The organism is Bacillus cereus group sp. RP37 (assembly GCF_040459695.1).
Lineage (GTDB): Bacteria > Bacillota > Bacilli > Bacillales > Bacillaceae_G > Bacillus_A.
Genome location: NZ_JARVHP010000001.1, coordinates 2,928,717 through 2,986,387, shown reverse-complemented (window position 1 = coordinate 2,986,387; position 57,671 = coordinate 2,928,717). Strand labels below are relative to the sequence as shown.

The following is a 57,671-nucleotide window of genomic DNA, read 5'->3' as shown; positions in this document are numbered from 1 at the left end:
AATAAATCCTGCAAATCGTAATAAGCGAAAAAATGATGCAATGAGCCAATGGATATTATAATCATCTGGAGTTTGAAAAAATCCAATTAAATTCATTGGAACAATCATTGCACCAGGGGATCTATCCATTAACACTGCTACTTTCCCATCAAGAATATGATTTGAAATTGCATCTGGGCGTTCGCTTAAATAAGCTTGTGGAAAAGGAGTCCAATTTTGATCTTTTGTATAATTAGATAGTTCTCCAATGCTCAATACCGCATCCGTATTAATTCTACAGATTCTAGTTTCTATTTCTTGGACTACATCTGCGTTTGCTACATCACCTAAGTAAATTAAATAGACTACTGAAGTTGCTCGTTCGCCAATTGTCAGCTTTTTGATCTTTAACTCTGTTGAAGGAAGATATCGACGAATTAAGCCTATATTTTTTGTGGCATTCTCAATAAATCCATCATGTGAGCCTTTAATAGTAACTTCTGAGATGGGTTCTTGAATTGCTCTTTCTGCCCAGCCTTTTGTATTTATTAGAAGTGAGCGCTTTTCTCCTTCCATAAATAGAACACATTGACCCTCAAGTAATCCTTCTTTAATGTCATTCCATGTATATACTATTTTGGTATGAGTAGCAATAATATTAGAATTAAATATTTGGCTGTCCTCATTTACTTTTTGTAATAATGGTGTAACAACATTGCCTTTTAAAGCGACACCATCTGTAAGGCCTTCAAAATAATATAGTAAAATATTCGTGTTTGTTTTTAATTGCAAAGGATGTTCGATTAAATCTGCACTAATATCAAAGATATTATCTAATGTATTTTTAAGCTCTTCTAAGTTACTTGTTTGGATCTTTTCAATGTTTTTATCTGATTTAATTTCTAAGGTCTCTTCATTTAAGGACAAAATTGACACCTCTTTAATATATAACGATTAGTTGTATTTATTATTTTTATATGATGGAATTTTATTCACAAATTTAAACAAATTGGGAATGGAAGTTAATAATTAAGAGCAAAAAAGTAGAGGTAATTTGTGTGAAAATATAAGTATCAAGATAGAATTTGAATGATTATACAAAAAAGAGCCCTGGATAGGCTCTTTTTCATAGTTGGTAAATATGTAGTCAACAATAGAGGGAAATTAAGGTAGTAATTTAGATGTCTTTAAGTTAATCAGCTGAATTTTGTAGGAAGAATTCTTTTTTATACTTTAATGCTCGATTAAAAAGGACATTACATTTATTTGGGTGTTCTAGTGTATTTGAACTTTGCATGCTAACAATTTTTGTTTAGGGACAAAATGTTTTTTCTGAATTGACAGAAATATTAAAGCGCAAAATTCCTATTGATTATTTTGGTAGGTATCAAATATTTCTTTGGCCTTATTTTCTTGATGTTACCGTACGTTTATATGTTTCTATGGGAAAGAAATATTTTCATTTTTATAACCCTCTATTGTTTGATTAAGATAGTAACATGAAAATGAAACGTTTACAACCAGAAAATAAAGAAAAAATATTAAAATGCGACTTTTTTCGACAACTTTTTTGTGTTTATATAATATTTTTATAGGAAAAGGTGGAGGGAAACGTACCTTTTCCTATAAATTTTTTGTAGGAATTAGAAATAACTAAAGTAGCAATAATAGCCTAAAATTAAAATGAAATTCAATGAATTTGAACCTAAAGTCATGAAAACTATTGATAACGTTACCATTGAATTTTTGAACTGTAAGAGTTTTAAAAGTATAGTCAAACTTTAGTCCATTTTGCGTTTCTTCCTTTTGAAACTAGCTTAATATGCCCAAATAATTGCAATGAATTTAAAGCCTTACTGATGGTACTCTCTGCAATGTCTGGATAAGTGTTACGAATACTTTCCTTAGTAAAGGGTTGTTTTTGTTTAAGTATAAAATCCTGGATTCTCTCAACTTTAGTATGTTTACATATAGAATCTAGAACTGTGTTATGAAGATCTTTGTAAGCCTCTAATATAATTGTTAAAAACGTTTTTAACCAAAAGCTATTATTATGTTCCTCGCAGTACCAATTCACCGAAGATTTATAAATCGAATTGTAATAATCAGATTCATGTTTCTTAATATATTTATCCAAACATACATATTTTACAAATGTATGTCCACTCTTAATTAACAGCAATTGCATTAACATAAATGCCAGCCTGTTATTACCTTGATTGAAAGGGACTATGCAATAAAAATTTAATATAAAACGAGCTATTAATAAAAGTGAATGTAGCCCCTTACTAGTATTTAATGAGTTGTATTGATCACATAATTGCTCCATAAACTGTGGAATAAGTTCATGCGGAAGAATGCGGTAACTATTCAAGTGCATTCCATGTTCTGGAATTCCTGGAATAATAAAAGGTTTTTCACGCCATTTGGCACTGTCCGAGGTAATGTAATGTATTAGTTGAAAATGCAATTCCTGTATAGTTGCTGGATTAATTAATAAAGTACAGGAGTTTTTATGTACAAAAGAAAGTGTTTGATAATAACAAAAAATAGCATCTTCTGAAATATTTTGAGGTACTATATCATCTAAAATAAGCTCTTTTAATCTTTTATTAGGAACTTTTACATCTTCATAAATAGTTGTGAAATTTTTTATGTAATGTAGTGGTATAGTTTTTTCTAAATTATTAAATATGTCAGGGTTTTGTTCCTGATAAGCAGCTAATTTTCCTTTGAACTCGCTAATGTCACTTATTAAATTTATTAACCTCCTTTTTAATTCAATATTTTTATACTTATCATCAAAAAAGTCTCTCATTTTTGTTCCCCCTGTAACCCCTTAACACGTTGTTGCATGTATCTTTCCATTCTAAAGGTATTCCACGACATCATTGTAAAATAACGACATTTTTGTTCTGATTTTGATCGTGTTTCAGAATCTATATTTTTATTTGGTATTTAAAATATAGAAATTATAAAGAAGAATCGTTAGGATTCAATTTTAATAGGCATAATCCTAACATCAAATGTACAAATGTACAATAAAAAAATAAAAAATATAAAACTATCGACTCTTTTGAAAGATAATAAATTAATTGTAGGTATAAATGTGTTTTAGTTTAAGAGTAAATATTGAAGTGGTAATAAAATTTTCATAGTTGAAAAAATAGATAAGTAATTAATTTGTGACAGTTATGTGCCTAATCAATTCATTTGCAATGATGAGAATTCCACAATTAAATCCTAACGAGCCTAAATTTCTATATTTAGCCTAAAGATTAGGGGGCTATATTGATGAAATGTATCATTAAATATAGAAATATGTAACGTTTAACACTTGTGTTGTAAAATATATTGACATAAGTTAATTTAAATACTAGGTACAGGAGCAGTTAATAACAATTCAGTAAAGTACCCTTTAAACGTTTCACCCTAAAAACGTTTATATTTATAATAATTGCAAGCACACTGAAGTTTTTTTGTTTTTTCCTGTACCTTATTAGGTAAAAATAATATAATAAATTGATAAAACGTTATGGAATAAATAATAAATTAGGTTTTCATTTCCTTTCTTTTACATTATCAATCTCTAGATGATTTGTTTAAAATAAGGATTTACAGGGTAGAAGATGACTATTCACCAGTACTATAAAGTTAAGTTGGATATCTTATGGTATCTTATAGGAAGAAATATAAGATTAAAAGGATTTGTGTACATTCACCATGTGAATATAAGTAAATTATTTATTGTGCTTTTTAAGGTTTAGAAAATATGTGTGAATTTAGCTTTGGAAATGACTTATTTGCAAGTTATATAATAGAAATGTGAAGTCTGGAAGAAACTGATATTATCAGTTCCTTCCAGACTTTTTTACTTTAAAAGTGTATTTTTTCTAAATAAGGTATAATTCCTTAAATTAATATTTGAATTTTTTGTGAAATTAAGTGAGGTTTTCATTCCTCTATTAATACATAATGTTACAAAATAGAGTTATTGTATTTATTTTATTTTTATATGAGATTAAAAATAATAATAAATGTAACAATGTATGAGTGATATTAGTATATTTACTAGTAATTTGTTCGTTTATCTTTATATTGCTATTATATTAGCGATAACAATAATATATTGGGGGGGACAAGAATGAATTTGAAATTTACATCTAAATTTGAAAGATTAAGAAAAAGTAAAAAAGGAATTGGTGCTTGTGTTTTAGCTACAGGGATGACGGCTATTACAATGATTCCTCAAAGTGCGTATGCACATGGATTTGTTGAAAAACCAAGCAGTCGTGCTGCTTTATGTAGTCAGAATTATGGAGCATTGAATTTGAATTGTGGAAATATAATGTACGAGCCTCAAAGCCTAGAAGCACCTAAAGGATTCCCAGATGGTGGACCGATTGATGGGAAAATCGCTTCGGCAGGAGGACTATTTGGAGGAATTCTTGACCAACAAACATCAAATCGCTGGTTTAAAAATACGATTATGGGTGGAGCAAATACATTTACATGGAAATATACAGCTGCACATTCTACAAGTAAATGGCATTATTACATTACAAAAAAGGGGTGGGATCCTAATAAGCCATTAACACGTGCTGACTTAGAACCAATTGGAACTGTGAAACATGACGGTTCGGCCGCATCAAATAATTTAACACATACAATTAATGTACCAACTAATCGCAATGGTTATCATGTTATTTTAGCTGTATGGGATGTAGCAGATACGTCAAATGCGTTTTATAATGTAATTGATGTAAATCTAGTAAATAATGAAACTCCCGATACAGTAGCTCCAAGTCAACCAACTGGATTAAATGCGTCTAAAGTTGTTGCCAATAGTGTTACACTAACATGGAAGGCCTCTACGGATAATATAGGTGTAAAAGAGTATCAAGTGTTACGCAATGGAGAATTAATTGATACGGTACCAGGTACAACATTTATTGATAAAAAGCTAAAAGCAAATACGGAATATACCTATACAATAAAGGCATTAGACTCTGCTGGAAACATATCAAAAGAAAGTGAAAAACTAAAAGTTAAGACAACAAATGAAACTCCAGATACAGAAGCTCCGACTCAACCGAAAGGATTACATAGTATGAGTAAAACAGCGACAACTGTTGATTTGATGTGGAGTCCGTCTGAAGATAATGTAGGTGTAGACCATTATATTGTATATAGAGAAAGCGCTGGAGTTATGAGTAAAATTGGGACAACGGCTAATACATCCTTTATGGATAAAGAATTGAAGGCTAATACATCGTATAAATATGTAGTAACGGCGGTTGATTTAGCTGGAAATGAATCTAGTAGAAGTGATGTTTTGAGTGTAACAACAAAGGCAGAGGATTCCACATATGAAAAATGGGATGCGAGAAAAGCATATACTAAAGGTGATAGAGTAGTACATGAGGGAAAAGTGTATGAAGCAGTTCAAGATTATCAAGGCAATGGTGACACAAATTGGATTTTTGCTCTATCGCTTTGGAAGGCAGTTTTGAATAAATGATAATCAGGAAAATGTAGTTAACATTTTGGGGTTTTTCTTTGAAAATAAAGGGTGTTCGAAAAATAAATTCTCTAATGGTTTAAATGATGTACTAATACATTTAATCCCCATCTAATGTTTACAAAATGAAATTAATAAAAAATCCCAATGGTATTCCATTGGGATTTTTTATTTTCTAATTTGTAATAGCGTATATTTTCACAGTGAATTTGTTAGTGGCACCAATGGGACTTGCGATATAATATTTAGTATTTGTGTAAGCTTCAGTCCTAGATCCATGTGAAATATTTTTCCAACGAATAGAATCGATACCTAGGGAAACATCAATCATTACATTGAAAGAGATAGTAGAAGGATGATCTTTTTCTGAAGGTTCAATAACCCATTTTAATTCTTTGGTACCTACAGGTAAACTATCAATTTTAAAGTTTTGACTGGATCGATTTTTTTGTCCGGATAAAGGGCTAGATTCGGATGGAATTTGCGAAATTAATATCTCTTTTTCATTTGAATGTACACCATTTAATTTAATGATACTATCAATTAAACCTGGTCCAGGAAAATCAGCTGCGATAATACCAGAATGTTTAATTCCACCTTGTTGTAAGAGTTCGGTCCCAAGTGTATTCATCCCACCATAATATACTTGCCCATTTCTATCGCGGGGAAAATCACCCCACGCATTAGTGGAATTCGTTTGAATTAACTTAGGGTTACTATCAGTATTTCTATTCTCTTTTCCGCTAGCAACAAACCAAGGATATACATTATTTAAAAATGCGGCTGCACCACCCGTACCACTAAAATGGTTAAGATATATTTTTCCATTATTAAAGTTAGTATTTGCACTTTGTAGATGAATTTTTATCGCATTCCATTTTTCATATATTTCGTTTGGTCCGCTTCCAATTTCAAATTTATCTTGTATATTCAAACTATCGTAATCAATACCGTACAATTGAGAGGATGTAAAGTTTTGTAAGACTACAATTTTACCTCGGATATCTCCTAAAGTAGGGTTGTTTTTGTCTATAGTTGGTACGGAATTAGGATCCCAAAAATATGAAGCATTAACGTTTTTATATTTTAAAAATATCTCCTCAAATGATGGAGATCCACTTTCAGGTGTAGTTTCTTCTTTTAAGCGCATTAAAATTGTTTCTGTCGGATAATCTTTTAAAAATTGAATTGCGTCTTTTAATACATCTTCAAACACTGCTTTTTGATTTACAATGCCATGGTACATTGCAAAAGAATCCTTTACACGTTTAACGCGCATATCTACATATCGAATTCCAGAATTTAATTGTTGGGGTAGACTCATAGTTTGATTTCTTGTCAAATTTTCATCAAGAAAACTTGCTCCATGTAAAGCCATTGTACCATGAGTTCCTGGAATAGATATTTCACTTAATTTTGTTGAATCAGCTACTTCTGACATCCATGATGGATTCTGATATCCTATATTGGGTTCATAAGAATAACCTGGATGACTATCAGCTAAAATAGTAGATGGTGCACTTAAAATTGCTAGTGTAAAATAAGTGAGGATACTAATTTTAAAGAAATTTTTCATTTTTATTTTGTTCATTATATCTCTCCTGACTTTTAAACAATAGCTATAATAAGATGGTTTTTTACTATATTTATTGTTTTTTATTCCTAATGTAATGAATTTTTGTAATTAAAAAGAGGTAGTGAGCTAACTTAAGATATTATTAGTTTATTGTAATAATTTATATCTAATAGCCAAACGGATTTTTAAAAAATTGAAGCATAGATAGGTAAAAATAAGCTTTTTGCTGTATTGTATACAAACAAAACAGAAGCCTTAAAAAGACTTCTATTTTGTGACATATTATGAATGATAAGGTGGTTAACAAATTAAGATAATGTGAGTGAGCGGTAAAAATCTATTTATAGCTGTTTCAGGAATTTCTTATAACAAGGCTATTTAGGAAAAGTGGTCCCTACAATGCTAATAAAAATTAAAACATTTTACTCATTAAAACTTAGACTAACTACAGTTGCGATAGATTGGGCTGCATGTTCCCAGCTTCCATCTATAACTTTACCAATCTGCTGACCAAGTGTATTTAAATCATTTGGATTAACTGGAATTCCATTATACGCAGCAAGAATTGATAAAAGTGGAGCAGCAAATGGTGTCCAACCACCTCTATCAATATTAAATACAGGCTTATCTACTACTTTTCCATCTTGCACAGTAAACTCATAATAAAATTGATCATCTGGACGGAAACTTAAATGATGAGAAATTTGTCCCTTAACATATTTTTTTCCTCCACCTAGATTTACTACTTCTATTTCTTTTACGTTAAATTCATGCTCAAATACTTTTATTTTTTTGATTTCTGGACCATTTAAGGCAGCATTAACAGCTGTTTCTAAATTATTTTGTGCTAATGGTTGAATACCCATTTGAGCCTCTTTTTGTTGGATAGGAGCCTCTTTTTCTGCAGCAAACACTGATGTAGTTGGTAGTGCACCTGTAGCTAATGTAGCTGCAAGTGCTGTTGTCATCATGATTTTTCTTTTCATCTTCATAGTTTTTCTTCCTCTCTTAAAGTTTTGATATATAATCTTTTAAAAACTGACATTGCGCAATATTTTATTTCATAATGCACGCAAAAAACTAGTTTAAGAATTATGTGAAATTATGTCAGGAAATTAAAATTAATTATATATTCATTCACAATGATATCTATCTACACTTATTTTTTCAATTTTCCAACTAATAACATAATAATGACTTTTCATAAGGTAATTTAGTGTTTCAATTCTCTCTATGTACGTTTTAAACAAATTAAAATCATAGTGGTAATAATATATTTGTAAGCAAATATATTATATACTTCGAGAAAAATACACAATTTTTTTATAAAAAACTATAGGAATTATCATTATATCGTTATTAAACTAAGTAAGATAAATGATAATATGATGAAGAGCTTCCAGTGATTTGTTATAAGTCCACTAGAAAATGAGCATGATATCATACAATTATGCAGGTCACCTAGGATATTAAAGCTACACTTTATAGCAGTTAATACGAATGAGATTGGAAAACAGCAGTAAGTGTTTATTAGAGAAATACTATGAAAAATACTTCAAATCACTTAAAAAGTTTCAGTTATTCTGAATTCGAAGGGCGCGGAATGTTTATTGAGCATTGTAGTACTGATCAAGATTTTAGGAGGAAAAATGAAAAAGAAGACTAAAAGAATCATATTAGTTATTGGTATTTTAGTAAGTTTTAGTATCTTTTTATATGTACAGAACAATTTAATTAGTATAACTGAGGTTAAAATAACATCTAATAAAATCCCCTCTTCTTTTAAAGGTTTTAAAATTCTACAAATTTCAGATTTACATAATAAAAAATTTGGCGACAGTCAAGAAACTTTAATTCAAAAAGTAAAAATCATAAATCCAGATATTATTGCTATTACGGGTGATCTAATTGACAGTAAATCATACGATCCGGAAGTTAGTATGGAACTAATCCGAGAACTTGTAAAGAAGTATCCTGTCTATTTTGTGACAGGAAACCATGAAAAATGGTCAGGAAAATATAATGATTTAGAGAAAGAATTAAAGAAACATCATGTTACTATTTTAAGAAATGAACATGTAAGTATTCAAAAAGGGGAACAAAAAATAAATTTACTTGGTATTGATGATCCGGAATTTGTTACTGGAAACCGTGATGAAGGAAATGTTGTAAAAGATGAAATTATAAAAGCGAAATTTGAAATGCAGCCGGATACATATAATGTATTACTATCCCATAGGCCTGAATTTTTAACAGAGTATGCTGATGAGCAAATAGAAATAGTTTTATCAGGACACGCTCATGGTGGACAATTTAGGTTACCATTTATCGGAGGATTAGTTGCTCCGAATCAAGGTATATTCCCTACATATACAGCCGGTTTATATGAAAAACAAAATACGTCTATGGTAGTGAGTAGAGGATTAGGCAATAGTATCATTCTGCAAAGAATTTTTAATAGGCCAGAACTTGTAGTCGTGCAGTTAAATTGAACTGTACGATTTTTGTATAGAAAAAAGAAATAGGCCGTATGCAATTTATACTAGTTAACATTACAATTTTGTTAAAAATTTTCTACGTTACATAAAGTAACAAATTTTGACCCGAAGAGTTTGTTATAGTGTAAATAATCAAAAAACTTAAAAATTAGTCGAGTAAAAAGTGTGATAAGTAATTCATGTAAAAAACTTTGTGATAAGTAATTCATGTAAAAAACTTAAAGGGGTGTACACATGCATAAAGAATATGAAATTGAAGAGTATACGGCGATTGAGGAACAAATACATTATTATTGCAAATGTTTATTAGTAAGTCATCCAGATCAAATTATAAAGTATTTAGAAAAAAGGTTAGAAAAATACGCAGAAACATTACAATATGCACATTTATATCCTGACACAGTTATTTTACCGTTACAGCAATTAGTTATCGAATATTCTTTAGATGTTGCTAGAATTAGGAAATATATGAACTTAAAAACGTAAAATGAAATATATAATTTAAATGAAACAGAGTCGACTTTAAGAAATGATATTCTAATGTCGACTCTGTTTCATTGTTTAAAATTATTGATGAAAAATACATACTAATCAATGAGGTTTGACATATAATTACCCAAGAGTAAAATAAAAGTGAGTACTCACTCATTTTTAAAAAGGGGGAAGAATACGTGCAGCAACCTGCCATTGTTTTACGGACTGTATCAAAAAGCTTTGGGAAAAAAGAAGTTTTACACAATCTTTCATTGCAAGTTGAAAAAGCAGAAATATTTGGTTTAGTTGGGCCTTCAGGTTCAGGGAAAACGACTCTTATAAAATTGATTGCAGGTATTAATGAGGCAACGGAAGGTGAAGTGCTTGTTTACAACACGAACATGCCTAATTTAAATGAAATGAAAAGAATTGGTTATATGGCTCAGGCTGATGCATTATATGAAGAACTATCAGCATATGAAAATGCAGATTTTATGGCAACGATGTATGGAGTAAAGGGAAAACATAAAAAGGAAAGAATTGAAGAGGTTTTTGACCTAGTACAATTATCACAACATATGAGAAAGCAAGTACAGCATTTTTCAGGCGGGATGAAGAAGCGCTTATCATTAGCGATAGCACTCCTTCATGAACCTGAAATATTAATTTTAGATGAGCCAACAGTTGGGATAGATCCACTTCTTAGAAAAACGATCTGGGAAAAATTTTATGATTTGAAAAAGAAAGGCACAACTATAATTGTAACGACACACATTATGGATGAAGCTGAGTTTTGTGAGCGTCTAGGATTGATTAGAGAAGGAAAGCTAGTTGCGACTGGAACACCTGAAGGATTGAAAAAGCGGGTATCATCAGGACGGATTGAAGATGTCTTTTTGATGGAAGAGGTGGCCCCATCATGAGAGTTACTGGTGTAATCATTCGTATTATTCGCCAATTTTTTCGAGATAAGCGTTCGTTAGCCATGATGTTTGGAGCACCTATGTTATTACTTTGGTTATTGTCGCTAGTGTTTACACAAAAAGACTATGTACCGCATATTGCTATTGTTGATATGCCCGCTCCAATTGTAAAAGTGATGAAAAATCAGGAAGCATCAATTTATGAATATAGTAAAGAAAAGGCAATGTCTGAGTTAGAAAATCAAAAGGTAGATGCAGTAATTCGTTTAGAAAATGGAAAAATGAAAATTGTATTAGAGGGTAGTGATTCGTCAAAAAATCGTGCTGTGCTCCACATATTACAAAAAAGTACAGAGAAGAACGACGTATCGATTATGAAACCTGAAGTGAATTATTTACATGGCTCTAAAGACTTTACAATGTTTGATGGGCTTGGTCCCGTATTAATTGGTTTCTTTACATTTTTCTTTGTATTCATTTTATCAGGGGTGTCTTTTGTAAGAGAACGTTTAAGTGGTACTTTAGAAAGGTTACTATCGACGCCGGTAAGAAGATGGGAAATAGTTGTAGGATATATTATTGGTTTTGGAATCTTTGCATTCATACAATCCATTATTATCGTAAGTTTTTCAGTTTATATTTTAGACTTGTATGTAGCTGGCTCCATTTGGCTAACGCTACTTATTACATGTATGCTTTCTTTAACCGCTTTAACTTTAGGGACGTTTTTATCCGCATACGCAAATAATGAATTTCAAATGATCCAGTTTATACCGCTTGTCATTGTGCCACAAATTTTCTTTTCTGGTTTGTTTCCAATTGAATCTATGAATAAGTGGCTCCAAATGTTAGGGAAATTATTTCCGCTCACATATGGCGCTGACGCGATGAGACAAGTGATGATTCGAAATCAAGGATTTACAGAGATTGCATTAGATTTAACTGTATTACTACTTTTTTCTCTATTATTTGCAGTAGGGAATGTATTTGCATTAAAGAAACATCGAAAAATATAATGATGATATAAAGGGGCATTATAGATGAAGAAGGATTGGCTGGAAGAATTAATTGCAGCAACAAATACGGATAAACGAAATGAACGTCAAATGCGTATATTAGAGGCAGCTGTTGATATGTTTGGTGAAAAGGGTTATGCTTCAACTTCAACAAGTGAAATTGCAAAGCGGGCTGGTGTAGCGGAAGGAACAATCTTCCGCTACTATAAAACGAAAAAAGATTTATTGTTAGCAGTCGTCATGCCGACATTAACAAAGTTTGCTGCACCATTTTTCGTACAAGCCTTCGCAAAGGAAATATTTAAATCAGAGTATGAATCATATGAAGGGCTTCTGAGAGTTGTTATTCATAATAGATTTGAATTTGCAAAAAAGCATTTTCCAATGATAAAAATATTGATTCAAGAAGTGCCATTTCAACCAGAACTGAAAAATGAAATACAACATTTAGTAGAAACAGAGTTACTTTCACATTTTAAAAAGTTGATTGTAAAGTTTCAAGAAAAAGGTGAAATTATTGAGATGCCACCATCTTCCATATTACGACTTACTTTATCAGCTGTATTAGGTTTATTATTAACACGATTTTTATTATTGCCTGAAGAAAAATGGGATGATGAAGTGGAAATTGAAAATACGATTCAATTTATATTGTACGGATTAACACCACGGAGGTAATATGATGCGCCAATTTGCTAAACCGAAAATTGTTGTAAGTAAATGTTTAGAATTTGATGCTTGTCGTTATAATGCAGAGATGATTCCAGATTTAACAATACGAAATTTACAGCCATTTGTTACGTTTATCCCGGTTTGTCCAGAAGTAGAAATTGGTTTAGGCATTCCTCGCGAAACGATACGAATAGTAGAAGAAAATGGCGTAAATAGACTTGTGCAACCGTCGACGCGTGAAGATGTAACTAAAAAAATGGAGCAGTTTTCAAATGACTTTTTACAAACGATATCCGATGTGGATGGTTTTATTTTAAAGAATCGTTCGCCAAGTTGTGGTACACGTGATGTGAAAATTTATTCTGGTTTTGAAAAAGCGCCAGCAAAAGGAAAGGGATCTGGATTATTTGGCGGAGCAGTAATAAAAAAATTTTCGCATCTTCCAATTGAAGAAGAAGGTAGATTGTCGAATTTTATTATTAGAGAACATTTCTTTACAAGGTTATTTACAATCGCATATTACAAAGGGATTAAACATAATAAAAATATGAAAGACCTTGTATCGTTTCAGTCGGACAATAAATATTTATTTATGGCATATAATCAGGTAAAACAAAAGGAATTAGGGCGTATTATTGCAAATCAAAAAAATGAAACGATTGAAGTGGTATTTGAAAACTATGAGAAGACTTTATATGAATTATTTATGCGCACACCCCGCTATACATCGAATGTAAATGTATGTGAGCATATTTTTGGATATTTTAAAACTAAGCTGAAAAAACAAGAAAAAGATCATTTTTTAGATTTGATACAAAAATATATAGAAAAGAAAGTCCCGCTCAGTAGCTTACTTGCAATTTTAAAATCGTGGGCTCTTCGATTTGATGAAAAGTATTTATTAAGACAAACATATTTCGAACCATACCCTGAATCTTTAGTTGAGATTTCAGATTCGGGAAAAGGTAGAGATTATTAAACATTAAATTACATAATTCGACAAGAAAACTCCTATGTTGTTGTAGAACAATGTAGGAATTTTTTTGTGCATTAGTACAGAATCTGTTTTAAAATTAGATTATGACAGAATTATAACAATTATCTAACTAATATTCTTGTCTTTATGTAGTAATGTTTGTAGTAGAAACTCGCACGCTGTCGAAACTCAATATTCGATAAGGGGTGTGTAGCGGAATGGAATTTACTCTAACTCGCGAAAAACAAATGATTAAAGAAATGGTACGTGACTTTGCTGAAAAGGAAATCGCACCGAAAGCTGTATATTATGACAAAACTGCGGAATTTCCATATGAAACATTTCAAAAAATGGGCGAACTAGGATTATTAGGAATCCCATTCCCTGAAGAGTATGGAGGTTCAGGTGGCGATACTGTATCGTACGCGTTAGCAGTTGAAGAAATTGGTCGTGCTTGTGGTGGGACAGGATTAAGTTACGCTGCAACAATTTCATTAGGTGCTTCTCCAATTTATTATTTCGGTACAGAAGAACAAAAACAGAAATATTTAGTTCCAATGGCATCAGGTAAAACTTTAGGTGCTTTCGGATTAACTGAGCCGAACGCTGGATCTGATGCAGGTGGTACACAAACGAAAGCTGTATTAGATGGAGACGAGTATGTTATTAGTGGTGAGAAGTGTTGGATTACAAATGCAGAGTATGCAAATACAATTATTGTAACCGCTGTCAACGGTGTTGAAGACAATGGTAGAAAACGCATTTCGGCATTTATTGTACCGACTACAAGCGAAGGATTAACAATCTCAAGTCCTTACGATAAGATGGGTGTTCGTGCTTCTAATACGTGTGAAATCGTACTTGATAGTGTACGTGTACCGAAAGAAAATATTCTTGGTGATGTAAATAAAGGATTTAAACAATTCTTATATACACTTGATGGAGGACGTATTTCAATCGCAGCATTAGCTGTTGGTATTGCGCAATCTGCATTTGAACGTGCACTGCAATATGCGAAAGAACGTCAACAATTTGGAAAGTCAATTTCTAATTTCCAAGCGATTCAATTTAAATTAGCTGATATGGCGACTGAAGTAGAGCTAGCACGTAATTTAGTACATAAAGCAGCTTGGTTAAAAGATAACGATAAACCTTTCGGTAAAGAAGCGGCTATGGCAAAACTTTTCGCATCTGAGGCTGCTAGTCGTATTGCAAATCAAGCGGTACAAATTCACGGTGGATACGGCTATATGCGTGAATATGAAGTAGAACGACATATTCGTGATGCAAAATTATTAGAAATTGGTGAAGGAACTTCTGAAATTCAACGTCTCGTAATTGCAAGACATTTAGGATGTAGATAAAAAGGAGGAATCACTATGTTTCAAAAAATATTAATTGCAAATCGCGGAGAAATCGCAGTTCGTATTATGAAAACTTGTCAAAAACTTGGTATTCGCACAGTTGCTATTTATTCTGAAGCAGATGAAAATGCACTTCATGTAAAGATGGCAAATGAAGCTTACTTAGTAGGTGGGCCACGTGTCCAAGAAAGCTATTTAAACCTTGAAAAAATTATTGAAATAGCTAAAAAGACAAATGCTGAAGCAATCCATCCTGGATATGGATTATTATCAGAGAATCCATCTTTTCCGGTTCGCTGTAGAGAAGAAGGAATCGTATTTATCGGTCCTTCAGAAGAAATCATTACGAAGATGGGAAGTAAAATCGAATCACGTATCGCGATGCAAGCTGCAGATGTCCCAGTAGTTCCAGGTATTACTACAAATATTGAAACTGCTGAAGAAGCAATTGAAATTGCGAAACAAATTGGTTATCCATTAATGCTGAAGGCATCCGCAGGCGGCGGAGGCATTGGAATGCAGTTGATGGAAACTGAGCAAACGCTCACCAAAGCATTTGAAAGTAACAAAACAAGAGCACAAAACTTCTTCGGTAACGGAGAAATGTACCTAGAGCGCTATATTGCAGATGCACATCATATTGAAATTCAGCTTTTAGCAGATACACATGGTAACACAGTGTATTTATGGGAGCGTGAATGTTCAGTGCAGCGCCGAAATCAGAAAGTAATTGAAGAAGCACCTTCACCATTTTTAGATGAAGGTACGCGAAAAGCGATGGGTGAAGTTGCTGTACAAGCTGCCAAAGCTCTAGGTTATACAAATGCAGGTACAGTTGAGTTTCTTGTAGATGATCAGAAGAACTTCTATTTCTTAGAGATGAATACGAGATTACAAGTAGAGCATCCAGTTACAGAAGAAATTACTGGTTTAGATCTTGTAGAACAACAACTTCTAATTGCATATGGTGAGAAATTATCGTTTACACAAGATGATGTAAAACGTAGTGGTCATGCCATTGAGGCACGTATTTATGCAGAAGATCCGAAAACTTTCTTCCCATCACCTGGGAAAATTACAGATTTAACGCTTCCAAAAAATGTACGTATTGATCACTTTTTGGAGAATCAAGTAACGATTACACCTTTCTACGATCCAATGATTGCGAAAGTTATTGCTCATGGTGAAACTCGTGAAGAAGCAATTTCGAAATTACATGATGCTTTAGAAGAGTTAAAAGTAGAAGGCATTAAAACGAACACACCAATGCTAATTCAAGTATTGGAAGACGATGTGTTCAAAAGTGGTATTTATACAACAGGTTTTGTAACGAAACAACTTGTTAAAAAATAAGATTTAAAAATATTAAGGGGGAAAAAATGATGACGAAATTATATGCATCGATGGCAGGAAATGTATGGAAGATTGTTGTAGGAGTAGGAGATACAGTAGAGGAAGAGCAGGATGTCGTCATTTTGGAATCTATGAAAATGGAAATTCCAATCGTTTCAGAAGAAGCTGGCACAGTTATGAAAATTAATGTGCAAGAAGGCGATTTTGTAAATGAAGGAGATGTATTACTAGAAATTGAATAGGGAGATATAGGGGGAAGCGAATTGAAACTACCTAATTTTGCTGTCATTAAAGAAGTCGGGCCACGCGATGGCTTACAAAATGAAAAAAAGATTGTTGGCACAAAAGATAAAGTAAAATGGATTCAACTACTTACAGAGGCGGGATTATCGTACGTTGAAGTTTCCTCATTCGTTCACCCTAAATGGGTCCCTGCATTAGCAGATGCAAATGATGTGTTTTCTGAGCTAAAAAGGGATCCAAATGTTACATATGCAGCGCTTGTTCCAAATCAAAATGGTTTGGAACGAGCTTTTTTGCAAAATGTAGATGAGGTGAATGTTTTTTTATCAGCAAGTGAATCTCATAATAAAAGTAATATTAATAAATCAATTAAAGAAGCATTAGTTGTAATTGAAGATATAACAAAACAGGCATTATTCGAAGGGAAAAAGGTAAGAGGCTATGTTTCTACTGTATTTGGATGTCCTTATGAAGGGGATATAAGTACCGCAGCAGTTGACGAATTATGTAATCAACTATTTTCATACGGCATTTATGAAGTCTCGCTTGGTGACACAATCGGTGTAGCGAATCCACTACAAGTAGAGCGAGTATTAGAACATTTATTAAAGAAATACGATGCTTCGCAGTTTGCAATGCATTTCCATAATACGTACGGTATGGCTCTGGCGAATGTAGTTAAGTCTTTAGAATACGGTATTACAACATTTGATAGTTCTTGTGGTGGCCTTGGGGGTTGTCCATATGCACCTGGAGCATCAGGTAATGTTGCAACTGATGACTTAGTTTATATGCTCCATAAGTTAGGGGTCCAAACGAATATTGATGAAGAGAAGTTATTGAGAGCGAGTCAATTTATTCAAAGTAAGTTAAATATCCAATTACCAAGTCATGTGTATAGAGCGCTTCAACATAAAACGATAAGTAGGTGAGAAGATGCTACAATTACAAAACATTTCAGTTGATTATGTAACACCTCACGTTGTAAAGATTTCATTAAATCGTGAAAGACAAGCAAACTCATTATCTTTAACGTTATTAGAAGAGTTACAAAACATATTAACTCAAATAAGTGAAGAGTCAAATACTAGAGTAGTTATTCTAACAGGTGCTGGTGAAAAAGCATTTTGTGCTGGTGCTGATTTAAAAGAACGCGCTGGCATGAATGAAGAACAAGTTCGTCATGCTGTTAGTATGATTCGCATCACTATGGAAATGGTTGAACAATTACCACAGCCAGTTATCGCTGCTATAAATGGAATCGCACTTGGTGGTGGTACGGAATTAAGTTTAGCTTGTGATTTTAGAATTGCGGCTGAATCTGCAAGTCTTGGTCTTACTGAAACTACACTTGCAATTATACCAGGAGCAGGTGGTACGCAGCGTTTGCCAAGATTAATTGGTGTTGGTAGAGCGAAGGAATTAATTTATACAGGAAGACGTATTTCGGCGCAAGAAGCAAAAGAATATGGTTTAGTAGAATTTGTTGTACCAGCTCATTTACTTGAAGAGAAAGCAATTGAAATAGCAGAGAAAATTGCTAGTAATGGTCCTATTGCTGTTCGATTAGCAAAAGAAGCAATTTCAAACGGTATTCAAGTTGATTTACATACCGGATTACAAATGGAAAAACAAGCGTATGAAGGTGTAATCCATACGAAAGATAGATTAGAAGGATTACAAGCATTCAAGGAAAAACGCACACCAATGTATAAGGGGGAGTAAATATGTTAGACCAAAAACAACAATCGAATACATTTGAAGAACGAGTTGAAACGATTAAACAAGGCGGCGCACCAAAATATCATGAACAAAACAAAGAAAAGGGAAAACTATTCGTTCGAGATCGTTTAGCGCTTTTATTTGATAATGGTGAATATGTAGAAGATGCATTATTTGCAAACTGTGAACAAACTGGATTACCTGCTGATGGTGTTATAACGGCAACGGGTAAAATACATGGTCGTACGGCATGCGTGATGGCAAATGATTCAACTGTAAAAGCTGGATCATGGGGCGCGCGTACAGTTGAAAAGATTTTACGTATTCAAGAAACGGCAGAAAAATTACGTGTTCCGTTATTTTATTTAGTTGACTCTGCTGGAGCACGTATTACTGATCAAGTTGAAATGTTCCCAGGGCGCCGTGGTGCAGGAAGAATTTTCTATAATCAAGTGAAATTATCAGGTAAAGTTCCGCAAGTATGCTTATTATTTGGACCTTCTGCAGCTGGTGGCGCATATATTCCAGCCTTTTGTGATGTTGTTATGATGGTGGAAGGAAATGCATCTATGTATTTAGGGTCTCCTCGTATGGCTGAGATGGTTATCGGCGAGAAGGTAACCTTAGAAGAAATGGGCGGAGCACGTATGCATTGCTCTGTATCAGGATGTGGAGATGTTTTATGTAAGACCGAAGAAGATGCGATTACACAAGCAAGACAATACATTTCATATTTTCCAAACAACTACTTAGAAAAGACTCCATTGGTTACACCTCAAGAACCGAAACAATTCGATAAAACGTTAGAACAAATCATTCCAGAAAATCAAAATGCTCCTTTCAATATGAAAGATCTCATTAATAGAGTTATTGATGAAGGTTCTTTCTATGAAGTGAAAAAACTATTTGCTCAAGAACTCATTACAGGTTTAGCACGTATTGATGGTAAGCCAGTTGGTATTATTGCAAATCAACCGCGTATGAAAGGCGGCGTATTATTCCACGATTCAGCTGATAAAGCAGCGAAATTTATTAATTTATGCGATGCATATCATATTCCATTATTATTCCTTGCAGATGTACCTGGATTTATGATTGGTACAAAAGTAGAGCGTGCTGGTATTATTCGCCACGGTGCAAAAATGATTTCTGCAATGAGTGAAGCAACTGTACCGAAAATTTCTATCGTTGTTCGTAAAGCATATGGTGCTGGTTTATATGCGATGGCAGGTCCAGCTTTTGAACCAGATTGCTGCCTAGCATTACCGACAGCTTCTATTGCGGTAATGGGTCCAGAAGCCGCGGTCAATGCTGTATATGCAAATAAGATTGCAGCTTTACCAGAAGAAGAGCGTGATAGCTTCATTGCTGAAAAGCGCGAAGAGTATAAGAAAGATATTGATATTTACCATTTAGCATCAGAGATGGTCATTGATGGTATTGTTCATCCAAACAATTTACGAGAAGAGTTAAAAGGACGATTCGAAATGTATATGAGTAAATATCAAGTATTTACGGATCGTAAACATCCAGTTTATCCAGTTTAAAAGCCCTATTTAGGGCTTTCTTGCTCAAAAGTCAAGGAGGGGAAAACATTGAAACAAGCAGTTTGGTTTCCAACAGAAGAGTATAAAGAAAAAACGCGTTTATATGGTTGGATGAAATCATTGGGCTATGAAGATTATGAAACGTTTTATAATAAATCTATTGAAGAAACAGCTTGGTTTTGGGGAGAAGCTGAGAAAGCGGTTGGCTATCAATGGATGAAACCTTATACAGAAGTGCTAGATTTAGAAAATGGTACGCCGTTTGCACAGTGGTATAATGGCGGAACATGTAACGTTGTAGAATCGGTTTTATCACGCTGGCTTGCAGATGATGAAACAAGAACGCAACCAGCACTTCAGTATGAAGGGGAAAATGGAACTTCAAAATCATTTACATATGAAGAACTTGACAGCTGGGTAAGTCGCGTTGCAAACGGTTTGAGACATGCGGGTATTGAAAAAGGTGACCGTGTAACAATTTATATGCCGATGATTCCAGAAACAGTTGTTGCGATGCTAGCTGTTATGAAAATCGGAGCAATTATTTCACCAATTTTCTCAGGATTTGCGTCTGATGCAGTCATGACTCGCGTGCAAGCGGCAGGATCAAAAATGATCATTACTGCAGATGGTTTTTCACGCCGCGGTAAAATTGTTTCATTAAAAGATGAAGTAGATAAAGCTTGTGAGCATTGTCCAACTGTTGAAAAAGTTGTTATCGTTCGTCATGCAGGAAATGATTTTACACCGCATCATTACGATTTCTCATGGAGTACGCTAGAAAAAGAAAAACCATTTACACATGCTGAAGAAATGCATAGTGATGATCCGTTAATGCTCATTTACACATCAGGTACAACTGGGAAACCGAAAGGAACAGTACATACACATGCTGGTTTCCCTTTGAAAGCTGCATTTGATGCAGGATTTGGAATGAATATCAAACAAGGTGACCGCGTATTATGGGTAACTGATATGGGATGGATGATGGGACCATTTCTACTATTCGGCTCTCTCATAAATGGAGCAACGATGGTCATGTACGAAGGTGTTCCTGACTTTCCAGAGGCAGATCGTTTATGGGAGACAGTTGATAAATATGAAATTACACATCTCGGTATATCACCAACTTTAATTCGTGCGTTAATGGCAAAAGGTGATGAGTATGTAAATAAACATTCGCTTAAGAGTTTAGAAGTATTCGCCTCAACAGGTGAACCTTGGAATCCAGATCCTTGGATGTGGCTATTTGAAACAGTTGGAAAAAGTAATGTACCAATTTGTAACTATTCAGGCGGTACTGAAATTTCTGGTGGAATTTTCGGAAACGTCCTTATTAAACCAATTGCACCGATTAGCTTTAACGCTTCTTTACCAGGAATGGCAGCGGTTGTGCTCGATGATCAAGGTAATCCAATTCGTGATGAAGTTGGAGAATTATGTTTAGAGAAACCTTGGGTTGGTATGACGAAAAGCTTCTGGGAAGACGATGAACGCTATGTGAACACATATTGGTCACGTTTTGAAAATAAATGGGTTCATGGTGACTGGGTGATTTATGATGGTGAGCAATATATTATTACAGGACGCTCAGATGATACGTTAAACATTGCTGGAAAACGTATTGGACCTGCAGAATATGAATCTATTCTTGTGAAGCATAATGATGTCATAGAAGCTGCCGCGATTGGTGTACCTGATGATGTAAAAGGTGAAGTTTGTCATTGTTTTGTAGTATTAAGGGACAATGTAACATTCACAGGAGAGTTAAAGAAAGAATTAATGAGTTTAGTAAACTCTCATATCGGAAAAGCATTGTGTCCAAAAGATATTCACGTTGTAGAAGATTTACCAAAAACACGTAATTCTAAAGTAATGCGACGCGTCATTAAAGCTGCTTACTTAGGAAAAGAATTAGGGGATTTATCATCACTTGTAAATCCTGAAATAGTTCCGGTTATTCAGGGGTTACAGTCTAGCAAACTATAAAATTACGAATGAGCTCTATGTAAATAGAGCTCATTTTTAATGTTTACAAAAAGATAAGAGAGAAAAAGTAAATTTGAAGTTAAAAAATCTACTATTAGTGTTAAGTATGTCTGTTTGTTTTTAGTTTTTATCAAAATAGGATACTGTTGCATATCTATCCAATGGAGTAATTGAATTTTGTTAAGAATGAAAATTTAGTGAAGAAAAAAGTAATGAATAAAAGGAGAAATCCCTGGGGGACAGGGATTCAATAAAGGAGATATCATTGTCGTTCAATGTCGAAATTTGGCGTATTCGACAAATTAATATTATCACGAATTTTCAGGAGATTGTGATAGTGGATGTGTCAAAAAAGTGTACGGTTTTCATATAAAAGTGTTAATTAAATAGGAAAAGGGAAAAGAATTAAGTTCACTCGTTCTTAAGATTTTTCCCTTTCAAATTTACTGCTTGTTCGTTGTTCTATATACATCTGAAATTGGTAAATCGTCGCCATGTAAAGCTTGAGTACTGTCCTTTTTGTTTGAATCATGTGCCTCCTGAGATGTTTCTTGCATTTGCTCTTGGGCTTTACTAGGAGTATTCAGCGCATCCGATGACACATAATCAAGTTGTTGACTTAATAGATTTTTTTTATCCATGTTATGTAGCTCCTTTTTGAATTTAGATATAAAAACGAAGTGTTTTTAAATAGTTACGTGGGTATTATGTTTCTTTGAATGGAATTATATACATAAACTATATTGAGAATTTAACTAATTATAAAAATCACTTGTGATGACAAGTTTAAGAAATATAAAGGTCATTAGTTCTTAATAAAAGCTTTATTTTAGTAGAGTGTTTCGAAATTTCATTTGAAAGGAACATCCCAATGATAAGATGAGCACTGTAAATCAGTGCTCATCTTATCAGAAATTGCTTAGTACTTAAAGATAAAACCATTACGGACAATTCCCAATGGTAATAGTGACGCTAGCCATTGTTCCAGGAGAATCAAGAAGTGAAGCAGTAACGGTTACTGTTCCAGGCCCATTAGCGGCTAGAAATACAGCGGTAAAGTTACCTGAAGCATTTGTAATGACAGCAAGAGGAACCATGAAAGCAAGAGAAGGATTACTAAATGAAAAACTGACCACTACTCCTGGAGTAGGACTACCGTTTACTAATACTTGACCCGAAAAAAATAAAGTATTATTTCCTTGAGTGGATACACATGTCGTGGTTTCGTTAGAAGTCAAAGTAATAGATGCAGGCCCAGCAGGAAGATTAAATCCAGTTGGTCCAGTTGATCCAGTTGATCCAGTTGACCCAGTTGATCCAGTTGGTCCAGTTGGTCCAGTTGGTCCAGTTGATCCAGTTGATCCAGTTGACCCAGTTGATCCAGTTGGTCCAGTTGGTCCAGTTGGTCCAGTTGGTCCAGTTGATCCAGTTGGTCCAGTTAGTCCAGTTGGTCCAGTTGATCCAGTTGGTCCAGTTGGTCCAGTTGGTCCGGTTGAACCCGTAGCTCCTGTAGAACCGGTGGGACCAGTAGGGAATTGAAAGGGTTGAACAGGTGGAAGTGTAGGTCCAATAGACCCCGGATTAAGTGCAGCAAAAGATAAAAACTCGTCCATTATTTATCACCTCTAAAAATCGTATTACTAATAGTAAATGTAATGATAAAGCAAAGTGAAATGGACAAGCGGTTGTATTTTAGTAAATTAAACAAAATTTTTATTTGATAGAAAGAGAGATTAGTATGATTCCTTTAGAAATTAAATATAAAAAGGCGAGTATTTTCAAATCGCCTTTTGGGTAATGCAGTGTAATTTTATTCAGTTATTTTAAAAATAGTTTCATTCGGTTTGGAAAATCCATACAGTTTCCTTGCGAATTTTAAAATTTCTTCTTCACTATCTGTTAAAGCTTTAACATCATTCTTAAGGGAATGACCATCCTTCTTTAAAGAAGATAATTTTTGTTGCTCCGTATTAAGCGTAATTTGTTTTTCTTTAATCATTTCTTGTTGGTTATTAAGAGAATATTGAAGGACAAAAATAATAGGTAATATTAAAGCCAAAATAGTTATAATACGGTGTCTTGTTTTTTTATTATTACCTTGTTGGGTGTTAGGGTTCACTTGCTGTGAGGGTATATTAGGATTTGATTGTTGTGATGATACATTTGGGATGTTTCCCATTAAAATGCCTCCATTACTGATTGTAGAATTTAAACCATTTAAAAGTATTATAAATGTTCAATAGGGATTTTAGAAGATATTTTAATATAGGTGAGTTTTGTAAAGTTTAAACAAAATTTTTATTTAAATAAAAGAAACCCCGATTGTCTATGGGGCTCTTGAAGATAATGGTTAAGTAATGAAGTACTCCACTAATTAAAGATATCATGAATTTTTTGGTGAAAATACTGGTGAATTCATCCGAATTAATGAGAGCCTCATTTGAAACAAAAATGCTATTTTAATAGGGAGGGGAATAATGATGATTCCATGGGACAAGCGAGTATACATTGTATCAAGGTGATCATTTTATTAAAGAGGGGACAATTTTAGAGGTTAGTGAAAAGGCGAATAAATCATTATATTGGCTTCGGTGCATGTTAGCTCCAAGCTATGAAAAAGTGTGTGGTAATAGTACAAAGCGACTTTGGTTGATTCGGATAGATGATGACGAAGAATGATGTGAAAATTTCATTTCGTAGAGAAATAAGGTGATTAAGGATGGGCATAGAATATGCCCTATTTGTATTAAAAAAGAGCAGAATTTCGCCTATATATAAAGATGTTGGAATTGTTCTAAAGGGGGGAATATCTGAAATATAAATAATTGAGGGGAGTGAATTAATAATGGAAACTAGTACTTTTTTAGGATTGTTTTGGGGATGGGTAACGGTTATTGTATCGGGAATACTTTTCGTACGTCCATCGGTACTACGTGAATTGAAAAAATTAGTGGTTGAAGACAGAGGATTTGGTATTATGTATGGTTTTCTATCGATTTTCCTAGGGTTAGGTAGTGTAATCCTACATAATGTATGGGTATTCAACTGGCAGGGGTTCCTAACGTTTATTGCATGGCTTGCATTATTAAAGGGAATCTACATAATTGCATATCCTGAACCTTCCAAGAAAACAGACTTTGAAGTAAGGGTACTATCTACACGTATAGTGCTCGCTATCATTGGCGCCTTGGCTTTATGGATGCTTATAGTAATCTATATAAAATAATCTTTTTCTAATAAGGAAGTTAATAAAATATGAGGAAATTCCATAATAATACTAATTTTAGAATGTTCCATTGCGAAATGGTCAGAAATTCTTGCTTACAAATCGTGCATTCCCTAATTTATATGCTCAAAAATTTATAGGAGCATTAGAATTTGCGAGTGTTCGGGATTTTGGTGTATGTGGTCTTTTAGTTAGACAAAATGGTGCGTACATTTTTAAAACTCATAGATGGCTGGTTGAATCTTGGCGAAGAGCAATAGATTAAATACGATTCTTTTATGTGAAGTTCGATAAAAAAGTACAGTAGATTCATCTATTGGAGGAAAACGTGGTGTTTCTAAAAGGAATAATTTACGTTTCTATGATTCACCAACTTGGTAGGATAAAGACGTTGCTGGTTCTGTTAATGTATGATTAGAGTTTGTTATTGATGCAAAAGTAAGTGTTAAAGGAACACTACAATACAAGGTGCACAATAGTAAAGGAAAAACATACTATATTACTGCAAACAAAGCCTATGTATATGTGAAGTAATAGGAAAAGCTGGTCCCTCTTAAAGGAGCCGGCTTATTAAAAGAAAAACAGGTTCGTTTGAGAAAGAGGTTGTCTAAATTTTAAATTCAGCAGAATTAAATCCAAGTCCACTCATTAAACAGGCCTTTAATTGTTAGAGGTCCGTTTTGTTATTAATAAAGAAAAGAATGTTATTGTCGTTGAAAGCACGTTTATACTAATAATGCTACATATTTGGAGTATATGAATTGAGTATTCATACAGTAGTATATTCGTTTTTAATATATAAAAAAAAGTTTAGTACAAGTGTTTGTTTTTTTGTTTCTATGCTTTTGTCTCGTACACTTTTAAGCTATTGGACATACTTTACTAATAGAAAGGATTAGGGGGTGAGGATTTGGGTTCTCGATTTAATAATTGTAGAAAAAAATGTACGTGTAAACATGATGATTGTTGGGATGTTTTTGAAGAGTGTAAAAAAGAACAGCATGAGAAATGTGACAGCTCTTGTGTACAAGGAATTAGAGACGAACTTAAAAAATTAATTAATAAAACAGTGCGAATTAACACTGAAGGACGTACTTATATAGGTACTGTTTCTTCTGTAACTTGCGATGTTGTTAAGCTAGCTGCTATTCCTGGTTCAGTTGCAGCAATTATATCTCTTTGTAAAATTGAAGCAATTTTACCACCTGCTACAACTGTTGCTGATGAGTTTGATTTTAACGGTGTTGACGTAGCAAATAAAGAGTAATTATGCTTTATTGATGCTAAGCCATTCTTATGAATGGCTTTTTATTTTGTTTAAAAGGGAATATATTTTTCATATAGAAATAAATTTGAAGGTGTATAAAAGATTGTGTGAAAGGAGAATGAGAGTGATCAAGCTGAAACAATTTACAAGAACTGATTTCAAACAATTAATAAATTGGATTGATTCCGAAGAATTTTTAATACAATGGTCAGGAAATGCATTTGCATACCCTTTAAATGAACAGCAATTAGAAAAATATATAGAAAGCTCAAATACACTTGCATTCAAAGTAATAGATGAAGAGACTAAAAAAGTAATTGGTCATATCTCACTTGGACAAATTGACAATATAAATAAATCTGCAAGGATTGGAAAAGTGTTAGTTGGTGGTACGAAAATGCGAGGGCGTTCTATAGGGAAACATATGATGAAAGCAGTACTGCAAATTGCATTTGAAGAATTAAAACTACATAGAGTTACTCTAGGTGTTTATGATTTTAATACGTCAGCTATTTCATGTTATGAAAAAATAGGATTTGTAAAAGAAGGCTTACTAAGAGAGTCAAAAAAAGTGGGGGAAACATATTGGAATTTATGGGAAATGAGTATGTTAGAATATGAATGGAGCGCTAGAAAATAATTGTTTTCTATAATTATGTTATGTTAATTAAAAGGGGGGTGGCGGGAAATTATGAATAACAAGAAGAAAATCATTACAATTGCAGCTGTTTCAGGAGGAGGTAAAACTACTGTTACAGAAAGATTAACTCACAAGTTAATAAATTCAAAAGCACTATATTTTGATAGCTATAACTTTGATAACTGTCCTGCAGATATTTGTAAATGGATTGATGATGGAGCAAATTATGATAAATGGGTACTCACACCATTAATTAAGGATATTCAGCATCTTATACGGGATAGTAATATAGATTATATTATTATAGATTATCCTTTTGCATACTTAAATAGTGAAATGCGACAATTTATTGATGTAACTATATTTATCGATACGCCTTTAGATATTGCGATGGCTAGAAGAATTTTGCGAGATTTTAAGGAAGATACAATGAGTGAAATACATAATGATTTAAAACATTATATAACATATGCTAGAAAAGCCTATTTGGAGGCGCTTCATACTGTAAAGCCAAATTCAGATATTGTTTTGGATGGATCTTTATCTGTCGATGAAATAATTAATCAAATTGAAGAGGAACTTAATCAGAGAGAAGTGATCGTCAATGGTTAAATGTATAGAGGAATATGTACAAGTTGATGATTTTAAAATGTATTCAAAAGTATTCCAAGGAAAGCAGTTGCAACCTGTTATTATAATGGAAGCAGGTTATGGAGATTATTCCAAGGCATGGGAGCATATTGCTGAAGAGCTGACTGAATTTGGGACGGTAATTACATATGATCGAGCTGGATTAGGAAAAAGTGGGAAGAGTTCCAAGCAACGTATTAGTTCTGAAATGGTAAAAGATTTAAGAAGTTGCTTAGAGCGATTACAATTGAAACCACCTTATATTTTTGTAGGACATTCTTTTGGTGGTATAAATGCACGTTTATTTACGGCTTTTTATTCCGAAGATATGCTGGGAATCGTTTTGGTGGATTCGACACCAGAAAATTATAAAGAAGATTTTTTACCAATCATGTCCCCAGAATTTCAAGAAGCTTACTATAAACAATTTGTATATGAAAGTTCTTATGAAGAGTTTATGTTTAGTCTAGGCGAAGCAGATAAACATTGTCAGTCAACGAGAAATATTCCACTTGTCGTGTTAGCTGCTGGTAAAAAAGCTTTTTATTCGCAAGCTGCACAACTGAAGTGGTTACAGTTGCAAGAAGAATTATTACGATTATCAAGCAATAATAAATTTGTAATTGCAGAACAAAGCGGTCACTATATTCAAAAAGATGAGCCACATTATGTAATAGATGCTGTTAGGTGGATAATTGGAGTAGGGGAGAGATAAATATGTACACTTTATTTCGATACAATTGGCAGGTAAGAGATGATTGGTTTAAGTGGTGTGAGCAACTTTCAGAGGAAGAATTACTCAGCAAACGTGTTGGTGGTGTTGGGAGTATTTTAGAAACATTGTTTCATATTGTAGATGTTGAATATAGCTGGATTAGTGCGCTTCAAGGAAAAGAAGATAATGCACCGCAGTTTAAAGAGTATCAATCAATCCAGAAAGTGAAAGCGTTATCTGATTTATATAAACGAGAATTAGAAGATTTTTTACAAGTATGGTCAGCTAACTTAGAAGGTAAAATATTAAAAGCTTCGTGGACAGATAAAACATATACATATGGTGAGGTTTTAAGGCACGTAATTGTACATGAAATTCACCATATCGGTCAACTATCTATATGGGCGAGGGAGTTAAATCTTCAACCTATTTCAGCGAATTTAATTGGAAGAGGACTATAGACTTAGAAACCGGCTTGCACTGTAAAGGCAAGCCGGTTTTTATATATAAGAAGATTTCTTAGTTGAAATCCTCGGATTTTTTCTGACGTATATGTAAAAACATTAAAATTGTAATAATGAAGAAAATCAACAATGTTTGTATGATCAAATTTTTAAACTGAAGCAAAACTGTCCAAGATGTAACAGCATCTTTAAAAGATTGGAGTGCAGAGTACGAAGAAGGATCAAAACCGTACTGTAGTAATTTTTTTGTTTCAATAAAAGTACTGTTTTCATCATCGGCGACTAATATTACTGAAATAAGTCTAGTATCTCCTCGTTTTGCTGTACTGACAAAACTATAATTACCATTAGTTGAAAAACTAGTTTGTAAGCCGTCAACACCTTGGAGTTTAATGTTTTTATTAAGGGAATATATCATTTTATTGGTATTGAAAACTTTGGAATCTTTGAAGGTAAATTGGTAAGAGGTTAGTTTCGTAATATTCAATACATCTGGAAAGTCTTTTACTAATTGTGTTGCTAGTCTAGCTACGTCTATCGTTGTTGTAGTTGATTGTTTATTCGTATCGTTATTCATTCCAGTAGCATTTAGAAACGGGGAAGGTTGTGATAACTTTAGTTGTTTTGCTTTTTCATTCATTAAAAGCGTAAAGTTATCTTCGTTTCCAGCAATGTGTTCTGCAAGGGCAAGTGCGGAACGATTATTCCCTGTCAAAAACAAAGCATGAAGTAAATCACGAACCGTCGTTTTATCTTTCGAAGTTACTTTTATAGGACTCGTTTCTGCTCGGAAAACTTCGTTACTTATTTTTACTAATTCATCTAACTGTATTTTTCCTTCGTTCAGTTGTTCCAGTGCGATATACTCTGTCATTAATTTAGATAAGGTAGCTGATTGTATAGGAGTTTCTTCATTTTTTTTATAAACAACTTCACCTGAATTAGCATCTATTAAAATAGCTGATTTAGCTTGAATAATTGGACCATTTACATAAAGGTAAAAATATAAAACGATTAGTGCTGTAATAACAAAAGATAATAATAAAATTGTGAACTTTTTCAAGAATTGCATAAGTGATCCTCCTACTATGACATCAATAATATTATTGTAAAAAAGAATGCTTAATTAGGAAGAAAGAAAAGGTAAAGAATTTCTAAAGAATTATAAAGGATTATTAAATTTTGGATGTTAATGGAAAATAAAAGGTCCAATTTCTTATTTGGTAAGAAATTGGACTTAAAATTAAGCTGTATTAACATTTATATGGTTGTAGTTTTACAGTGAAAGTTGTTTTTTTATCATCACTATATACTTCGATTGTTCCTTTATGCAATTCGACAATACTTTTTGCAATTGCCAATCCGAGTCCAGATCCACCAGTGTTTGTAGAGCGTGATTTTTCAACGCGATAAAAACGTTCAAAAATATGAGGTAAATCTGTACTAGGAATAGGTTGGCCGTAATTTGTTATATCTATAGTAATCATATTATTGCTTTCATAGGCAGCAAGGTCGATATATCCACCGTCGTTTCCATAAGCGATGGCATTTATAATAAGATTTTCAAACACACGTACTAATTTGTCTCCATCAGCTAATACCATGAGTTTTTGAGATGGGAAAGAAGGTCGACATTCTATATTTGCTTCTTGAACTTGTATGCGGAATTGAACAGTTAATTGTCCAAGTAACTCTACAATATCAATGGGGACAGAATATAAACTTAACTCTTTATTTTGAACACGTGTATATTCAAACAAGTCATTCATTAATGCATTAAGACGGGTTACTTTATCGTAAATGACTTGTATATAATGACGTAATTCCACTTCATCTCTATAATTATCATGGTGGATTAAATTCACGTATCCAACTATAGAGGTAAGAGGGGTACGTAAATCATGTGATACATTTGTAATAAGTTCACTTTTTGCTTGTTCTGCCTGTCTTTCTTCATCAATTGAGACTTTCAATTGTTCAATAATTTGATTAACCCCGGTCGCTAGCTCTTCCAGATAATTATGATTTACGATAGAAACCTTATGATTGAAGTTTCCATTTGCAATATAACGAATCTCTTCTATCATTTTTTTAATACAAGTTTCATAGTAAAGCTTTCTTTCGTGACGATAAAAAATGTATAGGTAGGATGAGAAAATAGAAAATAAAAATAAATAAGAGACAATCATCAACCATAGAGATTCCTTTATTCCTTTATATTTTTCATACCCAAAAATTCTAATGAACTCTTTTCCAAGTTCGCTTAACGTAAGTGAACTTTCAATTACACTTGTAACAAGACGATATATAATTAATTCAGTAATAGGGGTAAGTGTGATAGCTAACAAGAACCAAAAAATCATCTTCCATTTTGGGATATCTTTTAATATATCAAATGCTTCATTTCTCAATTTTATAGCCTACTCCCCAAACAGTATGAATAAACTTCTCTCCATTCATTACTGTTTCAAGTTTATCTCGTAAATTACTAATGTGGACCATTACAGTTTTATTTGAACCATAACCATCTTCATTCCAAACGCGTTCAAAAATTTCTTCGGAGCTAAATACTCTTCCAGTATTACTCGCAAGTAAATATAAAATATCAAATTCAATAGATGTAAGTTTAATATATTCTCCATTTACTTTAACGGTATGATTATGTTTGTGTATTTCAGCAGAACGAATGCGAATCATACCATCTTCATTCTTTTGGGTAGTAGCATTTTGGAAAGATGATCTTCGTAGCAAAGCTTTCACTCTAGCTACTAATTCTAATGGATTAAATGGTTTAATCATATAATCATCCGCACCTGTCATAAGACCTAATATTTTATCCATATCTTCTGCTTTTGCACTCAGCATAAGAATAGGTACAGTATTATTCTCACGAACTTCCTGGCAAACTTCTAATCCATTTCGTTTTGGCATCATAATATCCAAAACCATAAGGTCAACTTCATACGTAGAAATCATTTGCAATGCCTCATCGCCATCGTATGCCTTATAAATGTTATAGCCTTCATTTCGCAAATAAACAGCAAGTAACTCAACAATTTCTTTATCATCATCAATAATTAATATGTTTTTATTCATTATGTAGTTCCTTTCCTTACAAATCATTAACATTACTATAATATCAAACATTTATGTATTTTGTAGCAATGATTCTCCATAAAATTTCATGTAACATATAAAAAGGGGATTAAAACATTCGTAACGAATACAAATGAAAGGGATATTTAAATACTGCGTTATATTGAAAGTTATATATCCTTGGCTAAAAGAAGCATTTTGGCAGTTAAAAGAAATTTCTTATCCAGATGTATTTCTCATAAATGCAACAAAAGATATTATCATGTTTATGTATGATGATAGAGGATGTGAAGTAATTGCGAAGAATAAAGAAACAATACGAAACTTATATGAGAAATATAAAAAATGGATTCTAGATTATGAACGAGAAAGTATAGATAACTTATTTAAATGACAACAATGGGGGAAGTGAAGCGTGTAATGAAACGTATTGCAATCGTAGCCGCATGGGAACCTGAACTTACGTATTTGCATCAATATTATCCAAGCGAACGCATTGAAAAAAGAGCAGCTTGGGAATTTCATTTTCATTATATAAATAATCTGGAAATTATCTCGGTTATAACTGGAGTTGGCAAAGTAAGCTGCGCTAGTTGTGTACAATTATTAATTAGTGAGTTTCAGCCAGATGAGTTGTTTATGACAGGGATATGCGGAAGTTTATCAAATAAGGTGAAAAATGGTCATATTGTAGTAGCTCTTAATGCAATACAACACGATGTTACTGCTGCTGGTTCGGGGGAAGATGTTTTTAATTTATACAATGGTAGAACAGCGCCTATTGAAACAACAAAGTCAATTGTAAGAAGAATAAAAAAGATACGATCTTATGATCCGATTCATTTTGGTACATTTTTATCTGGAGATCAACGTATCCGTAGTTCTGAAATGAGATATTTACTCCATACTGTATATGGAGCATTAGCGGTTGATCAAGAAGTAGCAGCTTTCGCTTATGTGTGCCAAATCAATAAAAAACCTTTTCTATGTTTAAAAGCTGCTTCAGATCAAGCAAATGATAAAACGAAAGAGGAACAAAAAATCTTTAAAATGTTAGCTTGTGAACGAGCGTGCGAGCATTTAATTGCTTTTTTACGAGTGTATGAGATTAATGTAGTAAATAATAGATAGTAAGAGGGGTTAATATTGGAAAGTACAAATAAAATAGCTATTCTGGGTGCAAACGGAAAAGCCGGGAAATTCCTTGTAAAGCAAGCGTTAGAAAAGGGATATCAAGTAAAAATATTAACAAGAAATTCTAATAATATGACGATAACTAATGAAAATGTAGAGATTATTGATGGGGATGCACGTGATTTTTCTTCAATACGCAAATTACTTAAAGGGTGTCGAGCTGTAATTAATGCGGTAGGTCAACCCAAAAATGAATCTTATATTTTTAGCACAGTATCAAAGCATATTTTAGAAGCAATGAAAGAATTTGAAATAAAACGATATATTTTAATTTCTGGAGGGTCTTTAGATGTTACGGGAGATCAGAAGAGAATTATAAATAAAATAGGAGCTACCTTGTTTAAAGTGTTTTTATCAAAGATGATGCAAGATAAATATAAAGAATTGCAAGCTATTCAAGATAGTGATGTAGATTGGACAATTGTTAGACTACCATTTGTTATGGAAGGGAAGAGCATTGGAAATATAAAAGAGAGTTTAGTAGATATGCCAGGAATCAAGATTCAAAATAGTGATATTGCAGCGTTTGTTATAAAACAAATTAATAGTGAGAGATATGTAGGCAAGTGCCCGTTTATTTCAAATTAAATGGTATATTTAAAAGTTAAAGAATGATGGGTAGATTGGCACTAGTACATTTTATGTATTTGAATGCTAAGTTTAACACGAGTAAGTGGGGGATAATTTTATATGATTCATTACAAAAAATGCAGTGAAGTAAGTATAGATTTAGTATATGAAGCTTTTAAAGATGGGTTTTCAGATTACATCATAAAAATGGAAGTTTCAAAAGAAGATTTTATAAAAAGGTTTTTTGGGCCAGAAGGGAATTCACTAAAACATTCCTTTCTTGCCTTAGACGGTAACAAATCTGTAGGGGTAATACTGGGTGGGATAAAAGATTATGAAAACATAAAAACAATGCGCTGTGGAACATTAGCGGTTCATCCGAATTACCGCGGTATTGGTGTGAGCCAAAAGTTATTTGAACTGCATAAAGAAGAGGCGCTTCAAAATGATTGTAAGCAACTTTTTCTGGAAGTTATTGTAGGTAATGACCGTGCGATTCATTTCTATACCAAGTTAGGCTATGAAAAAGTGTACGATCTATCTTATTATAATTTAAAAGATTTGACTAAAATAATACCTAAAGACTGTAAGGGAATTGAAGTAAAACAATTAGAATTTCCAGCTTTTAAACTTGAAGTTCAGAAATGGTTACACTTCCATATAAATTGGCAAAATGATATGGATTATATCGAAAAAACAAATAATACATTTTATGGCGCATATGTCGATAATGAATTAAAAGGTTCTATTTGTATGAATGAACAAGGTAAAATTAGTTTTATTTTCGTAGACAAAGACTATAGAAATCGTAGTATTGGATCAAAATTATTACAAGTTGCAAGAGATGAGTTGAATGTGGCAAGTTTATCAATTGGGTTTCCAAACAACAATTTACTAGAAGGATTTTTAAAGAAAACTGGATTTGAAAAGAATTCTTTAGCACAATATGAAATGTATGTATTACTATAAAAGCGGAGGGATTTAATCTTTCGCTTTTTATTTTTGTACTATATTGATATTTTACTTTGTATAATATTCTTTTTTTTTGTAAAATAGATAGGATGGAGGGGATGAAATGAATAATGTATTAAAGTTTAAGATTTTTGAATTGCATTGTTTTGTTCAAAAGACTTATTCTGATATTAAAATAGCATGTGATATTGCTATATATCAAGAAAACACTTCTAAATATTTAATTTCATTAGGATTTTTAAATAAATCATATATGACTTATATAGAAGCAAAAAGATTTTATCGAGAAAATGAAGAACTTGTAAGTGTAGAATTTGATAATTTCTTTGATACATATGATAAATTAGAGCAGGAATTAAAAAAAGTTATTTCAACTGAAGATAAAAATCCTTCATTGCTACATAGTAGATTTGATCAGTTTCAGCAGAAAGTTGAAAATATAAATGACCTAATAAAAGTATTGCAAAATGCTCGTTAATGAATGCTTTTTCCTTTTTATATAGAAATTATGCATTGAAAATATATTAGGGATATTACATATTGAAGAGATGACTTTTGTTGATTACAGAAGTCATCTTTTTATGATAGGAATAAATTGTATAAATTTTAGCAGTTTCATATTTTAGGAAATTATACGAGGGAAATAACATGAAAAATAAAAAAGAAATAGCTATAGTCGCATTAACAACAGGAGTAGCTTTAACAAGCGTAACACCATATGGAGTAGGTTATGCAGAGGAAATGGGCAAAATGCAAGTTGATATTCAAGAGGATTCGTTCCGTACAGGTGAACTTACACAACCATCACAAAAGACGCCAGAGAATGTAGTGAAAGATGCCCTTAAGGAAAAGACGGAGCATGCTTTGTCTCCAAAACAAGTTAGTGGAGATAAAGGGGTAGATTACAAGGTTCTTCAAAAACGTGGTTCATATGATGGAACTACACTTGTGCGTATGCAACAAATATATGAAGGAAAAGAAGTATATGGACACCAATTGACTGCTCATGTAGATAAAAAGGGTATTATTAAAAGTGTTTCAGGAGACAGCGCACAAAATTTAGCAAAAGAAGATTTAAAGAATCCTATTAATTTATCAAAAGAAGAAGCAAAACAATATATTTATACGAAGTACGGGAAAGATATTACATTTATTTCTGAGCCAGAAGTTAAGGAAGTTATTTTTGTCGATGAAAATAATGGGCAGGCTAGCAATGCATATCAAGTTACATTTGCTGCTGCAACACCAAACTATGTATCTGGAACTTATTTAGTGAATGCTCAAAATGGTGATATGTTGAAAAACATGGTACAAGAATCAGATTTAAAAGTAAGTGAAGAGCATGTTGAATCCTTAAAGGAAACTAAAAAAAGTAATTTCATATCATTAACTGGAACAGGAATAGATGATGTAGGTATAACTCGCACATTTGGTATTTCAGAACAGAGTAACGGAAAATATGCGCTTGCTGATTACACACGAGGGCAAGGAATTGAGACCTACGATGTAAATTATAGAGATATTACTTTTGAAGGAAGGTATTATCCTGGTATATTAGCAACTAGCACTTCAACAACATTTAATGATCCAAAGGCGGTAAGTGCCCATTTCATAGCAACAAAGGTATATGATTTTTATAAAGACAAATATAAGCGTAATAGTTTTGATAATAAGGGAAAAAAAGTAGTATCAGTTGTACATGCATGGGATTCCGGAGAAACAGATGATCCTAAAAATTGGGGGAATGCATTTAGTGCTAATATTAACAATGTTAGTATGCTTATATACGGTGATCCAATGGTAAAAGCGTTTGACATAGCGGGCCATGAATTTACACATGCTATTACATCTAGCGAATCTAATCTTGAATTTTCCGGAGAATCTGGAGCAATTAACGAGGCATTATCTGATATTATGGGAACGGCTATTGAGAAATATATAAATAATGGGGAATTTAATTGGACAATAGGAGAACAAAGTGGATCAGTTCTCCGTAATATGACAAATCCATCTGCAGTCAAATTTTTTGATGGAGTACCGTATCCAGATGATTATAGTAAATACAGTGATTTAAATGGAGAGGATAATGAGGGTGTTCATTTCAACTCAAGTATTATTAATAAAGTCGCGTATTTAATTGCAAAAGGTGGCACACATAACGGTGTAACTGTAAATGGTATTGGTGAAGATAAAATGTTTGATATTTTCTATTATGCAAATACTGATGAATTGAACATGACTTCTAATTTCTCTGAATTAAGATTAGCGTGTCTTAAAGTTGCATCAAACAAATATGGAGCGAACTCAATTGAGGTTGAAGCAGTCCAAAAAGCTTTTGATGCAGCAAAAATTAAAGGGACAGTGAAAGAAAACGAAAAAACTGAAGCAAACCAAGTCCCTGACTTAACTGTACCGCTTACAAGTACACTACGTGTAGGTGATACGTTTGACCCGATGAGAAATGTAAAAGCTATTGATAAAGAAGATGGTGATTTAACAAATAGAGTAGAACATAAAGGTGATGTAGATACTTCTAAACCAGGCAAATACATTGTGGATTACTCTGTCGTTGATTCTCAAGGAGGGAATGCAACGGCAACACAGACTGTAATTGTAGAGGGAAATGGAGAAACATCAGATCTAAATCCTACATTAACATTGCCTGCTGCAGCGACAATTCATGTAGGAGATTCATTCGATCCAATGGAAAAAGTAAAAGCTATTGATAAAGAAGACGGCGATCTTACTTCTAAAGTAAAAATTGATGGTGAAGTAGATACCTCTAAAGCCGGTACTTACGTATTAACATACACAGTTGCAGATTCTAAAGGTCATGAAGTAACTGCGAAACAAACTATAACGGTCAAAGTTAGAGAAGAAGTAAAAAATGAAAGACCGATGCTAAAAGTACCTGCTACAAGTACAATTACTGAGGGGGATCAATTTGATCCAATGGTAGGAGTGTTAGCTACTGATAAAGAGGACGGTGACATTACTTCTAAAGTAGAGCATGAAGGAACTGTAGATGCATCTAAATCTGGTACTTTTGAAATAATATATAGTGTTAGAGATTCCGCGGGTAACGAGGTAAATAAAATACAAAAAATATATGTGAAAGATAAAGACAATAGAAAAGCAGATAGCCTTGCTAATAACAGTAATATCCCGAACAACAGTAATTCTGATAAAAAAGAATCTACATATAAAGAGCTTCCCAATACGGGGGCCAGTACAACTAACAGTACAGCAATGGGCGTATGGATGGTTATTGTAGGTACAGTACTCACTTTGGTTCGTAAATTTAGAAAGATACAAAAATAATAGTAGGGATTATTCATTTGAAAAAAAGAGTTCATTACCTAAAAGAAATAAAGTAGAAAGTAAGTAAAACGAAATAAGGAAGTCTGCCTTATATGTAAATTATGTTATGGATACCAAAGAGAGAATATCACTAACCGAAAAAATAGTTTGGATTTTTTCACAAAATAATTATTAGATAAATTTTTTGTTTAATAAGATTTTAGTAGTTAGTGGTGCTATGGGCTTCTATAAAACTTTGCGCTTGGATGCTATACTGTCTACAGAACTACATTACATATAAAACACGCTACTATTCTCATTAAAATAAAAGAATAGTAACGTGTTTTTTTGATTTAAAAATAGCCTAAAGCCAAAAGGTCATGAATCTGGGAGTAACTCTAATCTTTCATTGATAAGTTACTAAAAACACTTTGTTTTAATGAAAGATTCATTCTAAATGACAATATGAGATTTTCGGTATTTACCAGGTGTTTCGTTGGTGAATTTCTTAAAAATTTTAGTAAAATAGCTTTGATCACTAAAATTCAGCGAAGCACATATGTCTGATAAGGGATAGGTTGTAAATATTAATAATTTTTTTGCTTCTTCGATTCGTTCACGTTGAATGTACTCAATTAATGAAATACCGACTTCTTTTTTGAATAAAATAGATAAATAATCTGAATTCACGTTTGCAAGTTTAGCAAGTTGTTTAACAGATATTTGATTGTAAATATTTTTAAAAATGTAGTTTTTGCAAATAGCGATAGTCTTTGAATGTTGCTGTACTTTTTGTGCTTTTACACGGTCCGCAAAAGTACAGAAAACATTTCTTAATAAATCCCAAACAGATTCTGTGTCTTTTAAATCCTCTGTCTTTTGGATGTGTAGATCGTAAATCTTGTAAGCAATCTCGGAAGGAAGTCCTCCTTTTATAGCATATCTAGTAGCAAGTGTGATGGATGAAATACAAATGTTTTTATGACGTCTTAATTGATGGAATGAAGATAAGGATGAAAAAGTTTCTTGTTGGAATTCGTAATAATATTTGAGTGCGCTTTCTTTATCCCCGTTTTCTATAGCTCCAAGTAGTTGTTGCTCTATATACAAATTATGACAAATAGATTCGTCTTTTTGTATTGGAAAATATACATCTTCGTTTAAAATTCTACTAGGACTTATACAAAGTGAGTCACTGTTATTTGAAAAGGTACTTACATCTAAATTTTTTTTATAATTAGAAATAAAATTCAGATTACTATCCGTTTTACTTGTAGAAAAATTTACATGTGCCAAGGGCCCAATAATAACAGTACCATTCACCATATAATGGCTCTTTATGTGAATTAAAATGAAGTGCCCTAGATGTTGGTGAGTTCTGAAAATGGGGGAATTATATGTATCATTTTTCTGAAAAAGCACATGTAACTGTTCTATGTTTGATGCATACAACGAATGTGAATCATTTTTTGATGTAAACTCTATAAGAATATTTTTGTTACAATCTAAAAAATAAACTGGGATTTCAAAAGATTGGAAAAACATATTGCAAATGTACTCTATCTCAACTAGACTGAGATTTTTAGTCATATTCTTCCTCCTTACAGTTGTGCGTAATAGTTGAATGCTTACATATTCCTTTTTTCATAAGTAGAAACGGAAAAATTATATCTATAAAAAATATAAAAAATTATAAACTTCTAAGAATAATACCATAATTTAACATGGTTAGCACATATTATTTGAATATACAGGTAATAGTTTTAGGGAGTAACGTAAAATATGTATCGTCACACTTATTTACTGGTTATTGCTATATGTATGAAAAAATGATGAAGATTGCATTTTAAATAGTGATAGGAAGGGAGGAATTAATGAAAATTAGCGATGGAAGTTAATATGTAACGATTTTTGAAGTAGAGATATAAGTGTAATTCAGGGGAGAAAACTACATATATCATACGGAGAGACAACGTAATAATAGAAAATAAGAAGAGTGAAAAAGTGATTGTAAACAACGGATTGTTGGACGACTATGTTTTATGTTACTCGTTTAAATCTGATACTTGGCACACTATTGCTTTTAAGAGGGTAATAGTAATAAAGAGATTTTTAAAATGATAGAAGTAGTAAAGGGGATAAGAGAAATGAAAAAAATATTTAGTGTGCTTTTAGTGCTTTTCTTAACATTTTCTACATGGTCTAGTGTATTAGTAAAGGCAACTTCACCATCCAAAGGTACTTTAACGATTCATAAGTATGAACAAGAAAAAGATGGAGCACCAGGGCTAGAAGGTGATGGCTCTGCAAATCAAGAGGTGCCAACAAATGCGAAGCCGTTAAAAGGTGTAACGTTTGAAGTGAAAAGGGTTGCGTCGTTTGAAAAAATTTCAAACGATGGGAAAATCGTAAAAGAAGATGTGAAACCTGTAATGGGAGCGACCCCAACTCAAGTAGTAACAGATGATAACGGACAAGCTGTATTAAAAGATCTTCCGCTAGGACGTTATGAAGTGAAAGAAGTGGCTGGACCTCCGCATGTTAACCTAAATCCAAATACGTATACAGTGGATATTCCATTAACGAATAAAGAGGGTAAGGTGCTAAACTATGATGTTCATATGTATCCAAAAAATGAGATTAAACGTGGTGCAGTTGATTTAGTAAAGACTGGTGCAAATGAAAAAGCGTTAGCAGGCGCAGTATTCTCTTTATTTAAAAAAGATGGTACGGAAGTGAAAAAAGAGTTAGCAACAGATGGTAATGGGCATATTCGCGTGCAAGGATTAGAGTATGGGGAATACTATTTCCAAGAGACAAAAGCGCCGAAAGGGTATGTAATAGATCCGACTAAACGAGAGTTTTTTATAAAGACCTCCGGAACTATTAACGAAGATGGAACAATTACTTCTGGTACAGTAGTTAAAGTAGAAGTGAAAAACTATGAAGAACCAACTATTAATAAAAAGATTAACGGAAATTTGGAAGCGCTACCAATAAATCCTTTAACTAATTACAATTATGATATCAAAACATTAATACCAGAAGACATTAAAGAATACAAAAAATATGTGGTAACAGATACTTTGGACAATCGTTTAATGATTCAAGGAAAGCCGATTGTGAAGATTGATGGAGCGGAAGTAAATACAAGTATTGTAGAGGTAGCTGTAGAAGGTCAAAAAGTAACAGCTACAGTAAAAGATTTCACAAAATTAGATGGTAAAAAAGAATTTCATTTACAAATTAAATCACAAGTAAAAGAAGGAGTAGCTTCTGGTTCCGAAATTTTAAATACAGCAAAAATTGATTTTATAAATAAAAATGATGTAATTGGAGAAAAGGAATCTAAACCTGTAGTTGTTGTTCCGACAACTGGAATTATCGAGTTAACTAAAATTGATGGTGCTGATAAGAAGAAATTAAAAGGTGCAGAGTTTGTACTTAAAGATAAAAATGGGAAAATAGTTGTTGTAGCAGGAAAAGAAGTCACAGGTGTATCAGATGAAAATGGTGTCATTAAATGGACTAACATTCCGTATGGAGACTATCAAATTTTTGAAACGAAAGCACCAACTTATACAAAAGAAGATGGTACTACAGCTTCTTATCAATTATTAAAAGACCCCATTGATGTAAAGATTAGCGAAAATAATCAAACGGTTAAATTAACGATAGAAAATAATAAAAGTGGATGGATGCTTCCAGTAACGGGTGGTATAGGAACGACTCTTTTCACTGTACTAGGCCTTGCGTTAATGGTTACAGCGGCATTTGTTTTCTTTAGAAAAAAGTTTGCTAATAATTAAGATTTTAGGAATATGTAACGATGTGATGTGAAAAGGGGAGAAGCAAAATGCTTCCCTCTTTTCAATATTTTAGTATATACAGAGGTGGAAATATGAAACGAAATCTTGTTTTAGGAGGTATTTTTTTATTTGGATTAGGTATTTTTTTATATCCTACTATTAGTAATTGGTTGGCGACTCGTGCACATTATTCTGAGATTAGCTCTTATGATAAGAAGATTAAATCACTACAAAAGAAAGAAGTAGAACGTAGGGAAAAAGAAGCAGCCGAATATAATAAACAAGTTCAAACTTCCACGAAAACATTTGCAGATCCATTTTCTGAAGAAAAAAGTAATCATCAAGCGTATGCCGATGCGTTAAATTTAGGTGATGTAATGGGGTATATTGAAATATCGAAAATTAATATAAAACTACCAATCTATCAAGGGACCACTGAGGAAGTATTGAGTCGCGGGGTAGGTCATTTAGATTATTCTTCGCTCCCGGTAGGTGGAGAAAATACGCACACTATTTTAACAGGGCATCGTGGTTTACCATCAGCAAAATTATTTACAGATTTAGATAAGTTGAGTGAAGGAGACCGTTTTTATATTCACTCTTTAGACAAAGTTCTTGCTTATAAAGTAGATCAAATTAAAGTAGTTTTACCACACGAAACGGACGATCTACAAATTGTAGAAAATAAAGATTATACAACATTAATTACGTGCACGCCTTATGGAGTAAACACCAATAGATTGCTAGTTCGGGGTGAGCGTGTAGAGTTCAACCAGGAAGAAAAACAAGGCATGAGTACAGAGGTATCTATGTTTAATAAGTGGACGGTAATAGTTCCAATCCTATTGTTATGTACGCTTCTAGTCGTAATTTATAAGAAAAAAATAATTAGATAGAATGTATCTATCCCGGATTAATGAATAGTGTATCCAAAAACTTAGGGAACAGCAAAGAACGTATGTAGGGAAGGATCACTAATAAAAGTGCACTTTATTCGACTATAGAAAAAATACGGTAAAGGTGGGAACAAAGGAATTGAGGCTACGATTAAAACTGGTAAGTATTCATTTTATGGTTTTGTTAATGTTATGTATAAGTTTTGTCGTCTATGTACCAAAAGAAGTGTATGGATCCACGATAAACTTAGAAGGTCTAGGTGATATATCGCGTTATAATGCTGTTGTCTTTGGTAACCATAAAGCAGTAGGTGGCGATATTGAAGGAGCAATTGCAGTTCAAGGTGATATGGATGCATCAGGTTATACGATTGTAGGTGCAGCAGCAGGAACATCTAATATAGTTGGGGAAAAATGGGGTGATGAGGGATATCCATCCTTGTTATTGTCTGGAAAATTTAAAAAATCAAGAGAGGAATCTTTTATCATTCAAAACGGAATAGTCGTAATGACAAAAGAGAGTGATCCAGATCGTATTATACAATCTTCGTATGATCGTATCGTTTATAAAGAAAAACTAGAAATTGACGCGAAATTTAATGAATTTCGCAACATAGTCAACCAAGTTAGTAAAAATGCAGGTCAATATAAAACGAATACCCCAATTCCAAATATGAGTTATGGTATTGGAAAAGATATAAACAATCCTAATATTTATGTTTCATCAGAATTGACCGGGAAAATCAATTTAGATATAAGAGATGTATTTTTACCCAATGCTAAAGGAAAAGATTTTATCGTTATGTATTCGGATGCAATAGAGGTTACATTTAAAAATGGGTCCATCCTATATGACACGAACAATATTGGTAGGGCTACGGATATAATTCCTACATCTCAACCCTATTCTCCTAATTCACCGTTTACTGAGCTATACGGGAAAATGATTTGGGTTTTTCCAAATGCGAAAAAGATCACAACAGAGGGATATGGTGTTGTTGGGAGTGTGTTTGCTCCAAATGCTGTTTTAGAAACAAAAGGCGGTTCAATTAATGGACAAGCATTTGTCAGTATGGTACAACAAACTGGTGGATTTGAATTTCACAATTTCAAATTTAACTGGCAACATTGGAACAAGCCTAGTACAGGAAAAATAAAAATAAAAAAAGTTGATAGTAATAATGATAATAAAAAATTGCTTGGAGCGAAGTTTCATATTGAAGATTCAAGTAAAAAAGTAGTTGGTGAGTTAGTAACAGACGAAAAAGGAGAAGCGACATCAAAAGATTTACCAATAGGTAACTATAATCTAGTGGAAATAGAAGCGCCAAACGGTTACGAATTATTAAAAGATAAAGTAGTTGTAAAAGTAGAAAAAGATGCAGTAGTAGAAATTAAAATAGGAAACAAGAAATTGCCAGATCCAATGGGAAAAATGAAGTTAGTGAAAGTAGATACGAGCGATAAAAATAAAAAGCTAGCAGGAGCCACATTTCAGATTGAAGATTTTAAAGGAAAAGTAGTTGGTGAGTTAGTAACAGATGAAAAAGGAGAAGCAATATCCAAAGACTTACCAATAGGTAACTATACCTTAGTGGAAGTAGAAGCGCCTAAAGGTTATGAATTATTAAAAGATAAAGTAGCTGTAAAAGTAGAAAAAGATACAGTGGTAGAAATTAAAATAGGAAATAAGAAATTGCCAGATCCGATGGGGAAAATGAAGTTAGTGAAAGTAGATACGAGCGATAAAAATAAAAAGCTAGCAGGAGCCACATTTCAGATTGAAGATTCTAAAGGAAAAGTAGTTGGTGAGTTAGTAACAGATGAAAAAGGAGAAGCGATATCAAAGGATTTACCAATAGGTAACTATACCCTAGTGGAAGTAGAAGCACCTAAAGGCTACAAATTATTAAAAGATAAAATAGCTGTAAAAATAGAAAAAGATGTAATAGTAGAAATTAAAATAGGAAATAAGAAATTGCCAGATCCGACTGGCCAATTTGAAATTGAGAAAGTTGATGATAAGGATAGTAATTTAAAACTAAAAGGTGCTGTATTTCAAGTCTTAGATAAAGAAGGTAAAGAAGTTACTAGATTAACAACGGATGAAAAAGGAAAGGTGATTTCCAATCAGTTAGTATTTGGAAAGTATACGATTAAAGAAATAAAAGCGCCAAATGGATATATGTTACTTAGAGATCCAATAGAAATAGAAATTACAGAAGCGGTAAAGACACAACAACTAACAGTGAAAAATGCGAAAAATAATTGGGTAATCCCTAATACTGGTGGCAGCGGAACAACAAGTTTTTACGTGATTGGTTTTATGCTAATGTTTGGCGTACTATATTTCCGTAAGAAAAATCGTATATAAATCGTATAAAAACAGCTGTATATTATGAACTAATTTTTTAAAGTTAGACAGATCGTTGTATTAGATAGTTTTTAGGGCATGAGTTCGGTATTGTACTGGATTCATGCTATTAAATTTGTTGAAGAAGGAAGTGGAATAGTAAACACAGAATATATTAATAAATCAAAATATTCATGAGGTGAAAATGATGGCAATAAAACAAGAAGAAATTAAAGTAGTAGTCGGAGCTGGAGCGTTTAATAATAACCCCGGTTGGATTCAAACGCAAGAAAATGAACTTAACTTACTAGATAAAGCTATGTGGGAAGAAAGGTTTGAATATAATTCCATTTCAGCTATTTTAGCTGAACATGTATGGGAACATCTTACGTTTGAAGAAGGTGTAAGAGCAGCTGAAATTTGTTATGAATTTTTAAAGCCAACAGGGCATATTCGGTGTGGTGTTCCTGATGCATTTTTCCGAGATGAAGCATATCAAAATATAGTTCAAATAGGCGGACCTGGCCCGAAAGATCATCCAGCAGCAAGTCATAAAATTGTTCATAATTATAAAACATTAACGAAAATGTTTGAAACTGCTGGATTTGAGGTAGTTTTACTTGAATATTGTGATGAAAATGGTCAGTTTTATTACAAGGAATGGGATGCAAACGACGGTGTTATTTTCCGTTCGAAAAGGTATGATTCTAGAAACAAAGGTGATAAACTTGGTTTTCCATCGCTAATTGTCGATGCGATTAAACGGTAAATCATTCAACAAAAACAGGAGTAATTCTATAAGTTCAAGAGTCGCAAATGCGGCTCTTTTTATTTGTGCGTAAATCTATAGTTAATGAGGAAACATACATGATACTAAATTCTCAACATGCTATAACTCGATTTGAAAATTTTTCAAATCTTTCTTATAACCATTAACTTTAAATTAATACTTCGTTGACATAAAGATTTATTTTATGTGTATATTCGTGTAAAATAGAGTGGGAACATACATTCTATATAAGGGGGCAATCAAGATGATAGCTGAAATTGGGCAACTAACTGATGGATATATTGTAAAATTTGAACGACAATTTCCATATACAATAGAGGAAGTTTGGTCTGTTTTAACAGAAAACAGTAAGCTAAAAAAATGGATGTCTAATTTACAGATTGAAAGCCTTAAAACAGGTGGAATTATAAAGTTCGACATGATGGACGGTTCATTCATAAACATTGATATTTTAGAGTATCAAGTAAACTCAGTACTTGAATTTACTTGGGATAAAGATCGAGTTCGATTTGAAATACATAAAGAGTAAAATGGTTCCCTTTTACTCCTTAAAGAATACATTCATGAATTAACTGATCATACACCGAAAGATATAGCAGGTTGGCATATTTGTTTAAATCTTTTTTCTTCCGTTCTAGAAGGAGAAGAAAAAGAGTTTTCTAAAGATGAATGGCAACAATGGTTTGAAATATATAAAGATAAGGTTCTTAAAGTAAGAAGATAATCACGTTAAAGGTTATATTCATTATGTAATTATTACATTGTAAAAATGGTTTTTATGAAAAATAAGAATAGAGGTTAATATGAAAGTAAATCAATTAATTGCTAATAACATAAACAAATTAGATACAGTCATTCCATTTAATAAATCGTTTGGAATCGCTGGTTTATCAGGATCAGGTAAAACAACTTTTTGTCAAACGATTGGTGAAGAATCAAAAAAACGATTAGTTTCTTTATTGCCAAAGGCTGAATATCAATATTTATTTCCTAACATTATGGAAACGAATTTTAGTGCTATTAAGATGGAAGATATGCCTTTAGTTCTTTTTCTAGGAAAATCATCGATTTCTTCCAACCCACGTTCAACGATAGGTACTCATACTGGTGTTTTCACAGAAGTACGTGAAAAACTTGCTGAAGTATTTCATCTTTCCCCTGAGGTTTTTTCATTTAATAATCAGTTAGGATGGTGTACTGGTTGTAAAGGCCGAGGTACTACTAAAAATATTAAGTGTAAAAAATGTAAGGGAAAACGTTATAGCGAAGAAATCGAACAATATACTATAGATTTATTTGCTAAACCACATACAATTTCAAAGATTAATGATTTAAGTGTTGAGTCGATTCTTTCGTTAGCGGAAGAGCTAAATATTAGTGAAGCAAAGCAACATATACTGCAAAATATAATTAATATGAACATTGGTTATTTAACATTAAATCGCATTATGGGTACGTTGTCAGGTGGAGAGTTAACACGACTTTATTTGGCTGAATTTATGGCAGTAAGTGAAAATGCTATAATTATTATTGATGAGATTTCAGTTGGACTTGATCATGAAACATTATTACAAATATTAGAAGAGATCAAGCAATTAGGTTGTAAAAATCAAATTTGGCTTATAGATCATTCAGATACAGTACTGGATACAACAGATGAGCAATTGTTCTTTGGACCTGGTAGCGGAAAATATGGTGGACAAATTGTGAAAGAATCACCAAGACCAAAACCAATACTGTGGGATCTAAATAAAGAAATACCAACAGAATATTATACATTCCAAGAATTATATTGCCGTAATATCCAAATGGTGGAGTTTCAGATTCCTAAAAATAGGCTTGTAACAGTTACAGGAGAATCTGGATGCGGGAAATCTACACTTGTTAACGAATGTTTAGCTATAGATTTCTTGAAGCGGTATCCAAAAGATAAATTAGTTATGGTAGGACAAGATCGAAATCAATCGATTACAAGTCGATCAACTGTAGCCACTTTCCTAGATATTAAAAAGAAATTAACAAAGTATAGTGAAGAAATTGATGATATTTTTGAGCGTTCGATTGAGGATATTATAGGTGAACTTCCAAATGAAGATATTGCGTATAAACGCTTGAGCCTACTAATTAAATTAGGACTTGGCTATTTAACGTTAGAACGAAAAACACAAACATTATCAACGGGTGAGTTTCAATGTGTTCATTTAGTTTCGGAGTTATTCGCAAACACAAGAAATCCACATACGTTATTTATTTTTGATGAACCTTCAAAGGGGTTATCACAAAATATTTTAAATCAATTTATAGATAGTGTTAGAGGGATATTGCGAGATGAATCAGTCTCTATCATCATGATTGAACATAATAGGTACATGTTAGAAAGCTCTGATTATATTGTAGATTTCGGGAAAAGACAGCTTGAATCTATAAAGCATCTTGATGTACTAAGTCATGAAGATTATTATCGTCAAAAAAGCAGTGTAAATCATGCTGAGCGAATACATATTTCTTCAGCACTTAAGCATAAAGAAGGCGTTCACTATTTAGAAGAAAATCATATTAACTATTTTAAAAATGCCGAAAACGTTTATAAGGGTGGTATTTTAAAAAGTTTATCATCAATGGCTCGTTTAATTTATGGTGAATATGAATCTGATACAATTGCACCTGTTGTTGCTATTGATCTTGAAAGACATTTATATAGTCAATATAGTTTCTTATATGAAATTGGTGGATTAATTAATCATATTGTAGCTACTCATCCAACTAATAAAGATACGAGAAGTTTTGATTTCTATTCACAGGAAAATCATTGTCCATCTTGTTCCGGACGTCTTCAAATTGAAGTTTTTGATAAAGAAATTACAATTCAAAATAAAAATGTTCCATTTTGGGACGGTTTATTCGATCCAGAAATCATGAAAGTATTAAAATTTTATCAATATGAAAAAATAGAATTTCTATTCGAAGAAATTAAAAATGAGCTTGGTCACGATTTGTCAAAGAGCTACAATAATATGTCAGCAGAAGAAAAGCATACGTTTTGGTACGGATATTTTGAAAAATCATTTTATGATAAAAAAGGAAAGACACGTAGAACATGGGTAGGATTTAATACGATTATTGGTGGATATATTGTTATTTCAAAAGCAGATATTAAAGAAGAAATTAAGACTTCTAAAGAAATGATGACATGCCCAATTTGTGAAGGGACGGCTTTAAATCATCATAAACCACTTAAATTTGGTAACTCAGATATTCGTGAAATTATCAATCAGCCAGTTGATGAAGTGTTGAAAATAGTCGGTGATTTACCTGCACTTCATAAATTGAAGTCTATAGTTGGTGGCGATATGAGATTGACAGAAGATGTTTCTTTATTGCCAAGAAAAGCACAAGTTGCACTAAAAATGTTTGAGTTAGATCAGGCAAGCTTTTCAAACTATGAAATGGTGTTACAAAATGTCTTACCATTTTGGGATGAAGTAAAAGGAAATATCGAATCTATTAGTGTTAATAATCAAGTAACTGTTTGTGATTTCCCTAATGTTTATGAAACGAGAGAAAACATTATAGATCAGTATTTCACAAATGGTAAATATAAAAAACTTACGTATGTATACGAAGCATTTGGATATAAAAAGTTAGTTACCCAAATTAATAAAATTAAAAAAAGTAATCCATGTCCATTCTGTAAAGGAAAGAAAGTTATTACTGAAGATAATTTACATGATGGCGTCTTTAAACTAACAATTCCATGTGTAACTTGTAATGCAAGTGGTATCAATGATGAAGGGCTTAAAGAAATTGTTGAAGGTGTAGATGTGCAAACATGGTTAACTGGGAAAGTTATTGATATTGTGGATGAGAGCTTATTAACAGAAGCTGTTGCGCAAATACCGATTTTTAATCGCGTTCGCGAATTGGATAAACGAGATATGATGGCGGTTTATGAGTGTCTTGAACGTAATCAGTAAAGTTTTACTAGATTTTGTGTTATTAACATAATTTATATTGTATAGTGATAATAAAGTTATTGAATTTTGATTAAAAAAGATAAGAGCCTTACTACATTCTATATGCAGCAAGGCTCTTTAAAGTTGTTTCAAATTATATCCATCTGCTTATGTAATGCTTAAAAAATGAATAATAAAGTTGTTTACTTCTTATTGAACTAACGCCACCGTTAGTTTAAGTGTAAATCTTCACAATTATTTCATATTATATAGGTGAATAGAAAGATAAATTAGAATTTAGTTTATAATTATAAAAATAAGCTATTTATACCCTAATAATTCTTCAAAAAGGAGAGTGTATGAAAAAGACTATTGTTTTTGTATTAACGATATTTATATTATTCTCAGGATTCGCAACACAAAGTTATGCGTTGTCAGATTCGAAATCTGTGGCAATACAAGCATTGCTAGATGATGCCTGTCGTACATCAGGTGTGCCTGGAATGTCAATCTCAATACTTGCTGATGGTGAAGTGTTCTACTTTTCTTCTGGGTATGCAGATCGTGAAAAGGGATTGTCTGCAAGTGAAAATACACTCTATGAGTTGGCCTCGGTGAGTAAAGCTTTTACTGGTATGGGAATTTTGCTATTGGAAGAGCAAGGGCTACTATCAATGACTGACCCTATCCAAAAATATTTACCTTGGTTTACGTTAAAGTATCAAGGTAAACCTGTTGATATGCAAAAGCTTACACTAAATAACTTTCTTTACCATACCAGCGGCCTAACAAATATTAGACATATTCAAAATATTCCCCAAGGTAATACACCTGATATGTTGCAAAAGACTGTGGAAACGCTGGTAGATGCAGAATTGGCGTTCTCTCCCGGTGAACAATATAACTATGGAACCGTTAATTATGACGTATTGGGTTTGGTTATTGAGATTGTATCACGACAAAGCTATGAAGACTTTATGAAGGAACAGGTATTTCTACCCTTAGGTCTTCACCAGACGTATGTTTATAAAGAAGATGCTCAAGCCACTGGACAGTTAGCACAGGGCTACCGTTCTTCCTTTTTTATAACAACTCCATTTAACGCTCCAGATTATGCTGGGAATAAACCTGCCGGCTATATCATTTCTAATACAAAAGATATGGCGCGTTGGATGGGCATACAGATGGGTATCGTGCAGGACATACCCGAAATATTTCACAGGGCTATCGAAAAATCACATAGGGGTGATATGTCTGTTTCGGCTGTCAATGATATGTATTATGCGGCAGGTTGGTCGGTAAACGCCGAACAAACGTTTATAGAACACACTGGGGGTAATCCAAATTTTAGTACCGAAGTAGCCATACTGCCAAATGAAAGAACAGCCATCTGCTTACTGAGCAACGGCGCAAATACCAATATAAACCTGGTACTAAAAGTTAAAAATATATTAAACGGCAATCTAACTCAGTCATATGAGATAAGCAGCACACAGCTTTTGGACATCATTTTGTCGTCTACCACAATTATTCTTTGCCTATTAGCCGTTCTGTTATTTTTCTCAGGATTAAGAAAAAGGAAAACAAATGAGCAGCAGCCAATGACAAAAAAGAGAACAATCGTAACAATTATTTTCCTAATCGCTACGATTGCCCAGTGTATAATGGTTTTTGCCTTCGATTGGTCAACGATACTTATTTGGCAAACATATAGTGTTCTTACAGCTTTAATTTCGTCAACATTATTAACAGCAAGCATTACTTGGTTTGTATATACTCACCGATTAGATGCCTCGGTCCGAAAATAAGTATAATGTTAAGTAAATAAATCCTGATTTATCGATATTCTTAATTTAAAAAACAGAAGACACCTCGGTGTCTTCTTTAATGTCATCGAAACTTCTCCTAGTTAAACGCACTTGCTATTTCTTCCACTAACCTGCCTTGTTAGTAGAAGAAGGATTTTTAAACAACTATATTATTTTTTAAATGACTTTATTGTAAATTAAACAACTTTATTATCTCTGTACATATATTCTTTATAATGTATATATTAACGCAGTATGATTAATACAAGGTAATGAAAAAAAATCCAATTTCTTAATTTCAAAATTAAGAAATTGGATCTTTTAGTATTTTTATGTCCCACATACGGAATTTTTTGTTAAGGAAAATAAGGGAGGAGAGGTGAGAAATTAAAAGGGATAAACGTTTGATATATTATGTAGTTATTATATTATAAAAGTAATAATTAAGGGTGAAAACAGTTCATAAGTGAGATTGTTTGTTTATTAATCATTTCTTTTTATTGTCTGATTTTTTAAATTTAACAGAAATATATACTTGAATGAAGTATATATTTCTGTTAAATTTATCCTATGGATAGAACGAGTTTAATTAAAGGTCATTTAGAAATGTGTGTATTATCTATTTTGTCGAAAAAGAAAAGTTATGGTTATGAGATTATGAAAGAGCTAGAAGTACACAATTTAAAGTTGAAAGGAGTAGGAAGTATTTATCCAATTCTAACTAAGTTGAAAAATCAAGAGTGGGTTAATACTTATCAAGAAGTAACAGACAGTGGTAAAGTTAGGATTTATTATGAAATTAATGAAAATGGGAAAATACGTCTTGAGAAGAAAATTAATGAGTGGTTAGAATTGCAATCAGATATTCAAACATTATTAAAAAGCGGTTTGAAAGGAGACCTTCTGAAATGAGGAATAAATTGATAGGTAAAGAAAAGCAATTTTTAACAGACGTACTTAAGGAATTAAAGCAATACGATATTAGTTTAGAAGAGAGGGAAAATATTAAGCGACAAATAGTAGAACATATTCAAGAATGTCGTGAACATGGTGAAGATAGTATAGATGATTTAGGTACACCTCAATTATTTGTTCAAGATTTTTTAGAAATAAATGAAATTGATTTGCAAGTTAAAATGAAACAACTTCAAAATGAAAAAGGAAAATCTAACACACTTATCTTACGTGGCATATTCATCGCAATTATTACTTACCTCGTCTCGCAAACTATATTTACAATATTTTTAACTGAATCATTTAATCCAACTAATAGTAAAAATACATTTAATTATAATATTTTATATCGTATATCAGAGAATCAATGGTGGAACGTATTATTAATAATGATTAGTTTGACGCTCTCTGTAGTGGTATTTATTAGCTTAGTAAGTTATAAAAAAAGAAAGTATCTAAAGTATAATGAAGAATACGATCTATAAACTGTCTCTAATTTGTATTCTTTGTAATGTATTGATAGTATTATGTATCACACTTCCCAAAGTTTACGCTCAGCAAAATATTAAAGTTACATTAGATAAGTATATTGAAAAGTTTATAAAGGAGCAGAATATTCCGGGAGCTTCAGTTGCAATTGTACATAATAAAGATGTATTCTTCACAAAAACGATGGGGATTACTGGAGAATCTGAAAAAAAGGTAACTAGTAAAACGCCATTTGCAATCGGCTCAATAAGTAAATCTTTAACAGCTTTAGCTATAGTGAAATTAATAGAAGATAAAAAAATAAAATTAGAGGATCCAGTTCAACGATATCTCCCCTGGTTTAAACTAAAAGATTCTCAAATATCCTCAACTATAACAATCCAACATCTACTAACTCATACAAGCGGAATAAGTACATATGAGGGCTTAGCATTATCAGATAAGCAATCCAAAAGTTCTAGAGCATTAAAAGAAAATGTAATGAAGCTTTCAAATGTAAAAGTAACTGCTCCACCAGGTGAAAAATATCAATATAGTAATACGAATTATATTGTGTTAGGTACACTTATTGAGGAAGTCACAAATGAAACATATTCATCATATATGGAAAAGTATATTTTTCAGCCATTAAATATGAATGGCGCGGCAGCAAGTAAAGAAACTGCATATGAAAAAGGTTATTTAACAGGTTATCAGTCTTGGTTTGGTTTTCCAAGAAAAAGTGTAGTCTCCTATGATAATGCCGGAGCACCGTATGGCTATATTACTGCAAATTTAGAAGATATGATTCAATATATTATGTTTTTGAATCATCCAGGGGATGCACAATTATTAAGGAAAGAAAACATGGATCTTTATCTATCACCACTTTATAAGATAAATCCAGAAAAAAGTTATGGTTTTGGATTAAGGACAACAAATATAAATGAAAGTGAAAAGATGATTTGGCATTCAGGATCAACGCCCGATGCTCGTGCAGAAATATTTACTTTAAATAAAAGTGGCTGGGGTGGTGTAATTCTAACGAATAAAAATCATGTATTAGAAGAAACCGTACTATCAGTATTGAAAAAGGGGATTATTAGTATTTTGAATGGAGAAGAACCGGTTGATATTCCTCAAAACATACCATTAACACAAATTGTTTTGTTGATAGTTACACTGATACTTTTCATAATATCACTTATGTTAATTAAAAAGTATAAACATATGAAAACTGTAAAAAAGCTAATTTGGTTATTTACAGGGAGTCTATCCCTACTATTATCTATTATGTTCATCCCACTACTTACTTATAGTACAAGTTCACCTTGGCGTACGATTAAAATATTTGCGCCAGACGTAGCTTTATTTACAAGTATTATTGTAACTTTATTTGCTGTGAACGGACTAACTTCAATTTTTATAGCCTTAAGAAGGAAGTAAGTATAAGGGGAAAGAATTAAAGAAATATAATTTAAGTGTTATAAACAGTTGACTCTCACACAATGTCATTGTTTAAGATGAAGTTGAGCTTCGAAGTGGATGTAATTTTTAGGAGGAAAACATGTTTAAAATAGGGGATTTTTCAAAACTATCGTCCATTAGTATACGTATGTTGAGACACTACGATAAAGTAGAATTATTGCAGCCAGTAAAAGTTGATGAGCAGAGTGGGTACAGATACTATTCAGCAGCCCAATTAAAGAAAATAAATCAAATTCAAACGTTAAAAGCTATGGGATTTAATATCGCTACCATTAAAGAAATAATAGAATGCGATAATATAGATGGTATTAAGGAACAATTTTTATATCGTAGTGCTCAAATTAAAGAAGAAATGGATAACCTACAAAAACAATTACGTCTCCTCGAAAACTCAATGAAAACGATGAGAGAGGATGTTGTTGAGATGAACTATCATGTTTCAATAAAGGAAATTCCAGAAAGAAATGTAGCTAGTGTTAGAAAGGTAATTCCATCTTATAATGCTGAAGGGGACTTATGGGGTATGTTAATGCAAGAAATACAAATGAAAAGTATTAGTATTGCCCATCCGAGTTATAGTATTGCGGTTTTCCATGATCGTGAATACAAAGAAAATGATGTAGATGTAGAAATACAGCTAAGTATTCTAGGTAAGTATAAAAATACAAAAGACGTTACATTTAAAAATGTTGAATCAACTAATGTAGCTTCTATAACGGTTAATGGAAGTTATGAACAGATGACAGCTGTAAATGGGGCTGCAGCAAAATGGATTGAAACGGAAGGTTACGAATTAGCAGGCCCGATGTTTAATATTTATCATGTGAGCCCAGCGATGGAAGCGGATCCTAGTAAGTGGGTTACAGAAGTTTGTTATCCAATTAAATAAGGATAAAGAAAAAAGGCATTATGTATATGCCTTTTTTCTTTGGTTAAATAAATTAGGATTAAAGGTGTTTTTATATACAAATCAAACTAAAATTGGACGGGGATATTTTACCGAAAAAGAACTGCTTAAAGGATTTCAAAAGATGCAACAGATATTAAAAGATGAGGATGTATATATAGACGGGATGTACTATTGTCCACATAATAGTAGTTGCGACTGCCAAAAACCGAATATAGGTTTACTTTTAAAAGCAACGGAAGAACATGATTTGTGCTTAAAAGATTGTTTTCTTATTGGAGATACTGGGAGTACAGATATGATTGCGGCTGAAAGGGCGAATATGAAAAAGATTTTAGTACGAACAGGATGGGGTGAAAGTTCATTAACAAAGTATAGAAATTTGTGGATAGAAACGGCGCCTGATTATATAGCGGAAAATTTACTTGATGCTGTGTGTTGGATTGAAGAGAATTTTAAAACATAATAAAATTATAGTAAACTAGTTTGTAAGATGGTTAATTTAGGAGGGGAAATATTGATACATATAGATAAGAATGTACGAACATCTGGTGCATATGTAGTGTATAAGAATTTATTTGTTTTTCAAGTTGGACCAACGAGTAAAGGAGATACATTAGGTGTAGTAAGGCTCGGCGGACATAAAGAATCCGATGAAACAGCAGTAGAAACTGCTAAAAGAGAAGTGAAAGAAGAAGCTACTATCGATATTACTATTTTGAGTTCACCAAGTACATATTATAAAGAGAACTGGAATGCGCAATCAAAGAAAATAAAGGTAGCAAATGAAATCAATCCAATATTAATTATTGATAGTCCAGATGAAACTTTATCTATTATGTATATAGCGCATTCAGAAAATAAGCCAAATCCATCTTCTGAAACGAATGGACTTCTATTACTTTCTTTAAGTGATATTAGGCTAATTTGTAGTAATGAAATAACACTAAAAGATTATATTAAGCAAGGTGGAATAGCTATATTGAAAGAAAAAATGGATATAGACTTAATCTTACAACCTTATCCGCAACTTATGTTTTTAGCAGGACTTTTAAAAAAGGATCCTGTATTACTTCAACAGTTTCTAAATTAGCAACAAAAGCCACCTTAATAAGGGGCTTTTGTTTTAAATAATTTAATGGTAGGTGTATCCTCCATCAGGAAACAATACATTGCCTGTAGTAAAACTATTTTGCATTAAATATAGAACAGTATGTGCAATTTCATCAATATGACCAGGTCTCTTTACAAGAGAAAGAGATTTATAAGCTTTATAAGCAGCTAGTCTATTTTCGTTTTGTTCATTTTCCCTCCGTATCGTTCCAGGGGAAACAATATTAACTCTTATAGGAGCTATTTCAACAGCTAAAGCTTTCCCTAAACTTTCAATAGCCCCATTACAAGCTCCATAAGCAGGTGCCCCTTTAAGCGGTCTTTGACTAAATGCACCGGACATTAATACGATAGATCCGGAGTCTGAAAGAAAAGGAATTGCATATTTTACGGCATAATATTGTGGCCAAAACTTGCCGATAAAGCTGCTTTCAGCAATATCATCCGTAGCAGTAATTGGTCCAAGGGTATAAGAGGCTCCTGGGGTGAACAAATGATCAAAATTTCCAACCTTTTTGAAAAAATCTTCTAATTGGTTTTTATCCTGATTATCCAATACATAAGTTTGAAGATGGTTGTTACTTATTATTTCTTGAGCAATCCTTAGTTTTTCTTTCGAACGGCCTGCAATAATAACATGTGCTCCTTGTTCGATTGCTTGTTTTGCTGTTGCAAATCCAATACCAGAACTCCCACCAATGATAACGATACGGCTACCTTTTAATGTAGTTATAGACATATTTAAGCCACTCCCTTAATAAAAACTTTAAAATAAAACTGTTATGCTTTTATTATTCGCTAAAAGATAGCAAGTGAAAAGTACGCACTTTATATGTACATAGTCACAAATTTCGTACTAATCGCTATTTATGCGGATAAGTAATATGAAAAATTGCAAAATATGGTTTATGATATCTGAGGAGAGGTGAAAAAAATGGATTTACAAGAACCGAAGTTAAAAGGGGTAATAGCAACATTACAAATAATCGGTGGAAAATGGAAGCCACTCATTTTATTTATTTTGCTAACAGATGGAACAAAACGATTTGGTGAATTAAAGCGATTAATACCAGACATATCTCAAGGAACATTAGCGAAGCAACTTAGGGAATTAGAGCAAGATCAACTAATAGAACGAGAAATTTATCAAGAAATACCACCTAAAGTGGAGTATAGCTTAACTGAGCATGGAAAAACGGTAAGTT

At 32.6% G+C, this 57,671-nt stretch carries 52 protein-coding genes and 4 pseudogenes (2 of these 56 cut by a window edge); 44 read left to right on the top strand and 12 right to left on the bottom strand.

Annotation, left to right across the window (positions count from 1 at the left end; translation table 11 throughout):
• Both QCI44_RS15950 and QCI44_RS15945 read right to left on the bottom strand, forming a co-directional pair.
• Positions 1–906: the 5' portion of a spore germination protein gene (locus tag QCI44_RS15950; RefSeq protein WP_016087817.1), read on the bottom strand. It extends 603 nt beyond the left edge of the window; the window shows 906 of its 1,509 coding nt (coding positions 1–906); the start codon lies at positions 904–906; its stop codon lies beyond the left edge, outside the window.
• Positions 907–1,753: 847 nt separating this feature from the next.
• Complete coding sequence (locus tag QCI44_RS15945; RefSeq protein WP_016087816.1) at positions 1,754–2,797, bottom strand: Fic family protein; 1,044 nt, start codon at positions 2,795–2,797, stop codon at positions 1,754–1,756.
• Between the two features lie 1,326 nt (positions 2,798–4,123).
• On the opposite strand from QCI44_RS15945, the gene QCI44_RS15940 reads away from it, so the two are divergent.
• Entirely contained in the window at positions 4,124–5,500 is a 1,377-nt protein-coding gene (locus tag QCI44_RS15940; RefSeq protein WP_353811316.1) for a lytic polysaccharide monooxygenase, read from the top strand.
• A 175-nt stretch (positions 5,501–5,675) separates the two neighbouring features.
• On the opposite strand, the gene QCI44_RS15935 is transcribed toward QCI44_RS15940, so the two are convergent.
• Positions 5,676–7,091: a phosphatidylinositol-specific phospholipase C gene (locus QCI44_RS15935; protein WP_016134521.1), complete on the bottom strand. Its 1,416-nt coding sequence runs from the start codon at positions 7,089–7,091 to the stop codon at positions 5,676–5,678.
• A 407-nt stretch (positions 7,092–7,498) separates the two neighbouring features.
• Positions 7,499–8,068 (bottom strand): hypothetical protein, encoded by a 570-nt coding sequence (locus QCI44_RS15930; protein WP_000782799.1) that lies wholly within the window; start codon positions 8,066–8,068, stop codon positions 7,499–7,501.
• A 657-nt stretch (positions 8,069–8,725) separates the two neighbouring features.
• On the opposite strand from QCI44_RS15930, the gene QCI44_RS15925 reads away from it, so the two are divergent.
• The 13 genes from QCI44_RS15925 to QCI44_RS15865 all read left to right on the top strand — a co-directional run bounded on the left by QCI44_RS15925 (position 8,726) and on the right by QCI44_RS15865 (position 21,853).
• Positions 8,726–9,568: a metallophosphoesterase gene (locus QCI44_RS15925; protein ID WP_016134522.1), complete on the top strand. Its 843-nt coding sequence runs from the start codon at positions 8,726–8,728 to the stop codon at positions 9,566–9,568.
• Positions 9,569–9,808: 240 nt separating this feature from the next.
• Entirely contained in the window at positions 9,809–10,060 is a 252-nt protein-coding gene (locus QCI44_RS15920) for a hypothetical protein (RefSeq protein WP_000548621.1), read from the top strand.
• 185 nt (positions 10,061–10,245) lie between these two features.
• Positions 10,246–10,971 carry an ABC transporter ATP-binding protein gene (locus QCI44_RS15915; RefSeq protein WP_016087811.1) on the top strand — a complete coding sequence of 242 codons (726 nt, stop codon included), beginning with the start codon at positions 10,246–10,248 and terminating at the stop codon, positions 10,969–10,971.
• A complete protein-coding gene (locus QCI44_RS15910; RefSeq protein ID WP_016134523.1) occupies positions 10,968–11,987 on the top strand; it encodes an ABC transporter permease in 1,020 nt (339 codons plus the stop codon). The genes QCI44_RS15915 and QCI44_RS15910 overlap by 4 nt, the downstream gene beginning before the upstream one ends.
• A 24-nt stretch (positions 11,988–12,011) precedes the next feature.
• Positions 12,012–12,665 (top strand): TetR/AcrR family transcriptional regulator, encoded by a 654-nt coding sequence (locus QCI44_RS15905; protein WP_064469782.1) that lies wholly within the window; start codon positions 12,012–12,014, stop codon positions 12,663–12,665.
• A 4-nt stretch (positions 12,666–12,669) separates the two neighbouring features.
• Positions 12,670–13,638: a YbgA family protein gene (locus QCI44_RS15900; protein ID WP_016087808.1), complete on the top strand. Its 969-nt coding sequence runs from the start codon at positions 12,670–12,672 to the stop codon at positions 13,636–13,638.
• A gap of 215 nt (positions 13,639–13,853) precedes the next feature.
• Entirely contained in the window at positions 13,854–14,999 is a 1,146-nt protein-coding gene (locus QCI44_RS15895; protein ID WP_016087807.1) for an acyl-CoA dehydrogenase, read from the top strand.
• A gap of 15 nt (positions 15,000–15,014) precedes the next feature.
• Complete coding sequence (locus QCI44_RS15890) at positions 15,015–16,352, top strand: acetyl-CoA carboxylase biotin carboxylase subunit (protein ID WP_016087806.1); 1,338 nt, start codon at positions 15,015–15,017, stop codon at positions 16,350–16,352.
• 26 nt (positions 16,353–16,378) lie between these two features.
• Positions 16,379–16,594, top strand: a complete 216-nt coding sequence (locus QCI44_RS15885; RefSeq protein WP_353811315.1) for an acetyl-CoA carboxylase biotin carboxyl carrier protein subunit — start codon at positions 16,379–16,381, stop codon at positions 16,592–16,594.
• 21 nt (positions 16,595–16,615) lie between these two features.
• Complete coding sequence (gene mvaB, locus QCI44_RS15880) at positions 16,616–17,527, top strand: hydroxymethylglutaryl-CoA lyase (RefSeq protein ID WP_016087805.1); 912 nt, start codon at positions 16,616–16,618, stop codon at positions 17,525–17,527.
• Between the two features lie 4 nt (positions 17,528–17,531).
• Positions 17,532–18,320, top strand: coding sequence for an enoyl-CoA hydratase (locus QCI44_RS15875; protein WP_353811314.1), 789 nt, complete (start codon positions 17,532–17,534; stop codon positions 18,318–18,320).
• A 2-nt stretch (positions 18,321–18,322) separates the two neighbouring features.
• Positions 18,323–19,864, top strand: coding sequence for an acyl-CoA carboxylase subunit beta (locus tag QCI44_RS15870; protein ID WP_016134526.1), 1,542 nt, complete (start codon positions 18,323–18,325; stop codon positions 19,862–19,864).
• Between the two features lie 48 nt (positions 19,865–19,912).
• On the top strand, positions 19,913–21,853 hold the full coding sequence (locus QCI44_RS15865; RefSeq protein WP_353811313.1) for an AMP-binding protein: 1,941 nt from the start codon (positions 19,913–19,915) through the stop codon (positions 21,851–21,853).
• A gap of 443 nt (positions 21,854–22,296) precedes the next feature.
• Here QCI44_RS15865 and QCI44_RS15860 read toward each other — a convergent pair whose 3' ends face one another.
• The gene (locus tag QCI44_RS15860; protein ID WP_000358738.1) at positions 22,297–22,494 is read right to left on the bottom strand and encodes a hypothetical protein; all 198 of its coding nucleotides are present in this window, start codon (positions 22,492–22,494) and stop codon (positions 22,297–22,299) included.
• A 316-nt stretch (positions 22,495–22,810) separates the two neighbouring features.
• Here QCI44_RS15860 and QCI44_RS15855 point away from each other — a divergent pair, with 316 nt between their 5' ends.
• Positions 22,811–23,026, top strand: coding sequence for a hypothetical protein (locus QCI44_RS15855; protein ID WP_000237380.1), 216 nt, complete (start codon positions 22,811–22,813; stop codon positions 23,024–23,026).
• 45 nt (positions 23,027–23,071) lie between these two features.
• Positions 23,072–23,392, top strand: coding sequence for a hypothetical protein (locus QCI44_RS15850; protein ID WP_353811312.1), 321 nt, complete (start codon positions 23,072–23,074; stop codon positions 23,390–23,392).
• Positions 23,393–23,409: 17 nt separating this feature from the next.
• Here the strand turns inward: QCI44_RS15850 and QCI44_RS15845 are convergent.
• Both QCI44_RS15845 and QCI44_RS15840 read right to left on the bottom strand, forming a co-directional pair.
• Positions 23,410–23,466 (bottom strand): annotated as a pseudogene (locus tag QCI44_RS15845) (exosporium leader peptide-containing protein); the annotation flags it as partial.
• Positions 23,467–23,663: 197 nt separating this feature from the next.
• A complete protein-coding gene (locus QCI44_RS15840; protein ID WP_016087800.1) occupies positions 23,664–24,032 on the bottom strand; it encodes an FtsB family cell division protein in 369 nt (122 codons plus the stop codon).
• Positions 24,033–24,698: 666 nt separating this feature from the next.
• Here QCI44_RS15840 and QCI44_RS15835 point away from each other — a divergent pair.
• From QCI44_RS15835 to QCI44_RS15805, 8 genes and pseudogenes are all read left to right on the top strand, one after another.
• Positions 24,699–25,079, top strand: a complete 381-nt coding sequence (locus tag QCI44_RS15835; RefSeq protein WP_000450249.1) for a hypothetical protein — start codon at positions 24,699–24,701, stop codon at positions 25,077–25,079.
• Positions 25,080–25,136: 57 nt separating this feature from the next.
• A pseudogene (locus tag QCI44_RS30640) lies at positions 25,137–25,314 on the top strand (terminase large subunit); the annotation flags it as partial.
• Positions 25,307–25,613, top strand: a pseudogene (locus QCI44_RS15830) (N-acetylmuramoyl-L-alanine amidase); the annotation flags it as partial. The pseudogenes QCI44_RS30640 and QCI44_RS15830, both read left to right, overlap by 8 nt.
• A 376-nt stretch (positions 25,614–25,989) precedes the next feature.
• Positions 25,990–26,346: a hypothetical protein gene (locus tag QCI44_RS15825; protein ID WP_000535579.1), complete on the top strand. Its 357-nt coding sequence runs from the start codon at positions 25,990–25,992 to the stop codon at positions 26,344–26,346.
• 118 nt (positions 26,347–26,464) lie between these two features.
• Positions 26,465–26,986 (top strand): GNAT family N-acetyltransferase, encoded by a 522-nt coding sequence (locus QCI44_RS15820; RefSeq protein ID WP_082181401.1) that lies wholly within the window; start codon positions 26,465–26,467, stop codon positions 26,984–26,986.
• Positions 26,987–27,037: 51 nt separating this feature from the next.
• Positions 27,038–27,598 (top strand): nucleoside/nucleotide kinase family protein, encoded by a 561-nt coding sequence (locus tag QCI44_RS15815; protein WP_016134531.1) that lies wholly within the window; start codon positions 27,038–27,040, stop codon positions 27,596–27,598.
• Positions 27,591–28,331 (top strand): alpha/beta fold hydrolase, encoded by a 741-nt coding sequence (locus QCI44_RS15810; RefSeq protein ID WP_016134532.1) that lies wholly within the window; start codon positions 27,591–27,593, stop codon positions 28,329–28,331. Before QCI44_RS15815 ends, QCI44_RS15810 begins: the two co-directional genes overlap by 8 nt.
• Positions 28,332–28,333: 2 nt before the next feature.
• Entirely contained in the window at positions 28,334–28,792 is a 459-nt protein-coding gene (locus QCI44_RS15805; protein ID WP_016087792.1) for a DinB family protein, read from the top strand.
• A gap of 58 nt (positions 28,793–28,850) precedes the next feature.
• Here QCI44_RS15805 and QCI44_RS15800 read toward each other — a convergent pair whose 3' ends face one another.
• The 3 genes from QCI44_RS15800 to QCI44_RS15790 form a co-directional block, all read right to left on the bottom strand.
• Positions 28,851–29,867, bottom strand: a complete 1,017-nt coding sequence (locus tag QCI44_RS15800; protein WP_016134533.1) for a D-alanyl-D-alanine carboxypeptidase family protein — start codon at positions 29,865–29,867, stop codon at positions 28,851–28,853.
• Between the two features lie 181 nt (positions 29,868–30,048).
• Complete coding sequence (locus tag QCI44_RS15795; protein WP_016087790.1) at positions 30,049–31,206, bottom strand: sensor histidine kinase; 1,158 nt, start codon at positions 31,204–31,206, stop codon at positions 30,049–30,051.
• Positions 31,196–31,891: a response regulator transcription factor gene (locus QCI44_RS15790; protein WP_016087789.1), complete on the bottom strand. Its 696-nt coding sequence runs from the start codon at positions 31,889–31,891 to the stop codon at positions 31,196–31,198. Before QCI44_RS15790 ends, QCI44_RS15795 begins: the two co-directional genes overlap by 11 nt.
• Positions 31,892–32,024: 133 nt before the next feature.
• On the opposite strand from QCI44_RS15790, the gene QCI44_RS15785 reads away from it, so the two are divergent.
• From QCI44_RS15785 to QCI44_RS15760, 6 genes are all read left to right on the top strand, one after another.
• Positions 32,025–32,285 carry a DUF3885 domain-containing protein gene (locus tag QCI44_RS15785; RefSeq protein WP_016134534.1) on the top strand — a complete coding sequence of 87 codons (261 nt, stop codon included), beginning with the start codon at positions 32,025–32,027 and terminating at the stop codon, positions 32,283–32,285.
• On the top strand, positions 32,282–33,022 hold the full coding sequence (locus tag QCI44_RS15780; RefSeq protein ID WP_016134535.1) for a phosphorylase family protein: 741 nt from the start codon (positions 32,282–32,284) through the stop codon (positions 33,020–33,022). The genes QCI44_RS15785 and QCI44_RS15780 overlap by 4 nt, the downstream gene beginning before the upstream one ends.
• Before the next feature lie 15 nt (positions 33,023–33,037).
• Positions 33,038–33,673: an SDR family oxidoreductase gene (locus tag QCI44_RS15775; protein ID WP_016134536.1), complete on the top strand. Its 636-nt coding sequence runs from the start codon at positions 33,038–33,040 to the stop codon at positions 33,671–33,673.
• A 102-nt stretch (positions 33,674–33,775) separates the two neighbouring features.
• Positions 33,776–34,624: a GNAT family N-acetyltransferase gene (locus QCI44_RS15770; protein WP_016134537.1), complete on the top strand. Its 849-nt coding sequence runs from the start codon at positions 33,776–33,778 to the stop codon at positions 34,622–34,624.
• A 106-nt stretch (positions 34,625–34,730) separates the two neighbouring features.
• Entirely contained in the window at positions 34,731–35,105 is a 375-nt protein-coding gene (locus QCI44_RS15765) for a hypothetical protein (RefSeq protein ID WP_016134538.1), read from the top strand.
• Positions 35,106–35,275: 170 nt separating this feature from the next.
• Positions 35,276–37,948 (top strand): M4 family metallopeptidase, encoded by a 2,673-nt coding sequence (locus QCI44_RS15760; RefSeq protein ID WP_016134539.1) that lies wholly within the window; start codon positions 35,276–35,278, stop codon positions 37,946–37,948.
• A 432-nt stretch (positions 37,949–38,380) separates the two neighbouring features.
• On the opposite strand, the gene QCI44_RS15755 is transcribed toward QCI44_RS15760, so the two are convergent.
• Positions 38,381–39,517 carry an AraC family transcriptional regulator gene (locus QCI44_RS15755; protein WP_016134540.1) on the bottom strand — a complete coding sequence of 379 codons (1,137 nt, stop codon included), beginning with the start codon at positions 39,515–39,517 and terminating at the stop codon, positions 38,381–38,383.
• A 557-nt stretch (positions 39,518–40,074) separates the two neighbouring features.
• Here QCI44_RS15755 and QCI44_RS15750 point away from each other — a divergent pair.
• The 13 genes and pseudogenes from QCI44_RS15750 to QCI44_RS15690 all read left to right on the top strand — a co-directional run bounded on the left by QCI44_RS15750 (position 40,075) and on the right by QCI44_RS15690 (position 56,446).
• Positions 40,075–41,736 carry a SpaA isopeptide-forming pilin-related protein gene (locus QCI44_RS15750; protein WP_082181477.1) on the top strand — a complete coding sequence of 554 codons (1,662 nt, stop codon included), beginning with the start codon at positions 40,075–40,077 and terminating at the stop codon, positions 41,734–41,736.
• 92 nt (positions 41,737–41,828) lie between these two features.
• Positions 41,829–42,632, top strand: coding sequence for a class C sortase (locus QCI44_RS15745; RefSeq protein ID WP_353811311.1), 804 nt, complete (start codon positions 41,829–41,831; stop codon positions 42,630–42,632).
• A 139-nt stretch (positions 42,633–42,771) separates the two neighbouring features.
• Positions 42,772–45,006 carry a SpaA isopeptide-forming pilin-related protein gene (locus tag QCI44_RS15740; protein ID WP_353811310.1) on the top strand — a complete coding sequence of 745 codons (2,235 nt, stop codon included), beginning with the start codon at positions 42,772–42,774 and terminating at the stop codon, positions 45,004–45,006.
• Between the two features lie 187 nt (positions 45,007–45,193).
• Complete coding sequence (locus QCI44_RS15735) at positions 45,194–45,754, top strand: class I SAM-dependent methyltransferase (RefSeq protein ID WP_033659703.1); 561 nt, start codon at positions 45,194–45,196, stop codon at positions 45,752–45,754.
• A 265-nt stretch (positions 45,755–46,019) separates the two neighbouring features.
• Positions 46,020–46,499 (top strand): annotated as a pseudogene (locus QCI44_RS15730) (SRPBCC family protein).
• 79 nt (positions 46,500–46,578) lie between these two features.
• A complete protein-coding gene (locus QCI44_RS15725) occupies positions 46,579–49,749 on the top strand; it encodes an ATP-binding cassette domain-containing protein (RefSeq protein WP_353811309.1) in 3,171 nt (1,056 codons plus the stop codon).
• A 338-nt stretch (positions 49,750–50,087) separates the two neighbouring features.
• Positions 50,088–51,536, top strand: a complete 1,449-nt coding sequence (locus tag QCI44_RS15720) for a serine hydrolase domain-containing protein (protein ID WP_016093005.1) — start codon at positions 50,088–50,090, stop codon at positions 51,534–51,536.
• Positions 51,537–52,106: 570 nt separating this feature from the next.
• Complete coding sequence (locus QCI44_RS15715; protein ID WP_016087774.1) at positions 52,107–52,448, top strand: PadR family transcriptional regulator; 342 nt, start codon at positions 52,107–52,109, stop codon at positions 52,446–52,448.
• Positions 52,445–52,975: a DUF1129 domain-containing protein gene (locus QCI44_RS15710; RefSeq protein WP_016087773.1), complete on the top strand. Its 531-nt coding sequence runs from the start codon at positions 52,445–52,447 to the stop codon at positions 52,973–52,975. The genes QCI44_RS15715 and QCI44_RS15710 overlap by 4 nt, the downstream gene beginning before the upstream one ends.
• Positions 52,956–54,404: a serine hydrolase domain-containing protein gene (locus QCI44_RS15705; protein WP_353811308.1), complete on the top strand. Its 1,449-nt coding sequence runs from the start codon at positions 52,956–52,958 to the stop codon at positions 54,402–54,404. Before QCI44_RS15710 ends, QCI44_RS15705 begins: the two co-directional genes overlap by 20 nt.
• Before the next feature lie 121 nt (positions 54,405–54,525).
• Positions 54,526–55,335: a MerR family transcriptional regulator gene (locus QCI44_RS15700; RefSeq protein ID WP_098486533.1), complete on the top strand. Its 810-nt coding sequence runs from the start codon at positions 54,526–54,528 to the stop codon at positions 55,333–55,335.
• On the top strand, positions 55,292–55,819 hold the full coding sequence (locus tag QCI44_RS15695; RefSeq protein WP_353811532.1) for a D-glycero-alpha-D-manno-heptose-1,7-bisphosphate 7-phosphatase: 528 nt from the start codon (positions 55,292–55,294) through the stop codon (positions 55,817–55,819). The genes QCI44_RS15700 and QCI44_RS15695 overlap by 44 nt, the downstream gene beginning before the upstream one ends.
• 51 nt (positions 55,820–55,870) lie before the next feature.
• Positions 55,871–56,446, top strand: coding sequence for an NUDIX hydrolase (locus tag QCI44_RS15690; protein WP_016134551.1), 576 nt, complete (start codon positions 55,871–55,873; stop codon positions 56,444–56,446).
• Positions 56,447–56,488: 42 nt separating this feature from the next.
• On the opposite strand, the gene QCI44_RS15685 is transcribed toward QCI44_RS15690, so the two are convergent.
• Positions 56,489–57,205: an SDR family oxidoreductase gene (locus tag QCI44_RS15685; protein ID WP_353811307.1), complete on the bottom strand. Its 717-nt coding sequence runs from the start codon at positions 57,203–57,205 to the stop codon at positions 56,489–56,491.
• A gap of 195 nt (positions 57,206–57,400) precedes the next feature.
• Here QCI44_RS15685 and QCI44_RS15680 point away from each other — a divergent pair, with 195 nt between their 5' ends.
• On the top strand, positions 57,401–57,671 hold the 5' portion of the coding sequence (locus tag QCI44_RS15680; RefSeq protein ID WP_088083762.1) for a winged helix-turn-helix transcriptional regulator. The gene runs 68 nt beyond the window's last position; 271 of the gene's 339 nt are visible here — the first part of the coding sequence; it begins with the start codon at positions 57,401–57,403; its stop codon lies beyond the right edge, outside the window.

Coding starts and splice junctions, on each gene's coding strand:
- QCI44_RS15945 (WP_016087816.1), bottom strand. CDS start 2,797: ATGAGAGACTTTTTTGATGATAAGTATAAAAATATTGAATTAAAAAGG.
- QCI44_RS15940 (WP_353811316.1), top strand. CDS start 4,124: ATGAATTTGAAATTTACATCTAAATTTGAAAGATTAAGAAAAAGTAAA.
- QCI44_RS15935 (WP_016134521.1), bottom strand. CDS start 7,091: ATGAACAAAATAAAAATGAAAAATTTCTTTAAAATTAGTATCCTCACT.
- QCI44_RS15930 (WP_000782799.1), bottom strand. CDS start 8,068: ATGAAGATGAAAAGAAAAATCATGATGACAACAGCACTTGCAGCTACA.
- QCI44_RS15925 (WP_016134522.1), top strand. CDS start 8,726: ATGAAAAAGAAGACTAAAAGAATCATATTAGTTATTGGTATTTTAGTA.
- QCI44_RS15920 (WP_000548621.1), top strand. CDS start 9,809: ATGCATAAAGAATATGAAATTGAAGAGTATACGGCGATTGAGGAACAA.
- QCI44_RS15910 (WP_016134523.1), top strand. CDS start 10,968: ATGAGAGTTACTGGTGTAATCATTCGTATTATTCGCCAATTTTTTCGA.
- QCI44_RS15905 (WP_064469782.1), top strand. CDS start 12,012: ATGAAGAAGGATTGGCTGGAAGAATTAATTGCAGCAACAAATACGGAT.
- QCI44_RS15900 (WP_016087808.1), top strand. CDS start 12,670: ATGCGCCAATTTGCTAAACCGAAAATTGTTGTAAGTAAATGTTTAGAA.
- QCI44_RS15895 (WP_016087807.1), top strand. CDS start 13,854: ATGGAATTTACTCTAACTCGCGAAAAACAAATGATTAAAGAAATGGTA.
- QCI44_RS15890 (WP_016087806.1), top strand. CDS start 15,015: ATGTTTCAAAAAATATTAATTGCAAATCGCGGAGAAATCGCAGTTCGT.
- QCI44_RS15885 (WP_353811315.1), top strand. CDS start 16,379: ATGATGACGAAATTATATGCATCGATGGCAGGAAATGTATGGAAGATT.
- QCI44_RS15875 (WP_353811314.1), top strand. CDS start 17,532: ATGCTACAATTACAAAACATTTCAGTTGATTATGTAACACCTCACGTT.
- QCI44_RS15870 (WP_016134526.1), top strand. CDS start 18,323: ATGTTAGACCAAAAACAACAATCGAATACATTTGAAGAACGAGTTGAA.
- QCI44_RS15860 (WP_000358738.1), bottom strand. CDS start 22,494: ATGGATAAAAAAAATCTATTAAGTCAACAACTTGATTATGTGTCATCG.
- QCI44_RS15855 (WP_000237380.1), top strand. CDS start 22,811: ATGGTAATAGTGACGCTAGCCATTGTTCCAGGAGAATCAAGAAGTGAA.
- QCI44_RS15840 (WP_016087800.1), bottom strand. CDS start 24,032: ATGGGAAACATCCCAAATGTATCATCACAACAATCAAATCCTAATATA.
- QCI44_RS15835 (WP_000450249.1), top strand. CDS start 24,699: ATGGAAACTAGTACTTTTTTAGGATTGTTTTGGGGATGGGTAACGGTT.
- QCI44_RS15820 (WP_082181401.1), top strand. CDS start 26,465: ATGAGAGTGATCAAGCTGAAACAATTTACAAGAACTGATTTCAAACAA.
- QCI44_RS15815 (WP_016134531.1), top strand. CDS start 27,038: ATGAATAACAAGAAGAAAATCATTACAATTGCAGCTGTTTCAGGAGGA.
- QCI44_RS15810 (WP_016134532.1), top strand. CDS start 27,591: ATGGTTAAATGTATAGAGGAATATGTACAAGTTGATGATTTTAAAATG.
- QCI44_RS15805 (WP_016087792.1), top strand. CDS start 28,334: ATGTACACTTTATTTCGATACAATTGGCAGGTAAGAGATGATTGGTTT.
- QCI44_RS15800 (WP_016134533.1), bottom strand. CDS start 29,867: ATGCAATTCTTGAAAAAGTTCACAATTTTATTATTATCTTTTGTTATT.
- QCI44_RS15790 (WP_016087789.1), bottom strand. CDS start 31,891: ATGAATAAAAACATATTAATTATTGATGATGATAAAGAAATTGTTGAG.
- QCI44_RS15785 (WP_016134534.1), top strand. CDS start 32,025: ATGAAAGGGATATTTAAATACTGCGTTATATTGAAAGTTATATATCCT.
- QCI44_RS15780 (WP_016134535.1), top strand. CDS start 32,282: ATGACAACAATGGGGGAAGTGAAGCGTGTAATGAAACGTATTGCAATC.
- QCI44_RS15770 (WP_016134537.1), top strand. CDS start 33,776: ATGATTCATTACAAAAAATGCAGTGAAGTAAGTATAGATTTAGTATAT.
- QCI44_RS15765 (WP_016134538.1), top strand. CDS start 34,731: ATGAATAATGTATTAAAGTTTAAGATTTTTGAATTGCATTGTTTTGTT.
- QCI44_RS15760 (WP_016134539.1), top strand. CDS start 35,276: ATGAAAAATAAAAAAGAAATAGCTATAGTCGCATTAACAACAGGAGTA.
- QCI44_RS15755 (WP_016134540.1), bottom strand. CDS start 39,517: ATGACTAAAAATCTCAGTCTAGTTGAGATAGAGTACATTTGCAATATG.
- QCI44_RS15750 (WP_082181477.1), top strand. CDS start 40,075: ATGAAAAAAATATTTAGTGTGCTTTTAGTGCTTTTCTTAACATTTTCT.
- QCI44_RS15745 (WP_353811311.1), top strand. CDS start 41,829: ATGAAACGAAATCTTGTTTTAGGAGGTATTTTTTTATTTGGATTAGGT.
- QCI44_RS15735 (WP_033659703.1), top strand. CDS start 45,194: ATGGCAATAAAACAAGAAGAAATTAAAGTAGTAGTCGGAGCTGGAGCG.
- QCI44_RS15725 (WP_353811309.1), top strand. CDS start 46,579: ATGAAAGTAAATCAATTAATTGCTAATAACATAAACAAATTAGATACA.
- QCI44_RS15720 (WP_016093005.1), top strand. CDS start 50,088: ATGAAAAAGACTATTGTTTTTGTATTAACGATATTTATATTATTCTCA.
- QCI44_RS15715 (WP_016087774.1), top strand. CDS start 52,107: ATGGATAGAACGAGTTTAATTAAAGGTCATTTAGAAATGTGTGTATTA.
- QCI44_RS15710 (WP_016087773.1), top strand. CDS start 52,445: ATGAGGAATAAATTGATAGGTAAAGAAAAGCAATTTTTAACAGACGTA.
- QCI44_RS15705 (WP_353811308.1), top strand. CDS start 52,956: ATGAAGAATACGATCTATAAACTGTCTCTAATTTGTATTCTTTGTAAT.
- QCI44_RS15700 (WP_098486533.1), top strand. CDS start 54,526: ATGTTTAAAATAGGGGATTTTTCAAAACTATCGTCCATTAGTATACGT.
- QCI44_RS15685 (WP_353811307.1), bottom strand. CDS start 57,205: ATGTCTATAACTACATTAAAAGGTAGCCGTATCGTTATCATTGGTGGG.